General features: G+C 67.5%; 56 protein-coding genes (2 of these 56 cut by a window edge). 31 read left to right on the top strand and 25 right to left on the bottom strand.

All coding sequences use genetic code 11. The features are described 5' to 3' along the window. Together thiD and DKG74_RS12085 are read left to right on the top strand one after the other, a co-directional pair. Positions 1-50 carry the 3' end of a bifunctional hydroxymethylpyrimidine kinase/phosphomethylpyrimidine kinase gene (thiD, locus tag DKG74_RS12090; RefSeq protein WP_109906078.1) on the top strand. The gene continues 766 nt to the left of window position 1, outside the view, so only the last 50 of its 816 coding nucleotides appear in the window; its start codon lies beyond the left edge, outside the window; its stop codon occupies positions 48-50. A gap of 26 nt (positions 51-76) precedes the next feature. Further along, on the top strand, positions 77-604 hold the full coding sequence (locus DKG74_RS12085; RefSeq protein ID WP_133251575.1) for a hypothetical protein: 528 nt from the start codon (positions 77-79) through the stop codon (positions 602-604). A gap of 117 nt (positions 605-721) precedes the next feature. Here DKG74_RS12085 and DKG74_RS12080 read toward each other — a convergent pair whose 3' ends face one another. Both DKG74_RS12080 and DKG74_RS12075 read right to left on the bottom strand, forming a co-directional pair. Next, entirely contained in the window at positions 722-1906 is a 1185-nt protein-coding gene (locus DKG74_RS12080) for an acetyl-CoA C-acyltransferase family protein (RefSeq protein WP_207779338.1), read from the bottom strand. Positions 1907-1993: 87 nt separating this feature from the next. Beyond that, a complete protein-coding gene (locus DKG74_RS12075) occupies positions 1994-2305 on the bottom strand; it encodes an EthD family reductase (RefSeq protein WP_109906074.1) in 312 nt (103 codons plus the stop codon). A 254-nt stretch (positions 2306-2559) separates the two neighbouring features. Between DKG74_RS12075 and DKG74_RS12070 the strand changes: the two genes are divergently transcribed. Beyond that, positions 2560-5064 carry an FtsK/SpoIIIE family DNA translocase gene (locus DKG74_RS12070; RefSeq protein WP_109906072.1) on the top strand — a complete coding sequence of 835 codons (2505 nt, stop codon included), beginning with the start codon at positions 2560-2562 and terminating at the stop codon, positions 5062-5064. On the opposite strand, the gene DKG74_RS21770 is transcribed toward DKG74_RS12070, so the two are convergent. Then, complete coding sequence (locus DKG74_RS21770) at positions 5061-5246, bottom strand: hypothetical protein (RefSeq protein ID WP_165837648.1); 186 nt, start codon at positions 5244-5246, stop codon at positions 5061-5063. The genes DKG74_RS12070 and DKG74_RS21770 overlap by 4 nt on opposite strands. On the opposite strand from DKG74_RS21770, the gene DKG74_RS12065 reads away from it, so the two are divergent. Continuing rightward, on the top strand, positions 5245-6738 hold the full coding sequence (locus DKG74_RS12065) for an FAD-dependent oxidoreductase (protein WP_165837647.1): 1494 nt from the start codon (positions 5245-5247) through the stop codon (positions 6736-6738). The two genes, DKG74_RS21770 and DKG74_RS12065, sit on opposite strands and share 2 nt — an antisense overlap. Before the next feature lie 6 nt (positions 6739-6744). On the opposite strand, the gene DKG74_RS12060 is transcribed toward DKG74_RS12065, so the two are convergent. From DKG74_RS12060 to DKG74_RS12030, 7 genes are all read right to left on the bottom strand, one after another. After that, positions 6745-9426 (bottom strand): HAD-IC family P-type ATPase, encoded by a 2682-nt coding sequence (locus tag DKG74_RS12060; protein ID WP_109906068.1) that lies wholly within the window; start codon positions 9424-9426, stop codon positions 6745-6747. A gap of 71 nt (positions 9427-9497) precedes the next feature. Further along, positions 9498-10298: a crotonase/enoyl-CoA hydratase family protein gene (locus DKG74_RS12055; protein WP_109906066.1), complete on the bottom strand. Its 801-nt coding sequence runs from the start codon at positions 10296-10298 to the stop codon at positions 9498-9500. Between the two features lie 26 nt (positions 10299-10324). Continuing rightward, complete coding sequence (locus DKG74_RS12050; protein ID WP_109906064.1) at positions 10325-11572, bottom strand: esterase-like activity of phytase family protein; 1248 nt, start codon at positions 11570-11572, stop codon at positions 10325-10327. Between the two features lie 6 nt (positions 11573-11578). Further along, complete coding sequence (locus DKG74_RS12045) at positions 11579-12373, bottom strand: ABC transporter permease (protein WP_109906302.1); 795 nt, start codon at positions 12371-12373, stop codon at positions 11579-11581. Then, on the bottom strand, positions 12370-13110 hold the full coding sequence (locus tag DKG74_RS12040) for an ABC transporter ATP-binding protein (RefSeq protein WP_243404110.1): 741 nt from the start codon (positions 13108-13110) through the stop codon (positions 12370-12372). Before DKG74_RS12040 ends, DKG74_RS12045 begins: the two co-directional genes overlap by 4 nt. Continuing rightward, on the bottom strand, positions 13107-14105 hold the full coding sequence (locus DKG74_RS12035; RefSeq protein ID WP_109906062.1) for an ABC transporter substrate-binding protein: 999 nt from the start codon (positions 14103-14105) through the stop codon (positions 13107-13109). Before DKG74_RS12035 ends, DKG74_RS12040 begins: the two co-directional genes overlap by 4 nt. 177 nt (positions 14106-14282) lie before the next feature. Beyond that, positions 14283-14621, bottom strand: a complete 339-nt coding sequence (locus DKG74_RS12030; protein ID WP_109906060.1) for a P-II family nitrogen regulator — start codon at positions 14619-14621, stop codon at positions 14283-14285. Positions 14622-14758: 137 nt separating this feature from the next. Here DKG74_RS12030 and DKG74_RS12025 point away from each other — a divergent pair, with 137 nt between their 5' ends. Continuing rightward, a complete protein-coding gene (locus DKG74_RS12025; RefSeq protein WP_243404109.1) occupies positions 14759-16390 on the top strand; it encodes an FMN-binding glutamate synthase family protein in 1632 nt (543 codons plus the stop codon). Beyond that, positions 16390-16893 (top strand): L,D-transpeptidase family protein, encoded by a 504-nt coding sequence (locus tag DKG74_RS12020; RefSeq protein ID WP_109906057.1) that lies wholly within the window; start codon positions 16390-16392, stop codon positions 16891-16893. The genes DKG74_RS12025 and DKG74_RS12020 overlap by 1 nt, the downstream gene beginning before the upstream one ends. On the opposite strand, the gene DKG74_RS12015 is transcribed toward DKG74_RS12020, so the two are convergent. Continuing rightward, a complete protein-coding gene (locus DKG74_RS12015) occupies positions 16878-17573 on the bottom strand; it encodes a YggS family pyridoxal phosphate-dependent enzyme (protein ID WP_109906055.1) in 696 nt (231 codons plus the stop codon). The genes DKG74_RS12020 and DKG74_RS12015 overlap by 16 nt on opposite strands. Between DKG74_RS12015 and DKG74_RS12010 the strand changes: the two genes are divergently transcribed. Beyond that, on the top strand, positions 17572-18165 hold the full coding sequence (locus DKG74_RS12010; protein WP_243404108.1) for a thiamine phosphate synthase: 594 nt from the start codon (positions 17572-17574) through the stop codon (positions 18163-18165). The genes DKG74_RS12015 and DKG74_RS12010 overlap by 2 nt on opposite strands. On the opposite strand, the gene DKG74_RS12005 is transcribed toward DKG74_RS12010, so the two are convergent. Next, entirely contained in the window at positions 18155-18568 is a 414-nt protein-coding gene (locus DKG74_RS12005; RefSeq protein WP_109906051.1) for an EVE domain-containing protein, read from the bottom strand. The two genes, DKG74_RS12010 and DKG74_RS12005, sit on opposite strands and share 11 nt — an antisense overlap. Position 18569: 1 nt before the next feature. After that, positions 18570-18863 carry a YciI family protein gene (locus DKG74_RS12000; protein ID WP_109906049.1) on the bottom strand — a complete coding sequence of 98 codons (294 nt, stop codon included), beginning with the start codon at positions 18861-18863 and terminating at the stop codon, positions 18570-18572. Between the two features lie 175 nt (positions 18864-19038). Here DKG74_RS12000 and DKG74_RS11995 point away from each other — a divergent pair, with 175 nt between their 5' ends. The 5 genes from DKG74_RS11995 (at position 19039) to DKG74_RS11975 (ending at position 23700) form a co-directional block, all read left to right on the top strand. Continuing rightward, positions 19039-19659: a TetR/AcrR family transcriptional regulator gene (locus DKG74_RS11995; RefSeq protein ID WP_109906047.1), complete on the top strand. Its 621-nt coding sequence runs from the start codon at positions 19039-19041 to the stop codon at positions 19657-19659. Between the two features lie 25 nt (positions 19660-19684). Next, positions 19685-20107 carry a DUF3592 domain-containing protein gene (locus tag DKG74_RS11990; protein WP_109906045.1) on the top strand — a complete coding sequence of 141 codons (423 nt, stop codon included), beginning with the start codon at positions 19685-19687 and terminating at the stop codon, positions 20105-20107. A 61-nt stretch (positions 20108-20168) separates the two neighbouring features. Continuing rightward, entirely contained in the window at positions 20169-21191 is a 1023-nt protein-coding gene (locus DKG74_RS11985; RefSeq protein WP_109906043.1) for a DUF3592 domain-containing protein, read from the top strand. Positions 21192-21374: 183 nt separating this feature from the next. Continuing rightward, positions 21375-23198 carry a translational GTPase TypA gene (gene typA, locus DKG74_RS11980; protein WP_109906041.1) on the top strand — a complete coding sequence of 608 codons (1824 nt, stop codon included), beginning with the start codon at positions 21375-21377 and terminating at the stop codon, positions 23196-23198. A gap of 124 nt (positions 23199-23322) precedes the next feature. Continuing rightward, the gene (locus tag DKG74_RS11975; protein WP_207779337.1) at positions 23323-23700 is read left to right on the top strand and encodes a helix-turn-helix domain-containing protein; all 378 of its coding nucleotides are present in this window, start codon (positions 23323-23325) and stop codon (positions 23698-23700) included. Between the two features lie 41 nt (positions 23701-23741). On the opposite strand, the gene DKG74_RS11970 is transcribed toward DKG74_RS11975, so the two are convergent. Continuing rightward, entirely contained in the window at positions 23742-24542 is an 801-nt protein-coding gene (locus DKG74_RS11970; protein ID WP_109906039.1) for an HAD-IIB family hydrolase, read from the bottom strand. A gap of 2 nt (positions 24543-24544) precedes the next feature. Continuing rightward, positions 24545-26044, bottom strand: coding sequence for a glycerol-3-phosphate dehydrogenase (gene glpD / locus DKG74_RS11965; protein ID WP_165837646.1), 1500 nt, complete (start codon positions 26042-26044; stop codon positions 24545-24547). A gap of 132 nt (positions 26045-26176) precedes the next feature. On the opposite strand from glpD, the gene DKG74_RS11960 reads away from it, so the two are divergent. Both DKG74_RS11960 and DKG74_RS11955 read left to right on the top strand, forming a co-directional pair. Continuing rightward, entirely contained in the window at positions 26177-27103 is a 927-nt protein-coding gene (locus DKG74_RS11960) for an ABC transporter ATP-binding protein (protein ID WP_109906035.1), read from the top strand. Beyond that, positions 27100-27861, top strand: a complete 762-nt coding sequence (locus tag DKG74_RS11955) for an ABC transporter permease (protein ID WP_109906033.1) — start codon at positions 27100-27102, stop codon at positions 27859-27861. Before DKG74_RS11960 ends, DKG74_RS11955 begins: the two co-directional genes overlap by 4 nt. A 117-nt stretch (positions 27862-27978) precedes the next feature. Here DKG74_RS11955 and DKG74_RS11950 read toward each other — a convergent pair whose 3' ends face one another. After that, positions 27979-28926 (bottom strand): GlxA family transcriptional regulator, encoded by a 948-nt coding sequence (locus DKG74_RS11950; RefSeq protein WP_109906031.1) that lies wholly within the window; start codon positions 28924-28926, stop codon positions 27979-27981. An 83-nt stretch (positions 28927-29009) separates the two neighbouring features. Here DKG74_RS11950 and DKG74_RS11945 point away from each other — a divergent pair, with 83 nt between their 5' ends. Together DKG74_RS11945 and hisN are read left to right on the top strand one after the other, a co-directional pair. Further along, complete coding sequence (locus DKG74_RS11945) at positions 29010-29441, top strand: DUF6010 family protein (protein WP_109906029.1); 432 nt, start codon at positions 29010-29012, stop codon at positions 29439-29441. Between the two features lie 58 nt (positions 29442-29499). After that, positions 29500-30315, top strand: coding sequence for a histidinol-phosphatase (gene hisN / locus DKG74_RS11940; RefSeq protein ID WP_109906027.1), 816 nt, complete (start codon positions 29500-29502; stop codon positions 30313-30315). Positions 30316-30321: 6 nt separating this feature from the next. Here the strand turns inward: hisN and DKG74_RS11935 are convergent, their stop codons facing one another. The 4 genes from DKG74_RS11935 to DKG74_RS11920 all read right to left on the bottom strand — a co-directional run bounded on the left by DKG74_RS11935 (position 30322) and on the right by DKG74_RS11920 (position 34167). Beyond that, the gene (locus tag DKG74_RS11935) at positions 30322-30858 is read right to left on the bottom strand and encodes a hypothetical protein (RefSeq protein WP_133251574.1); all 537 of its coding nucleotides are present in this window, start codon (positions 30856-30858) and stop codon (positions 30322-30324) included. Positions 30859-30869: 11 nt separating this feature from the next. Further along, a complete protein-coding gene (locus tag DKG74_RS11930; protein ID WP_109906023.1) occupies positions 30870-31466 on the bottom strand; it encodes a hypothetical protein in 597 nt (198 codons plus the stop codon). 141 nt (positions 31467-31607) lie between these two features. Further along, on the bottom strand, positions 31608-32537 hold the full coding sequence (locus DKG74_RS11925; protein ID WP_109906021.1) for an alpha/beta fold hydrolase: 930 nt from the start codon (positions 32535-32537) through the stop codon (positions 31608-31610). Position 32538: 1 nt separating this feature from the next. Then, complete coding sequence (locus DKG74_RS11920) at positions 32539-34167, bottom strand: peptide chain release factor 3 (protein WP_207779336.1); 1629 nt, start codon at positions 34165-34167, stop codon at positions 32539-32541. Between the two features lie 128 nt (positions 34168-34295). Here DKG74_RS11920 and DKG74_RS11915 point away from each other — a divergent pair, with 128 nt between their 5' ends. Then, a complete protein-coding gene (locus DKG74_RS11915) occupies positions 34296-34670 on the top strand; it encodes a DUF4345 family protein (protein ID WP_109906017.1) in 375 nt (124 codons plus the stop codon). An 18-nt stretch (positions 34671-34688) separates the two neighbouring features. Here DKG74_RS11915 and DKG74_RS11910 read toward each other — a convergent pair whose 3' ends face one another. From DKG74_RS11910 to mutM, 3 genes are read right to left on the bottom strand one after another with little or no spacing between them, the layout of a single operon-like run. Continuing rightward, positions 34689-35465, bottom strand: coding sequence for an enoyl-CoA hydratase (locus DKG74_RS11910; RefSeq protein WP_109906015.1), 777 nt, complete (start codon positions 35463-35465; stop codon positions 34689-34691). Between the two features lie 44 nt (positions 35466-35509). Further along, positions 35510-35878 (bottom strand): hypothetical protein, encoded by a 369-nt coding sequence (locus DKG74_RS11905; protein WP_109906013.1) that lies wholly within the window; start codon positions 35876-35878, stop codon positions 35510-35512. 16 nt (positions 35879-35894) lie between these two features. Continuing rightward, positions 35895-36722 (bottom strand): bifunctional DNA-formamidopyrimidine glycosylase/DNA-(apurinic or apyrimidinic site) lyase, encoded by an 828-nt coding sequence (mutM, locus tag DKG74_RS11900; RefSeq protein ID WP_109906011.1) that lies wholly within the window; start codon positions 36720-36722, stop codon positions 35895-35897. 193 nt (positions 36723-36915) lie between these two features. Between mutM and DKG74_RS11895 the strand changes: the two genes are divergently transcribed. The 3 genes from DKG74_RS11895 (at position 36916) to ubiB (ending at position 40508) form a co-directional block, all read left to right on the top strand. Then, positions 36916-38034: a helix-turn-helix transcriptional regulator gene (locus DKG74_RS11895; RefSeq protein ID WP_109906009.1), complete on the top strand. Its 1119-nt coding sequence runs from the start codon at positions 36916-36918 to the stop codon at positions 38032-38034. Positions 38035-38162: 128 nt separating this feature from the next. Next, complete coding sequence (gene ubiE / locus DKG74_RS11890) at positions 38163-38933, top strand: bifunctional demethylmenaquinone methyltransferase/2-methoxy-6-polyprenyl-1,4-benzoquinol methylase UbiE (protein WP_109906007.1); 771 nt, start codon at positions 38163-38165, stop codon at positions 38931-38933. 12 nt (positions 38934-38945) lie between these two features. Continuing rightward, on the top strand, positions 38946-40508 hold the full coding sequence (gene ubiB, locus DKG74_RS11885; RefSeq protein ID WP_109906005.1) for a 2-polyprenylphenol 6-hydroxylase: 1563 nt from the start codon (positions 38946-38948) through the stop codon (positions 40506-40508). On the opposite strand, the gene DKG74_RS11880 is transcribed toward ubiB, so the two are convergent. Then, a complete protein-coding gene (locus tag DKG74_RS11880; RefSeq protein WP_109906003.1) occupies positions 40498-41085 on the bottom strand; it encodes a hypothetical protein in 588 nt (195 codons plus the stop codon). The two genes, ubiB and DKG74_RS11880, sit on opposite strands and share 11 nt — an antisense overlap. Before the next feature lie 137 nt (positions 41086-41222). Between DKG74_RS11880 and coaBC the strand changes: the two genes are divergently transcribed. The 3 genes from coaBC to cysK are packed head-to-tail and all read left to right on the top strand — an operon-like array spanning position 41223 to position 43890. Further along, complete coding sequence (coaBC, locus tag DKG74_RS11875; protein ID WP_109906001.1) at positions 41223-42443, top strand: bifunctional phosphopantothenoylcysteine decarboxylase/phosphopantothenate--cysteine ligase CoaBC; 1221 nt, start codon at positions 41223-41225, stop codon at positions 42441-42443. Beyond that, positions 42443-42907, top strand: coding sequence for an RrF2 family transcriptional regulator (locus DKG74_RS11870; RefSeq protein ID WP_109905999.1), 465 nt, complete (start codon positions 42443-42445; stop codon positions 42905-42907). Before coaBC ends, DKG74_RS11870 begins: the two co-directional genes overlap by 1 nt. A 23-nt stretch (positions 42908-42930) precedes the next feature. After that, the gene (gene cysK / locus DKG74_RS11865) at positions 42931-43890 is read left to right on the top strand and encodes a cysteine synthase A (protein WP_109905997.1); all 960 of its coding nucleotides are present in this window, start codon (positions 42931-42933) and stop codon (positions 43888-43890) included. Here the strand turns inward: cysK and DKG74_RS11860 are convergent. After that, positions 43887-45020 (bottom strand): 4Fe-4S cluster-binding domain-containing protein, encoded by a 1134-nt coding sequence (locus DKG74_RS11860; protein ID WP_109905995.1) that lies wholly within the window; start codon positions 45018-45020, stop codon positions 43887-43889. The genes cysK and DKG74_RS11860 overlap by 4 nt on opposite strands. 225 nt (positions 45021-45245) lie before the next feature. Here DKG74_RS11860 and DKG74_RS11855 point away from each other — a divergent pair, with 225 nt between their 5' ends. From DKG74_RS11855 to urtA, 8 genes are all read left to right on the top strand, one after another. Then, the gene (locus DKG74_RS11855) at positions 45246-46400 is read left to right on the top strand and encodes an ABC transporter substrate-binding protein (RefSeq protein WP_109905993.1); all 1155 of its coding nucleotides are present in this window, start codon (positions 45246-45248) and stop codon (positions 46398-46400) included. Positions 46401-46479: 79 nt separating this feature from the next. After that, positions 46480-47505 (top strand): ABC transporter ATP-binding protein, encoded by a 1026-nt coding sequence (locus DKG74_RS11850; RefSeq protein ID WP_109905991.1) that lies wholly within the window; start codon positions 46480-46482, stop codon positions 47503-47505. After that, positions 47502-48443 (top strand): ABC transporter permease, encoded by a 942-nt coding sequence (locus DKG74_RS11845; RefSeq protein ID WP_109905989.1) that lies wholly within the window; start codon positions 47502-47504, stop codon positions 48441-48443. The genes DKG74_RS11850 and DKG74_RS11845 overlap by 4 nt, the downstream gene beginning before the upstream one ends. Then, on the top strand, positions 48433-49227 hold the full coding sequence (locus tag DKG74_RS11840; protein ID WP_109905987.1) for an ABC transporter permease: 795 nt from the start codon (positions 48433-48435) through the stop codon (positions 49225-49227). Before DKG74_RS11845 ends, DKG74_RS11840 begins: the two co-directional genes overlap by 11 nt. A 120-nt stretch (positions 49228-49347) precedes the next feature. Beyond that, entirely contained in the window at positions 49348-51339 is a 1992-nt protein-coding gene (locus DKG74_RS11835; protein WP_109905985.1) for an SDR family oxidoreductase, read from the top strand. An 86-nt stretch (positions 51340-51425) separates the two neighbouring features. Next, complete coding sequence (locus tag DKG74_RS11830) at positions 51426-51872, top strand: MarR family winged helix-turn-helix transcriptional regulator (RefSeq protein WP_109905983.1); 447 nt, start codon at positions 51426-51428, stop codon at positions 51870-51872. A gap of 177 nt (positions 51873-52049) precedes the next feature. Further along, positions 52050-52472 carry an organic hydroperoxide resistance protein gene (locus DKG74_RS11825; protein ID WP_109905981.1) on the top strand — a complete coding sequence of 141 codons (423 nt, stop codon included), beginning with the start codon at positions 52050-52052 and terminating at the stop codon, positions 52470-52472. A gap of 320 nt (positions 52473-52792) precedes the next feature. After that, positions 52793-54032: the 5' portion of an urea ABC transporter substrate-binding protein gene (gene urtA / locus DKG74_RS11820; protein ID WP_109905979.1), read on the top strand. Its footprint extends 56 nt past the window's final position; the window shows 1240 of its 1296 coding nt (coding positions 1-1240); the start codon lies at positions 52793-52795; its stop codon lies off the right edge, out of view.

Below are 54032 nucleotides of genomic sequence, written 5' to 3'. Positions count from 1 at the left end.
GCCACGGCCCGCTGAACCACGGCCACACGGTGCAGCCGTTCGGGCTTTGACGATCACCAATGTGGAGTGCGCGGCCATGACGTCACCAGTTCTGATCAGCAGGGCAATTGAACGTCTTCGGCGACTGTCGACAAAAGACGTCATGAATGTCCGGGAGAACGCCCGAAACAAGGGCGTGAATGAAGTCGTCGAAGCCTGCGACGGTGAATTGAGACGCAGACCTGCTCAGGAATGGACGACGTCTCAGGCCGAGCAGCACGACGAATGGGCCAAGGCCGTGTCCGGTCTACCCCTGGAGGCAACGATCCGTTGGGCCTTTACGCAGGCCCAACTGCCCAGCGCGGACGAAATCTGGACCATCCGGTGGCTGGCAGATCATCCCGGTTGCAGTCACGAGGAGCTGCAGGCCGCGCGTGGCAAAGGGGACATCAGCCTGATTCTCGGTCACCTGGTATTTGAAAGACATGGTTGTTTCGGCGCGTTCCTGCCGCACGAGCGCGATCAGTCCAGTGTTCTTCTGATCAAGAACAAAAGCCCGGAAGGCGTACGATACTGGCTGAAGCCCGAAGCCTCCACGGTCTTCCGGGAACTGGGCATCTTATAATTTCAGCGGTCGCGCACATCATTTCGTACCGAGGTCCCGGCCTTCGCCGGGAAGACGATCCGCGACGACATCGTCATGCCGGCGCGGGGCCGGCATGACGTGACGTGAAGCGAGAGATTACACCCGCTCGAAGATCGCGGCGATGCCCTGGCCGCCGCCGATGCACATGGTGACGAGGCCATAGCGCCCGCCGGTGCGGTGCAGTTCGTAGATCACCTTCACCGTGTTGATGGCGCCCGTGGCGCCGACCGGATGGCCGAGGGCGATGCCCGAGCCATTGGGGTTCACCTTGGCCGGGTCGAGGCCCAGTTCCTTGGTGACCGCGCAGGCCTGGGCGGCGAAGGCTTCGTTCGATTCGATCACGTCGAGATCGTCGACCGTGAGCCCGGCCTTGGCGAGGGCGAGCTTCGTCGCCGGCACCGGGCCGATCCCCATCAACGTCGGCTCGACACCGGCATGGGCATAGGAAACGAGGCGGGCCAGCGGCTTCAGGCCCTTGGACTTCACCGCCGCCTCGGAGGCGAGAACGACCGCCCCGGCGCCGTCGTTGATGCCCGAGGCATTGCCCGCGGTCACCGTGCCATCCTTGCGGAAGACGGGGCGAAGGGTGGTGAAATCCTCGGGCTTGGCTTCGGGGCGGAAGTGCTCGTCGGTGTCGAAGGCGACGGGCTTGCCCTTCACCTTCACCTCGATCGGCAGGATCTGGTCCTTGAAGTAGCCGGCCTTCACCGCATGGGCGGCGCGGCGGTGCGACTCGAGGGCGAGGGCATCCTGCGCCGCGCGGTCGATGCCGTGGCGTTCGGCGACATTCTCGGCCGTGATGCCCATCAGGATCGCATTGAAGGGATCGGTCAGCGCGCCGTTCAGCATGTCGCGCATGGCCATGTCGCCCATCTTGGTGCCGAAGCGGGCGCCGGAGACCTGATGGGGGGCGCGGGTCATGACTTCGGCGCCGCCGGCGACCGCGATGTCATAATCGCCGAGGGCGATGCCCTGCGACGCCGAAATGATCGCCTGCACGCCCGAGCCGCACAGCCGGTTCAGGGTGAAGGCCGGGGTTTCGACCGGCATCCCGGCCTTGATGCCGACGACGCGGGCCAGATACATGTCGGCGGGTTCGGTCTGGATCACCTGACCGAAGACGACATGGCCGACATCGGCCGGCGAGACCACGGCCCGGCGCAGCGCCTCGACCGCGACCGCGGTACCGAGTTCCCCCGGGGACTTGTCCTTCAGGCTGCCGCCGAATGTACCGATTGCCGTGCGCGTGCCCGAGACGACGAAAACTTCGCTCACCACCATCTCCTCCGTTTATTGGTGGCGGCACTATACACAGGCGGGCGGGACCGCAAACCGTCCAAACGGGTGGCACGCCCGCCTGTCGATGGCTCAGGCCTTGCGGTCTTCCTCGAAGGCGAGGATCTGCACCCCGCCCGAGGCGAAATTGCCGAGATCGGCCGCCGTGGCCTTGCCCTCGGCCGAGCCCATGGAGGCCTGCAGCACGCCCATGTCGGCGAACTCGAGGCGGGCGACAAGATGCGCCGCACCCCCGGCGAGGGCGGCGATCGGCGCCTTGCTGAGGGTCAGCCCGGCGAGATTGGGGATCTTCGCCGCCAGCGGAACATGGACGCGGGCATAGTAATCGTCGAAATGCGCGGGGTCTTTGGGCGTACCGTAAACAACGAGGACGACGGCGGTCATTGGATTTCCTTCCCGTGATTCTTCTTCTCGCAGGCCAAGGGCCACCGGCAGCATTGCCCATTGCCGTGGCGAAGGACAGGGGGGCCAGTGGGGGGGGGGGGGCCAGTGGGGGGGCTTCCGCGGCAAGCCCCCTGCTGTTGTTCCGCGACGCCGCGACGTGTAGCCTCGGGTTGTTGATTCGTTCCGGGCGGCGCTGCCGCGCGGTGCCTGCGTATTTCCGGCCGCCAGTTCGGCCGCCATCGCCACGAGGACACATGGCCCAGACGGCCGACACAACATCGGGAAGCGCCGCGCGGCGCCTGCTGCCGAAGGGGCTGGGCCGCGCGCTGCGCGCCCGCTCGGCCGAAATCCTCGGCCTCGCCCTCTTCGCGCTGGCGACCGCGCTCGGTCTCGCCCTCGTGTCCTATACCGCGGGCGATGCCAGCCTGAATGTCGAGACCGACGCGCCGACCCGCAACCTGATCGGGCCGATCGGCGCCTATACCGCGGATTTCCTGATCCAGTGGAGCGGTGTCGCCGCCGGTCTGCTGCCGCTGATCCTCGGCGCCTGGGGCTGGCGGCTGTTTTCCCACCATGGCCTGCGTCACTGGGGGCTGAACGGTGTTCTCAGCCTGCTGGCGCTCGTGCTCGGCGCCGCCTCGGTGAACGGCTTCGACGTCGGCCCGGAATGGCCGCTGCGCAGTGGCCTCGGCGGTCTTGTCGGCGGCATGGTCGCGCCCGCCCTGCAATCGGGCCTGTCCGCTTTCGGCATCGGCCTCGCCGGGGGTGGGCTTTCCTTCGTGCTGATGCTGCTCACCCTGATGGCCCTCGTCTTCGCCATGGGCCTCAGCCTCGGCGAATGGCGCGCTCTCGGCCGCAGTGCCGCCGGGGCCAGCCGTTTCGGCCAGGCGGGCAGCCGCTGGCTGGTCTCGGGCGCCCAGCGCATCTTCGCGCGCAAGTCCGACATGCCGGGCTTCGCCCTGCGCCGGGCCGACGCCGAACGGGAACCCGCCCCGACGAACGCGCCGCCACCGCCACGCAAGACTCCCGCCCCGCGCCGGGAGCGGGCGGAGCCGAAATTCGCCGCCGCCCCGGCAGGCGCCGTCGCCGCGGAAGTGCCGGTTCGCCCAGCGCCCGCCGAAAGCGTGGTGGCCGAGCCGCCCCCGGCAGAAAGCCGCCGCATCGTCGAGACGCCGTCGAAGATCAGCAAGCCGGGCAAGCGCGCGCTCGAGGAAAGCCAGGCCGCCCTCGACCTCGGGGTGGCTGAAGGCGAATACCAGTTGCCGCCCCTGTCCCTGCTGAAGCCCGCGCCGAAGCGCGAGTCCGAGGCGATCGACGAGGCGGCGCTGGAAACCAACGCCCGCCTGCTCGAATCCGTGCTCGACGATTTCGGCGTGCGCGGCAACATCGTGAAGGTGCGGCCGGGCCCCGTGGTCACGCTCTATGAGCTGGAGCCCGCGCCGGGCACCAAGTCGGCCCGGGTGATCGGCCTCGCCGACGACATCGCCCGCTCGATGAGCGCGATCTCGGCCCGCGTCTCGGTCGTGCCGGGGCGGAACGCCATCGGCATCGAGTTGCCGAACGTGAAGCGCGAGACCGTGTGGCTGTCGGAAATCCTGTCGTCGCAGGAATACGAGAAGACGGCCTCGGCCCTGACCATCGCCCTCGGCAAGGATATCGGCGGCGCGCCCGTGGTCGCCGATCTCGCGCGGATGCCGCATCTTCTCGTCGCCGGCACCACCGGCTCGGGCAAGTCGGTCGCGGTCAACACCATGATCCTGTCGCTGCTCTACCGGCTGCCGCCGGACCAGTGCAAGCTGATCATGGTCGATCCCAAGATGCTGGAACTCTCGGTCTACGAGGGTATTCCCCATCTGCTCGCCCCCGTGGTGACCGAACCGGCCAAGGCCGTGGTCGCCATGAAATGGGCGGTGCGCGAGATGGAAGACCGCTATCGCAAGATGTCCCGCCTCGGCGTTCGCAACATCGCCGGCTACAATGCCCGCATCGCCGAAGCCAAGGCCAAGGGCGAGGAATTGAAGCGCACGGTGCAGACCGGCTTCGAGGCCTCGACCGGCAAGCCGATCTTCGAGGAACAGGCGATCCCGCTCGAGCCCCTGCCCTTCATCGTCATCATCGTCGACGAATTCGCCGATCTGATGATGGTCGCCGGCAAGGACATCGAAGGCGCGATCCAGCGCCTCGCCCAGATGGCGCGCGCCGCCGGGATGCATCTGATCCTGGCGACCCAGCGCCCGTCGGTCGACGTCATCACCGGCACGATCAAGGCGAATTTCCCGACCCGCATCTCGTTCCAGGTCACGTCCAAGATCGACAGCCGCACCATCCTCGGCGAACAGGGCGCGGAGCAGCTGCTCGGCCAGGGCGACATGCTCTACATGGCCGGTGGCGGGCGCATCACCCGCGTCCATGGCCCCTTCTGCTCGGACCAGGAAGTGGAAGACGTGATCGCCTTCCTGAAGGCCCAGGGCGAGCCCGACTATGTCGAGGCCGTGACCGAGGAGCCTGAGGGCATGGAGGCGCTGGAGGACGGCGGCGTCGGCGGCGGTACCGGCGACGATCTCTACGACAAGGCCGTCGCCATCGTCGCGCGCGAGGGCAAGGCGTCGACCAGCTTCATCCAGCGCCACCTGCAGATCGGCTACAACCGCGCCGCCCGCATCATCGAACAGATGGAAGACGCCGGCATCGTCGGCAAGCCGAACCATGTCGGCAAGCGCGAAGTGCTGATCAACGAGGCCGGGGAGCGGGTACTTTAAAGGAAGTTCTCAAGCATCTCTGGCTTGTTATCCTCCAGGAATTCCCCGTCCCGAGGGAAATCGTCATTGAAGGCCCGGCGCTTTTTTGCAAGATTTGCCGGGAAATGCTGCGGGTGCGAGGAACGAATGTCGAAAATCAATCGCCGGTCTTTTCTGGCCACGCTTGGAACGTCCACCTTCATGATGGGCTTCCCGGCGGCCTGGGCCGCGGGTGATCATTTTCACGTCGTCGTCTATGGCGCGACTTCGGCGGGCGTCCATGCCGCCTATGCCGCCGCACGGGAAGGCTTCAAGGTCGCGATCGTGGTCGGCCCCAACCCGATCGGCGGGATGACGGCGAACGGCCTCGGCCATTCCGACGTCAACCAGACCCGGACGCTGGCGGAGCAGAAGATCGGCGGTCTCACCGCGGCCTTCTTCAAGGCGATGGGCCGGCATTACGGCCGCGAATATTCCTATCATTTCGAGCCTTCGGTGGCCGAAGCCTATTTCCGCAAGCTGATCGACGACGCGGATATCTCCGTCTACTATCAGGACTTCAAGGAAAACAAACCCCTGAAGAAGGACGGGCAGCGGATCAAGTATCTGCTGCTGGAAGACGGCACGATGATCGTCGGTCAGGTCTTCATCGACTGCAGCTACGAAGGCGATCTGATGGCCGCCGCCGGCGTCAGCTACGACGTGGGCCGGGACAGCGGCGAGAAATTCGGCGAATCCCTGGCGGGGTTCGGCGTCAGCCAGATCGTCAAATCGAGGATCAAGGTCCGCGATTCCGCCGGCCGCCTGCTGCCCTGGGTCAAGCCTTTCCCGCCGACCGCCGTCGGCGGGGCGGATCTGGGCGTGATGGGCTACAATTACCGCCTGTGCATGACCAACGATCCCCACGACCGCCTGCCGCTGGCCCTGCCTGCCGTCTACAACAAGGACTGGTACAAGATCGACATGCAGCGGGGCAAGGGCGAGACCTTCAACGCCGGCACCGATCTGACCGGGACGTCGAAAGTCGACCGCAATTCGGACGAGCCGACCGGCCCCAGCTGGAATTATCCCCGCGCCACCCGCGCCAATCGCAAGAAGATCGCCGAATTCCACAAGAATTATCAGGCGGGCCGCCTGTATTTTCTGGCGACGGACCCGTCCGTCGCCAAGACCTATCGGGACTCCGTCATGGAATGGGGACTGGCGCGCAGCGAATTCACCGACAACGGCCATTGGCCGCGCCAGCTCTATGTCCGGGAGGCCCGGCGTCTGCGCGGCATCTACAAGGTCCGGCAACAGGACTGCAGCGCGGGCCGCAGCTATGACGACGGCGTGTTCTGGTGGGCATATCCGTTCGACAGCCATTCGGTCCAGTATCTGGAAGGGCCGAGCGGCGAACTGGTGATCGAGGGGGCCAAGCTCTCCGACCTGCCCAATTCCAAGCTCTTCCGCTACCAGATGCCGTTGCGCGCGATGATGCCGCTTCCCAGCCAGTGCTCCAACCTGATCGTGCCGGTCTGCGCCTCGGTGACCCGGATCGCCAACACCAGCTATCGGATGGAAGCGGCCTACATGATGGCGGGGGAGGCCGCCGGCATTGTCGCGGCCAAGGCCGGCTACACCGGCCAGACGGTGCAGAGCGTCAGCGCGTCCTACGTCATCTCCAAGTTGAAGGGCTACGGCGCGCTGATCTGAGGCGCCTCAGCCCGCGCGGGCGCCCATGCCGAACAGACCGAGACGGCGCAGGATCGCCTTCTCGGTCTCCAGCACCAGCATCAGCAGAACCCCGCCCGCGATGACCAGAAGTCCGTCGCGGAGGGATATTGCCTCGGTCTCGAAGATCGCCTGCAAGGGCGGCAGATAGGTAAAGCCGAGCTGGGCGAGGGTGACGCAGGAAAGGGCGATCAGCACCGCGGGCGTGCCGAAGATGCCGCGCAGGCTGATCGAGCCACCGTGCAGATAGCGCACGTTGAAGAGATAGAAGATCTCGAACACGACGACGACATTGACGACGAGGGTGCGTGCCCCCTCCAGCGTGTAGCCCGCGCCACGCGCGCCGAAGAAGGCGACCAGCGCCCCGCACAGGAACAGGGCGGAAACGAAGATCACCCGCCACAGCAGGAAGGGCGACAGCAACCCGGCGGCGGGATCGCGCGGGCGCCGCGCCATGACCCCGGGCTCCGCCGGCTCGAAGGCGAGCACGAGGCCGAGGGTGACCGCCGTGATCAGGTTCACCCATAGAATCTGCACCGCGCTCATCGGCATGGTGAAGCCGAGCAGGATGGCGGTGACCACCGCCAGGGCCTCGCCGCCATTGGTCGGCAGGGTCCAGGCGATCACCTTCCGGATATTGTCGTAGACCGTGCGCCCCTCGTTCACCGCCGCGACGATGGAGGCGAAATTGTCGTCGAGCAGGACGACCTGCGCCGCTTCCTTGGCCGCCTCCGTGCCCTTCAGCCCCATGGCGACGCCGACATCGGCCTGTTTCAGCGAGGGCGCGTCGTTCACGCCGTCGCCGGTCATGGCGACGATGGCGCCGGTCGATTGCAGGGCGCGGACGATGCGCAGCTTGTGCTCGGGGCTGGTGCGGGCGAAGACGCTGACCGGGCCGACGAATTCCGCCAGCGTCTCGTCCGGTTCGGCGTCGATCTCGGCCCCAGTCACCACGACGGGATCGTCGTCGAGGCCGAGCTGGCGGGCGATGGCGGCGGCGGTCGCGGCGTGATCGCCGGTGATCATCTTGACCGCGATGCCCGCCTGGCGACATTCGGCGATGGCGGCGATGGCTTCGGGCCGCGGCGGGTCGATGAACCCGACGAGGCCAAGGAAGACAAGGCCGGGGCCAATCCCCTCCACCGTCAGTTCGCCGTCGATGGCGGGTCCGGCGCAGAAGGCGAGCAGGCGCTCCCCGGCCGCCGCCGCTGCCTCGGCCCGGCGGTGCCACGCGGCGCGGTCGATGGGTCTGGCTGAGCCATCCGGCCCGGCCTCCTGCGCGCAGCACTCGATCAGCGCCTCGGGCGCGCCCTTGACGAAGAGCATGGCCGCGCCCGACGGATCGCGGTTCAGCGTCGCCATGAAGCGATAGCGGGCATCGAAGGGCAATTCGCGGCCGCGCGGCCAGTCCCGCCGCAGGGCGTCGGCATCGAGGCCGGCCTTGGCGGCAAGGGCGATCAGCGCCCCTTCCATCGGATCGCCCTCGACCCGCCACAGCGTGCCGTCATGGCGCAGGTGCGCGTCGTTGCACAACAGGCCGGCGCGCAGCAGCGGCAGCGCGCCATCGACCGCGGCATCGCCGTCGAGCCGTCCCTCGGGGGCATAGCCGGCGCCTCCGGCGACAATTGTGCCGGCGGCGGTCAGGATCTGCCGCGCGGTCATCTCGTTGCGGGTCAGGGTGCCCGTCTTGTCGGTGCAGATGACCGAGGTCGCGCCCAGGGTCTCCACCGCCGGCAGGCGGCGCACCACGGCCTTCCGCCTTGCCATGCGCTGCACGCCGATGGCGAGGGTGATGGTCATCACCGCCGGCAGGCCTTCCGGGATAACGCCAACGGCAAGGGCGACGACGGCGATCAGCGCGTCGGTCCAGGCGTAACCCCGGACGAGGACGGCGAAGGCGAAGAGCGCGATGGAGGCAAGGCCGATGGCGACGGTCAGGCGCCGGCCGAACTGGTCCATCTGGCGCAGCAGCGGCGTGGTCAGTTCCGCGACCTTGCCGATCAGCGTGCTGATCCGGCCGATCTCGGTCGCAGGTCCGGTGGCGACGACGATGCCCCGGCCCTGGCCGGCCGCCACCATGGTGCCGGAAAAGGCCATGGAATGGCGCTCGCCCAGTGCCGCGCCCGGGGCGGTGCCCTGTTCGGTCTTGGCGGCGGCGACGGATTCGCCGGTCAGCAGGGCTTCGTCGATCAGCAGCGCGCTCGCCCGCGTCAGGCGCAGGTCGGCGGGCACCCGGTCGCCCGCCTCGATCAGCACGAGGTCGCCGGGCACGAGATCGGCGACGGCGACCCCCATGCGGGCGCCGCCGCGCAGGACATTGGCGTGCGGGCTGACCATGGCGGCGATGGCGGCCAGCGCCCGTTCCGCCTTGCCTTCCTGCAGGAAGCCGACGATGGCGTTGATGACGGTCACCGCCAGGATGACCCCGGCATCGACGATATGACCGATGGCGACGGCGGCGACGGCCGAAGCCAGCAGGAAATAGATCAGGGCATTGTTGAACTGGCCGAGGAAACGCAGCAGCGGGCTGACCCCCTTGCCCGCGGGCAGGCTGTTGGGGCCGTGCCGCCGCAGACGATCCGCCGCCTCCGCCGGATCGAGGCCGGCCGGTCCGCTGCTCAGTTGCCGATAAACCTCGTCTATCGGCCGCGCGTGCCAGTCTTCGAGCATAAGCCATACCTCTCGCCGGTGGGGCGCCAGCCTATCAGGCCCTCGGCACGTGGGACTTGCGGCAGGTCAAGTCAACGGCCGGCGAATTCGCCGGGGCGCTTTTCAAAGAAGGCGTCGATCGCTTCGCGGTGATCCTCGGTGTGCTGGGCCATGGCCTGAAAGGCGGCGGAAAGTTCCAGCACGGTTTCGTAAGGCGCCCGTTCGCCCTCGCGCAGCAGGCGCTTGGTCAGGCGCAGCACATCGGGCGGCTGGGCGGCGATCGCCCGCGCCATGGCCATGGCCTCGTCCAGCAACACGTCATCGGCGACGACCTTGGCGACGAGGCCCCAGTCGCGCGCGGTCGGGGCGTCGATCACCTCGCCGGTGAAGAACATCTGCGCGGCGCGAGCCTGACCGATCAGCCGGGGCAGGATATAGGCGCCGCCGTCGCCCGGCACGAGGCCGAGCTTCAGGAAGGACACGGCGAATTTGGCCGAGGCGGCGGCGATGCGGATATCGGCGAGGCAGGCAAGGCCGCAGCCCTGCCCGATGGCGGGGCCGTTCACCGCCGCGATCACCGGCACTTCGAGATTGCGCAGCGCCTGCGCCAGGGTCTGCACCGTGCGGCGGTAGGTGTCGCGCATCTCGCGCGGGCTGCCGCCGAACAGGCCGTTTTTCTCGCGCATGTCCTTCACATTGCCGCCGGCGGCAAAGGCCTGGCCCGCCCCGGTCAGCACGACGGCACGCAAGGCCCGGTCGGCCTGGGCCCGGCGCAGCAGGCTGACGAAATGGTCCAGCTCCTCGACGCTGCCGAGGGCATTCCGCGTCTCCGGCCGGTTCATGACGAGGCGCAGGACATGGCCTTCCTGCTGCCACAGCACGGGATCGGTCATTCTGTTTCTTTCCTAGATCAGCGGGCCTAGATCAGCGGACTGTCGAAACGCAGGATATGGATCGCGCTGCGGGCGCCCTTGATGCCGAAATCGTCATCGTCGATGACGACGAGGGTGCGCTCGTCGAACCAGGACAGGCCCTCGATCTTCGCGGGCAGCCCCTCCTCCTTGTCGGAATCGAGGATCAGCCGTTTCGAGAGCACGGGCACTTCCTGGCGGCGCAGGTGGCGGCCGTCGGTCTCCTCCAGCGTCGGGCGGCGGTCGAGGTCGAGCCAGGCCGGGTCCAGCCGCTCGTCGGCGAGCAGGCGGACATGGAAGATCTTGGAGGCATTCTCCACCCGCTCGACCACCAGGAGGTCATAGGGGCTGACCGAGGTCATGTCGCCGATCTTCACGTCGCGGCGCTGCGCGTTGCGGTCGGCGCGGAAGGCGGCGGGGCGTTCCATCCGGTAAAGGTGGCAGCACTCGACCTCGCGCTTCTTCACGTCGAAGGTAAGGAGGCGGATGTTGCGGGACCACAGCGCCACCTCCCGCCCCGGATGGGCGAGCGCGCTCTGGGTCATGAAATGCAGGAAGCGGCCGTCGGGCGACATGGTCAGCCCCTCGAAGCCCCGGTTCAGCCGGCGCCGCGCGAAAACCTCGGGCAGGCGCTCGCGCACCGGATAGGGTGCCTTGCGGTAATGGCGGCCGGTGCCCCTGGGCACGATCCGCTCGATCAAGGTGCCGTCGGCGGCGACATGCAGCAGGCTGGGGCCATATTCCTCGCCGACCCAGAAGGTGCCGTCGGGCGCGGCGGCGACGGATTCGGTATCGACCCCGCCCGGATCGGGTGGCAGGCGCTGGCCCTCGGCGTCGAAGGCCTGTTCGATCGCATCCTCCCCCTCCTCCCGCGGGTTGGGCAGGCCGCTGAGGGGGGCGCCGGCGCCGTCGTGCAGGCCGATGCGGGCGGCGAGGCGCACCCGTGTCGCCGCGATTTCAATGGCGACGATGGACGGCTGGAAATCGGGCTGAAGGAAGATTTTCGCGTCGCCGTCGCCGCCGCACATGACGTCGGGCCCCCGGCCGAGAATCGCCGTCGCCTCGTCGCAGGGCACGTTCGGGCCCCGGTCGGTGACGGCATAAAGCCGGCCCGGCGGATCGCCCGGGCGCCGCGACAGGCCGGAGCCGATGCCGAGGGACAGGCGGAGTTCGGTCTCGCCCACGGGGATGCGGCCAAGGTCGAAGGGCCGGATGGGCAAGGCGATGCGCCGGATTTCGGTCAGCCGTGCGGCCATGGCGACTCAGCTCTCCTCTTTGTCTTCGCTGCGTTCGCTGTCGTGCCAGCGGCGCAGGATCAACCGGGAGGCGAAGGTGAGCAAGCCGAATATGGCGATGCCCGCAAGGGCAATCAGGGTCAGCGCGGCGAACATGCGTGGCACATTCAGGCGCTGTCCGGCTTCGATGATGCGCCAGGCAAGGCCCGTCGCCCCACCCGCCGTGGTCGAGGAGACGAATTCCGCGACCACCGCCCCGATCAGGGCAAGGCCCCCGGCGATGCGAAGGCCCCCAAGGTAATAGGGCAGCGCCGACGGCAGTTGCAGCAGCCATAGCCGCTGCCAGCGCGAGGCGCCCTGCAGGCGGAACAGGTCCTCCAGCCCCGGATCGACCGAGCGCAGGCCGAGCATGGCGTTGGAGAGCACGGGAAAGAAGGCGACGATGGTGGCGCAGACCAGCATCACCATGAACGGATCCTCGACATAGATGAGGATCAGGGGCGCGATGGCGACGATGGGCGTGACCTGCAGGATCACGGCGTATGGATAGAGGCTGCGCTCGATCCAGCGGCTCTGCCGGAACAGGACGGCGAGGCCGAGGCCGGCGACGGCCGAGGTCAGCAATGCCGCGAAGGTGATCTTCAGCGTGACATAGAGCGAGATGGCGAGAATCGCCCGGTCGGTCCACAGGCTGGCGGCGATGGCGCTCGGCGCGGGCAGGATATAGGGCGGCAGGCCCTTTACCCGCACCAGCGTTTCCCAGCCATAGAGGACGAGGGCGGCGAAGAGCAACGGCGCGAGACGGCCGGCAAGGCGGGTCATGCCGAAGGCCCCATCGCCCTTGCGAGGCTGGCCGAGGTTTCGGCGCATTGCCGGGCATAGGCGGGCGAGGCCCGAAAGGTGGCGCCATCCTCGCGGGCAATGGCGCGGATATCGGCGACGCGGCCGGGCCGCCCGGTCATCACCGCGACCCGGTCCGAGAGATAGACGCTCTCGAACACGCTGTGGGTGACGAAGACGACAGCGAGTCCCTTGCGCCGGCACAGCGCGCGCAATTCGTCATCGAGGCGAAGCCGGGTGATCTCGTCGAGGGCGGCGAAGGGCTCGTCCATCAGGAGAACCTGCGGATCCCCGACGAAGGCCCGGGCGATCGAGGCGCGCATCCGCATCCCGCCGGACAATTCACGCGGCACCGCCGCCTCGAAACCGTCAAGGCCGACGAGGGCGATGGCCGCCCGCGCCGCCGCCTCGCGCTCGGCCCTGCCCTTGCCGGCGAGGCGCAGCGGCAGCGCGACATTGTCGATGACGCTGGCCCAGGGCATCAGGGTCGGGTCCTGGAACACGACGCCAATGCGCGGCTGCGCGCCCTGCCACAGGATGCGACCGGCGGTCGGCCGCTCCAGCCCCATGACGAGACGAAGCAGGGTGGACTTGCCGCAGCCCGACGGCCCGAGGATGGACAGGAACTCCCCGGCCTCCAGCGTCAGGTCGACCCCCGCGAGGGCGGCGGTGCCGGCGGCGAAACGATGGCCGACCCCTTCGATGCGCAGCAGGCTCAATGCAGGCCGACGCCCTTGTTCACGAATTGCAGGCTGTAGGCCTTCTTCAGGTCGAGGTCGGCGGGATAGATGCCGGCGGCGACCGTGCCGTCGAAGAAGGATTTCCAGCGCGCGTCGGTCATGGCGCCGATGCCGAGGGTCAGCGCGTCGCCCGATTCGACGATGCCGTAGTCGTTCATCACCTTGATGGCATAGGCGATCTGGTCGTCGGTCATCTCGGGATTGGCGGCCTTGATCAGGGCGTTGGCGGCCGAGGCGTCGCCGTGCAGATAGGTCTTCCAGCCGATGATGGTCGCGTCGATGAACCGCTGGACGAGGTCCGGGTTCTTGTCGATCAGGTCCTGCTTCGCCTCGATCAGGGTCGAATAGGTATTGTCGCCGTAATCGGCGAGCAGCAGCACCACGGGCTCGATCCCGGCCTGTTTCACCGTATAGGGCTCGGACGAGAGATACCCCTGCATGATCATCATCTTGTCGGCGAGGAAGGGCGCGGGCGAGAAGTTGTAGGGCCGGATCTGGTCGTCGGTCAGGCCTTGCGTCCGCTTCATCCACAGCCAGTAGGTCTGCAGCGCGTCCTTGGACAGGAGGATCGGCCGGCCCTTCAGGGACTTGAGATCGGTCACGCCCGTGTCCGGATGCGCGATCATCACCCGCGGCTCCTTCTGGAACATGGAGGCGACGGCGCGCACGGGGATATTGTTCTCGACGTAATTGAGCGCGCCGTAACTCTCCCCGCCCATGTTGAAGTCGATCTTGCCGGCGGCGAGCAGCAGCGAATGGTTCACCTGCGGCCCGCCCATGCGAATCTCGACGTCGAGACCGTATTTCGCATAGGTGCCGTCAGCGACCGCCTGATAGAAGCCGCCATGTTCCGCCTGGGCGAGCCAGTTGGTGCCGAACACCACTTTATCCCCGGCATAGGCGGGGGAGGGGGCCAAGGCGGGCGAGGTCGCCGCAACGAGACCGAACACGAGTGCCGCAAGCCGCCTGATCATCGCCAACCTCCTGAAGAACCGGAAATGCAGGATAAGCCGCGAGGGGCGGCTGGCAAGGGTTTGCGGCAGCTTGCGGACCGGCGCGCGTCAGATCGACTGCGAGCCCGGCTCGCCAGTTCAGATGGATTGCGAGCCCCGCTCGCCAGTTCAGATGGATTGCGAGCCCCGCTCGCCAGTTCAGATGGATTGCGAGCCCCGCTCGCCGGTGCGGATGCGAACGGCGTCGTCCAGTTCGACGACGAAGAGTTTGCCGTCGCCCAGCTTGCCGGTGCGGGCCGTGCGCTCGATCGCCTCAAGCGCGGGCGCCACCTTCTCGTCATCGACCGCGATGTCGAGGCGCAGCTTGGGCACGAAGGCGATCTGATATTCGGCCGAGCGATAGACTTCGGTATGCCCGTGGGAGCGGCCGAAGCCGACGGCCTCGGCCACCGTCATGCCGTGAACCCCGATGGCGTCCAGCGCGGCGCGCACCGGCTCCAGCTTGAACGACTTGATGACGGCGATGATCAGTTTCATGGGCACGCTTTGGAACGGTTCAGGGAATTCTAGGCCCGGGGTCGGTCGCTGGGTAGGGCTAAGTGCAGGGCATTTCGGCGCGGCTTTGATTATGTTGTCCCTGCGCCCGCCGGAATCGGTCCCAAAGAGGGAAAGCCATGCCCCCCATGCACGTCTCGCTGTTCAGCCGCTACGCCGCCTTCGCCCTGATCGCCGCTTTCGCCGTGCTTTCCCTGCCTTTCCTTGGCGCGGTCGACGGTCTGTGGCCCTTCACCCTCGCCGCCCTGATCCTGACCGGCATCGGCATCCACGACCTGATCCAGCCGCGCCATGCCGTCCGGCGCAATTATCCGGTCATCGGCCATATCCGCTACATGGCCGAGGCGATCCGGCCGGAAATCCGCCAGTACCTGCTGGAGGACGACGACGAGGAGGTGCCCTTCTCCCGCGCCCAGCGCAGCCTGGTCTATGCCAGGGCCAAGAACGAGGGTGGGGAAAAACCCTTCGGCACGCTGTCGGACGTCTATGGCGAGGGTTATGAGTTCATCAGCCATTCGGTGCGCCCGGCGCCGCTCGCCGATCCCGCCGGCTTTCGCGTGACCGTGGGCGGGCCGCAGTGCCGGCAACCCTATTCCGCCTCGGTCTTCAACATCTCGGCCATGAGCTTCGGCGCCCTGTCGGCCAATGCGATCCGCGCCCTGAACAAGGGCGCGAAGATGGGCGGCTTCGCCCATGACACCGGCGAGGGCAGCATCAGCCCCTATCACCGCGAAAACGGCGGCGACCTGATCTGGGAACTGGGCAGCGGCTATTTCGGCTGCCGTGCCGCGGATGGCCATTTCGATCCGGCGAAATTCGCCGCCCAGGCGCGCGACCCGCAGGTGAAGATGGTCGAGATCAAGATGAGCCAGGGCGCCAAGCCCGGCCACGGCGGCATCCTGCCCGCGCATAAGGTCAGCGCCGAGATCGCGGCGACCCGGGGCGTGCCCATGGGCGCCGACTGCGTCTCGCCCAGCCGGCATTCCGCCTTCTCGACCCCGGTCGAATTGCTGCAGTTCATCGAGACCCTGCGCGACCTCTCCGACGGCAAGCCGGTCGGCTTCAAGCTGTGCATCGGTCATCCCTGGGAATTCATGGGCATCGTGAAGGCGATGCTGGAGACCGGCATCCTGCCCGATTTCATCGTCGTCGACGGCAAGGAAGGGGGCACCGGCGCCGCCCCGGTGGAATTCACCGATCACCTCGGCGTGCCCCTGCGCGAAGGCCTGCTGTTCGTCCACAACACGCTGATCGGCGCTGGCCTTCGCGACAAGATCAGGATCGGCGCCGCCGGCAAGGTCGTCTCCGCCTTCGACATCGCCAGCCTGCTGGCGCTGGGCGCCGACTGGGTGAATGCCGCCCGCGGCTTCATGTTCGCCATCGGCTGCATCCAGTCCCAGTCGTGCCACACCAACCGCTGCCCGACCGGTGTCGCGACCCAGGACCCCTTGCGCCAGCGCGCCCTCGTCGTGCCCGACAAGGCGGAGCGGGTGCGCAGCTTCCACCGCAACACGATGAAGGCCCTCGCCGAGATGCTGGCCGCCGCCGGCCTCGACCATCCGTCGAAACTCGGGCCCCATCACCTCGCCCGCCGCATCTCCTCGACCGAGATCCGCCTGTTCTCGCAGATCCATTTCGGGATGCGTCCGGGCGCCCTGATCGAAGGCGGCGTGACCAGCGACTTTTACAAATCGAGCTGGGAAATGGCCCGGGCCGACAGTTTCGACGCGGCGCCGATGGATGCGGCGTGATGGATATCGAGGTCTTCCCGGACGGCATCGTCCGCTTCGCCGGCCGTGCCTTCGCGGTCAGCCTCGGCCGGGCCGGCATGGTCGCGGACAAGCGGGAAGGCGACGGCGGCACGCCGGTCGGCACCTGGCCCCTGCGCCGCGTGTTCTATCGTCCGGACCGGCTGGCGGCGCCCGCCTGCGCCCTGCCGGTCACCCCCATCGCCCCCGATGACGGCTGGTGCGACGCGCCGGAGCATCCAGCCTACAACCGCCCGGTCAGGCTGCCCTTTCCCGCCAGCCACGAAGCGATGTGGCGGGAGGACCATCTCTACGATCTCGTCGTCGTCGTCGGCCATAACGACGATCCGCCGCTGCCCGGCCGGGGCAGCGCCATCTTCCTGCACCTGAAACGGCCGGATGGCGGGCCGACCGCCGGCTGCGTCGCCTTCGGGCAGGACGATCTTCTCTGGCTGCTGGCGCATCTGTCGGCGGACAGCCGCCTGATCGTTCACGCCGGGGTGTAATCCCGCGCGCCGAAGATCGCCGTGCCGACGCGGACATAGGTCGCGCCGAGGCGCACCGCCACCTCGTAATCGCCCGACATGCCCATGGACAGTTCCTTCAGCCCGTTGCGGGCGGCGAGCTTGGCCAGCAGGGCGAAATGCAGTGACGGCTCGTCATCGGCCGGCGGAATGCACATCAGGCCAACGACATCGAGGCGATGGGTATCGCGGCACAGGGCGACCAGCGCGTCGGTCTCGGCCGGCAGGCAACCGGCCTTCTGCGGCTCCTCGCCGGTGTTCACCTGGATGAAGCAGCGCGGACGCCGGCCCAGTTTTTCCGAGGCTTCGGCGATGGCGGCAGCGACCTTCTCGCGGTCGACGGATTCGATCACGTCGAACAGGGCGACCGCGTGTTTCGCCTTGTTGGTCTGCAGGGGTCCGATCAGATGCAGTTCGAGATCGGGATATTCCGCCTTCAGGTCGGGAAACTTGCCCTCCGCCTCCTGCACCCGGTTCTCGCCGAAGCGGCGGTGGCCGGCGGCCAGCGCCGCGCGCACCGCCTCGGCGTCATGGGTCTTGGAGACCGCGACCAGTTTGACGGCGGCGGGGTCGCGGCCGATGCCGCGGGCGGCCTTGGCGATGCGGTGCTCGACACGCGCGAGGCGATCGGCGACGGTTTCGGGTGAATCGGACAGCGTCATGATGGACAGAACCCTAGCAACCGCCGCCCGGCGCCTCAATGCCCGCCATGGCGGAAGGCGCCATTTGCCGCCTCTCGTCATGCTGACCGACCGGCTGCGCCTGCCCGATCCGCTGGCCGCGGCCGCCGGCCTGCCGGCGGGCAGCATCGTCATCCTGCGCGACGGCGACCTGCCGGCGGGCCAGCGCCTGACGCTGGGCGTCGAACTCGCCGCGTTGTGCCGGCGCCGGCGCCTCGTGCTGCTGGTCGCGGGCGATCCGATGCTGGCCCGGTGCCTGAAGGCGGACGGCGTGCACTGGCCGGAGAGGCGGCTGCCGATCCGGGTGCGGGGCTTCGCCACCGCGGCCGCCCATTCGCTACCTGCGCTGATCCGGGCGCGCCGCGCCGGGGTCGCCGCCGCGCTGCTGTCGCCCGTACTGCCGACGCAGAGCCACCCGGGGGCGCCCTGCCTCGGTGTTGTCCGCTTCGCCGGGCTCGCGCGGCGGGCGGGATTGCCGGTCTATGCCCTCGGCGGGATCGACGGGGCGACGGCGGCGCGCCTCATGGGCAGCGGCGCCATCGGCATCGCGGCGATCGGCGCCTTCAGGCCGTGATGCCGCCCAGCTGGCAGATCAGATCCCAGGCCGCGTCGTCGACCGGCATGACCGACAGGCGCGACTGCTTGACGAGGGCGAGATGGTTCAGCCGGGGATCGTCCTTGACCTGATCGAGGCTGACCGGCGTGACCAGCGGCTTCACCGCCTTGAGGTCGACCATGCCGAAACGCCCCGATTCGTCCGTGTGGTCGGGGTAATATTCCTTCACCACCTCGACCACGCCGACGATCTTCTTCTCGCTGACCGAATGGTAGAAGAAGCAGCGGTCGCCGATCTTCATGGCCTTCAGATTATTCGAGGCCTGATAGTTGCGCACCCCCGACCAGAAGGTGGTGCCGTCGCGCATCTGATCGTCCCACGACCAGGCGCCGGGTTCGGATTTCACCAGCCAATGCGCCATCTCACACCTCCGCCGGCTGGCCGATCACCCATTTCCACGGCTTGATCTCGACCGCGGAAAACAGCCCGGCCCGGGCATAGGGGTCACCGGCGCAATAGGCGCGGGCATCCTCGAGACTGTCCGCCTCGATCACCAGCAGGCTGCCGGTCATGGCGGCGCCATCCTCGGTGGTGAAGGGGCCGGCAATGCGGATCCTGCTGTCCGGCGCCTTCAGCCAGTCGATATGGGCCGGGCGGTTGGCGAGACGGATATCCATCCCGCCCGGCTTGTCGGTACAGATCACGGCGAAAAGCATGGCAGCTACCCTTACGAATCCCTTTTCGTCCCGCAAGATGACACCAGATTTGAACGGAGGCATGAAAGATTTCCATGCTGCTGTGCAACATGCCGATTTTGCTTGCAAATTCGGCCCCGCAGGCATGAACACTATGTTGAGCGTTCAGGATTCAGCCGCTAAAACTGCCACCGGGATGAAGCGTCACGAAGAAATCAAGCAGGCGATCATCGCCGCCGCCATGGAGCGGCTGGCGCGCTATGGCTATGGCAAGACGACGATGGCGGAGCTGGCCAGCGACTGCAAGATGTCGGCCGGCAACCTCTATCGTTACTTCATGTCGAAGCTCGACATCGCCGAGGAGATCGCCCGGCAGAGCTTCATCCGCACGGCGGAGCGGCTGCGCGAAGTGGTGCGCCGGCCCAACGTCCCGGCGGTGGAGCGGCTGCGCAGCTTCCTGATGGAACAGATGCTGATCACCTATCAGGAGCTGGAAAAGGACCAGCACTGGATCGAGATGGCCGAGATCGTGGCGCGCGAGCGGCCCCATGTCGCCAACGAGGGCCTCGCCCGGGTGCGTTCGCTGATCGCGGAAATCCTGGCCATGGGCAATGCGACCGGCGAATTCGACATCGACGACGTGAATTTCACCGCCGAGATGATCCAGTCGGCGACCTTCAAGTTCCGCTATCCGCAGCTGTTCTCGGGCCTGACCCTCGACAAGCTGGAGCGCGAGGCGGTTGGCGTCATCGACCTTCTGATCAACGGCCTGCGCGCGCGGTCGAAGGACCTCGTGAAGTCGGCCGACGCCGCCTGACCGCGCGGCGGGGGGCGGGGGTGCCATGATCTGGATCCCGCGCATCCTCATCGCCATGGGCCTCGTCTTCCTCGCCACCCTGGGTCTTGCCCTGTGGCTGCAGGCGGGGCGCGGCGGGGCGGAAAAAGCCACGGGCAGCGTGCTGCGCTACGAGACCGCGGGTGGCCGCAGCTCGAGTGGCCCCGGCCGCACCCTCTATTGCCCCGTCGTCGGTTTTTCGACCCGGGACGGCCGCTGGATCGAGCTGACCTCATCCACCTGCGCCCAGCCGCCGGCCTATGCCATCGGCGAGAGCGTCGAGGTCGACTACGACCCGGCCGCGCCGGAGATGGCGGCCTTCGGCGGGTTCTTCACCCGCCATCTGCTCAGCCTCGTGTTCGGCGGCATCGGCGCGATCTTCACCGTCCTCGGCGTGGTCATTCTAGCCCTGGTCCGTCGCCGCACTTGATCCCGGCCCCGCGCCCGGACCATCATCCCCCATCCGCGCCCCCCGAGAGAGAGCCCGCCGCATGTTTCGCCTGACCGGATTGCTGCTTGTCGTGGCGGGCGCCATCTTCACCTGGCTGGGGGCGGAGGACGGCATCGCCACCTTCAAGCGCAGCGCCGCGGCGGAAGATGTCATTGGCCAGATCCAGCGTTTCGACCCCGACCCGGCGGGCGACGGCTATCTGCCTGTCGCCGGTTTCGTCACCGACGAAGGCCAGCGTATCGAGGTGAAACTGCCGCCGGTGAAGCGGCCGGAGGTCGCGACCGGCGCGCCCGTCCATCTGATCTATCCGCCGGGCCGCCCGGACCTCGCCGAAACCGGCGACCTGATGGCGGTCTGGGGACCGTCCGCGATCCCGGTCGGCGGCGGTCTTCTGGGTATCGTCGTCGGCCTTGGCATGGCGACCTCGCGCCGCCGCAGGCCGGAGGAATTGCCCCGGCTGCATCTGCTGATCCGCCTGCCGCTGTTCCTCGTCGCCTTCGGACTCGTCTATCTTGCCTGGCAGGACTATGCGGCGGTGGTCGACACGCTGAACCGCTTCCCGCGCACGGAGGGCCGGGTGATCGCCCTCGACAATGGCGCGCCGGTCGTCCGTTTCCGCACCGGCGACGGCCGCATCGTCGACTATACCGACACCAGCGTGCCGCGGGATACCTACCGCGAGGGCGAGGCGGTCACCATCGGCTATGCCAAGAGCAACCCGGCCGGCGCCCGGATCGAGAGTTTCGGGGAAGTCTGGGCCGGCCCCGCCTTCTGGGGCGTCATCGCCGGCCTTGCCCTGATGATCGCGCTTTTCGCCGCCAGCATCCGCCGGGGCAAGGGCGCGGAGCCGGCCGAACCGGCACCCGTCGTCGAACCGCCGCCGGAAGCCCCGGTCGCGGCGCCGACCCTTCCACCCGCCGAAGCCGCGCCCGCCGAGCCGGCGCCGCCTGCTCCTGCCCCGCCCGCTCTTCCCCCGCCCGCTCTTCCCCCGCTTGCTCCATTGCCCGCGCGCCTGCGCGAGACCCGCGAGCGGCGCGAGCCGGTCTTCGATCGCGACAAGTGATCGAAAGCGTGAGGCCATGCGCGCCCTGCATGGCCGTTGTTATTGCACTGCCATAAACAGCGGCTATACTCCGCCGCCGCTTAAAAAGCGGCAAAAGCCCGAATTTCCGGCCCCTTGCTTCCGGCCTCGCACTCGATGAGCCGGCCCCGGGCCATGATGCCAGTGCCCCGGAAGGCGTGTTTCATGCAGATCCGCAATATCGCCATTATCGCCCACGTCGACCATGGCAAGACCACTCTCGTCGACCAGCTGCTGCGGCAGTCGGGCACGTTCCGCGCCAACCAGCAGGTGGCCGAGCGGGTCATGGACAGCAACGACCTGGAAAAGGAGCGCGGCATTACCATCCTGGCCAAGCCGACCTCGGTCGTCTGGAAGGACACCCGCATCAATATCGTCGACACCCCCGGCCACGCCGACTTCGGCGGCGAGGTGGAGCGCATCCTCTCGATGGTCGACGGCGTCGTCGTCCTCGTCGACAGCGCCGAAGGCCCGCTGCCGCAGACCAAATTCGTGACCGGCAAGGCGCTGCGCCTCGGCCTGCGCCCCATCGTGCTGATCAACAAGATCGACCGTCCCGACGCCCGTCCCGACGAAGTGCTGAACGAGGTCTTCGACCTCTTCACCGCGCTCGACGCCAACGAGGAACAGCTCGACTTCCCGATCCTCTATGCCTCGGGCAAGCAGGGCTGGGCGGTCAAGGAACTGGACGAGCCGCGCGAGACCCTGGCGCCGCTGTTCGACCTCGTGCTCGACCATGTGCCGCAGCCGTCGGTCGTCAACGACACCGACCAGCCCTTCACCATGCTGGCGACCACGCTCGAGAGCGATCCCTTCCTGGGCCGCATCCTGACCGGCCGTATTCAGTCCGGCGTCGCGCGCCAGAACACGCCGGTCAAGGCGCTGCGCGCGGGCGGCGAGATGCTGGAACAGGGCCGTCTGTCCAAGCTGCTCGCCTTCCGCGGCATCGAGCGCGTGCCGGTCGAGGAAGCCTCGGCGGGTGACATCGTCGCCATCGCCGGCCTGACCGTCGCCACCGTCGCCGACACCATCTGCGCGCTTGAAGTCAGCGAGCCGCTGAAGGCCCAGCCGATCGACCCGCCGACCCTGGCCATGACCTTCTCGATCAATGATTCGCCGCTCGCCGGCACCGAAGGCAGCAAGGTGCAGAGCCGCGTCATCCGCGACCGCCTGCTGCGCGAGGCCGAAGGCAACGTCGCCCTGAAGATCACCGACGCCCCCGGCGGCGACAGCTTCGAGGTCGCGGGCCGCGGCGAACTGCAGCTCGGCATCCTGATCGAACAGATGCGCCGCGAGGGCTTCGAGCTGTCGATCAGCCGCCCCCGCGTGCTGTTCAAGGAAGAGAACGGCCAGCGCCTCGAGCCGATCGAGGAAGTGGTGATCGACGTCGACGACGAATTCTCGGGCGTCGTCGTCGAGAAGGTCTCGATCCGCAAGGGCGAGCTGAAGGAAATGCGCCCGTCGGGTGGCGGCAAGACCCGTCTCGTCTTCCACTGCCCGTCGCGCGGCCTGATCGGCTATCACGGTGAATTCCTCACCGATACCCGCGGCACCGGCCTGATGAACCGCCTGTTCCACGATTATGCCCCCTACAAGGGCCCGATCGCCGGCCGCCGCAACGGCGTGCTGATCTCGAACGCGGCGGGCGAGTCGGTCGCCTATGCCCTGTGGAACCTCGAAGACCGCGGCCCGATGTTCATCGACCCGGGCGTGAAGGTCTACGAAGGCATGATCATCGGCGAGCACACCCGCGACAACGACCTCGAGGTCAATCCGCTCAAGGGCAAGCAGCTGACCAACATCCGCACCACCTCGAAGGACGAGGCCGTGCGCCTGACGCCGCCGCGCAAGATGAGCCTCGAGCAGGCCATCGCCTATCTCGGCGACGACGAACTGGTCGAGGTCACGCCGAAGTCGATCCGCCTGCGCAAGCGCTACCTCGATTCCAACGAGCGCAAGCGCATGTCGCGCGCGGCTGAGAGCGCCTGAGCCCAAAGCCTGGGATAGGCGCCCAACCGCAAGTGGCGATCTTTCCGCGCATTGCGCGGGAAGGGGTTGAAGCTGCCGGAAAACTCCAATATGGTTACAAGTGTTCCCATATTGGAGTTTTCTTATGGCGATGACTCCCCTCGATCTTCAGATCGGACGCCGCATTCGTGAACGCCGGTGGCTTCTCGGGCTTTCCCAGGAGCGGCTGGCGCGTCGCGTCGGGCTGAAATTCCAGCAAATCCAGAAATACGAGACCGGCGGCGCCAAGGTCTCGGCCGGTCGCCTCTCGGCCCTGGCCGAGGCGCTGGACGTGCCGATCTCCTACTTCTACGACGCCGCGGCGCCGGTCGCCGACACGATCAGCCGCGATGCGGCCGAGGTGGCGCGCAGCTTCATGACCCTGCCCGACGAACAGCAGGAACGCCTGCTCGACCTCGTGCGCGCCATGGCCGCGGTCGCCCCGTCGAAACCGGCCGCCGCCGCCACCCCGATCGCGGCCTGACGACGCTCGCTTTCCCCGTCTGAACGGCGGGGAGGGCGGGATCAGCGTGCCGCCAGCAGGGCGTCGGCCAGTTCGGCGAAGCCGTGGCCGCCGCGCGCCGTCGTGACATAGGCGGGCAGGGCGCTCAGCCGGTCGCCGAAGAAGTCGAGATTGGCGACGCCGACGGCATGGGGGAAAAAGCCGAACATCGGCACATCGTTCGGGCTGTCGCCGATGAAGGCGACGCGGTCCCGGCTCGCGTCGAGATCGCGGCCGAGGTGTTCGGCGAAGAAAATCCGGGTCATCGCCAGCTTGTCCCAGTCGCCGAACCAGCCGTTGACATGGGCGGTGCTGTATTTCGCCGTCGCCCCCGCCGCCTCGAACAAAGCGACGATGCGGTCGACCGCCGCCCAGGGCAGCGGCGTCACGTCTTCCCGGAAATCAATCGCGAGATCCGCCTCGCGGCAGAACTGGTCGGTGGCGATGGCGCAGCCCGGCACCGCCGCCGGAATCGTGCGCGCCAGTTCGGCGAGACGGGCGCGGTCGGCGGCGCGGACCTGCGAGTCTTGTTTCCAGTAGCGCCGGACGAGACGCCGGGCGGCGCCGTCATAGGCGAAGAAAAAGGCGCCGTTTTCGCCGATCACGCCGCGCACCGGCCATTGCCGGGCGATCAGGTCGCACCAGCCGGCGGGCCGCCCGGTGATCGGCACCACGTCGATGCCCGCCGCCGCCAGCCGCTCGATGGCGGCATAGGTCACCGCCGGCAGGCGGCCCTCGTGGGTCAGCGTGTCGTCGATATCGGTCAGGACGATGTCGATACCGGCAAGCAGATCGCGCGGCATATGCGCCAGCGGCTGCGGCATGGTCAGGCCGTCCGCTGGCGCCGGGCGAACCAGCCGGTCACCGCGTCGATCCCGTCCGCATCCTGCAGGATGAAGGTCTTGGTCCGGCGATAGAGAAAATCCTCCGCCGTCTTCGCATCCTCGACCGATACCGCGTGCAGCAATTCCGCCTCGGGAATGCCGGGGGCGACATCCTGCGCCAGCGCCGGATCATCCGCGATCGCCGCGTAGATGTCGGCCGTCGCCGCGCCATAGGTGAAGACCCAGCGCCGCCGAACCTCGGCGGGCACCGCCTCCGGTCCCGCCTCGGCGAGGCGGGCCAGCGCCGCGCGGTCGAGGGTGCCGCCGTGGATCGGCGCGGTCTTCGTCCAGGGACCGGCCATTTCGGCGCCGAGGTCCTGCAATGCCGACATCACCAGTTCGCCCAGCTTGCGGTGGGTGGTGATCTTGCCACCATAGATCGAGATCATGCCGCCCGCGCCCTGCCGGTGGGAAACCAGCTCGTATTCCCGGGTCACCTTGGAGGGGTTGTCACTGCCGTCGTCGACCAGCGGGCGGACGCCCGACCAGCTCCATACCACATCCGCCGCCGTCACCGGATGATCGAAGAAGCGCCGGTAGCAGGCGAGCAGGTAATCCCGCTCCGCCTCCGAACAGGCGGGCTTCGCCGGGTCGCCCTCGTGCGGGACATCGGTCGTGCCGATGATCAGGAAACGCTCCAGCCAGGGAATGACGAAGACCACGCGCTTGTCGTCGTTCTGCAGGGTGAAGGCGCGGGTCTCCTTCGGCTCGGGCATGGGCACGACGATGTGGCTGCCACGCACCAGGCGCAGGCGCTTCTCGGGGGCGGCGCCGCCCTCGACCTTGCCCAGCACCGCATTGGCCCAGGGGCCGCCGGCATTGACGACATAGCGGGCCTCGACCGTCCGGGGCCGGCCGTCCTCGCGGAAGGTGACGCGGTAACCGTCGCCGGCCGGCTCGATCTTGGTCACCGGGCGGTAGTTGCCGATATCGGCGCCCCGCGCCCTGGCATCCAGCAGGGTTTCCAGCGTCAGCCGGGCATCGTCGGTCCAGCAGTCGGGATAATGCAGGACGGCGCGCACGCCATCGGGCCGCAGGCGCGGCACCGCCGCCGCCGCGGCGGCCGACAGGCGCCCGGTCTTTTCCAGCAGCTTCCGGCCCGACAGCAGGTCGTAAAGGATAAGCCCGAGGCGGACCATCCAGGCCGGGCGCGGTTGCCCCCGGGTCACGGGCACCAGGAAGCGCAGGGGATAGACGAGATGGGGCGCGATCCGCATCAGGGTCTCGCGCTCGTGCAGCGATTCCCGCACCAGCCGGAATTCATATTGCTCGAGATAGCGGATGCCGCCGTGGATCAGCTTGGACGAGGCGGATGAGGTCGCGCTGGCATAATCATTCGCCTCCGCCAGCAGGACCGACAGGCCCCGGCCCGCCGCGTCGCGCGCCACCGCGGCGCCATTGATGCCCCCGCCGACCACCACCAGATCAAATCGCGCCGTCATGCCAACCCGCCGTGAACCCCTCGCCTCGGGTGATACCATGGCGGCAGCGCCCGGCGATGGCAAACCCGGCGATGGCCTGCCATGCGTCGGCGTGGATTTCACCGAGCGTTCCGGTCGGGTATCGTCCCCGCCATGAACCCGGTCATCGACATCCAGACTCTCACCAAGACCTATGGCTCGGGCTTCACCGCCCTGAAGGCGGTGAACCTGCAGATCAGGCCGGGGGAGATTTTCGCCCTGCTCGGCCCCAATGGCGCCGGCAAGACCACCCTGATCAGCATCGTCTGCGGCATCGCCCGGGCGACATCGGGCACGGTGCTGGCGGGGGGGCACGACATCGTGAAGGATTATCGGGCGGCGCGCAGCCTGATCGGCCTGGTGCCGCAGGAATTGACCACCGACGCCTTCGAGACGGTGTGGAACACGGTCAGCTTCAGCCGGGGCCTGTTCGGCAAGAAGGGCAACCCCGCCCTGATCGAAAAAATCCTGCGCGACCTCTCGCTGTGGGACAAGAAGGACAACCAGCTGCGCCAGCTCTCGGGCGGGATGAAGCGGCGGGTGATGATCGCCAAGGCCCTGAGCCACGAGCCGCGCATCCTGTTCCTCGACGAGCCGACGGCGGGGGTCGACGTCGAGCTGCGCCGCGACATGTGGGAGATGGTGCGAGGCTTACGCGAGACCGGCGTCACCATCATCCTGACCACCCATTACATCGAGGAAGCCGAGGAGATGGCCGACCGGGTCGGCGTCATCCGCAAGGGCGAGATCATCCTGGTCGAGGACAAGGCCGAGCTGATGCGCAAGCTCGGCCGGAAGGAGCTGATCCTGCACCTGCAGCAGCCGCTGGCGGCCGTGCCGGACTGCCTTGCCGGCTTCGACCTCAGCCTTGCCGCCGACGGGCGCGAGCTGGTCTATACCTATGACACCAAGGGGGAGCGGACAGGGATCACCGCGCTTCTCGGCGCCATCGGCGAGGCCGGCATCCGCTTCAACGACCTGCAGACCCGCCAGAATTCCCTGGAAGACATCTTCGTCAGCCTGGTGAGCGCGCAATCATGAACCTCTATGCGATCCGCGCCATCTATCTGTTCGAGATGGCCCGCGCCTGGCGCACCCTGATGCAGAGCATCATCTCGCCGGTCATTTCCACCTCGCTCTATTTCGTCGTCTTCGGGGCGGCGATCGGCCAGCACATGAACGCCATCGGCGGTGTCGCCTACGGCTCGTTCATCGTGCCCGGGCTGATCATGCTCACCCTGCTGATGCAGAGCATTTCCAACGCCTCCTTCGGCATCTATTTCCCGCGCTTCACGGGGACGATCTACGAAGTGCTGTCGGCGCCGGTCTCGCCGCTCGAAATCGTCGCCGGCTATGTCGGGGCGGCGGCGACCAAATCGGTCATCCTCGGCCTGATCATCCTCGCGACGGCGACTGCCTTCGTGCCCGTCCAGATCGAGCATCCGGTGCTGATGGTCGCCTTCCTGATCCTGACCGCGGTCACCTTCAGCCTGTTCGGCTTCATCATCGGCATCTGGGCCGATGGTTTCGAGAAGCTGCAGCTGGTACCCCTGCTGATCGTGACCCCCCTCACCTTCCTCGGCGGCAGTTTCTATTCGATCGAGATGCTGCCGCCCTTCTGGCAGACGGTCAGCCTGTTCAACCCGGTGGTCTATCTCGTCTCCGCCTTCCGCTGGAGCTTTTTCGGTCAGGCGGAAGTCGACATCGGCCTCAGCCTCGGCATGACCGGGCTGTTCCTCGTGCTGTGCCTCGGCGGCATCGTGTGGATTTTCCGCAGCGGCTATCGCCTGAAGGTGTGAATAGACCGGGTCCACCATCTCGTCGCTCCGGCGAAGGCCGGAGCCTTGGGACGAGAGAAGCGCCCTTGTGGTCACAAGATCCGGCCTGCGCCGGGATGACGAGGGAAGTGAACAGTCCTAACTTTCGCTACGCGCCTGGCGCCGCACGTCCTGCGGCGTCCGGCCGAGGCAGCGGATGAAGCTCTGGCACAGGCGGTCGGGATCGCCGAAGCCGACGAGGCGGGCGATTTCATCGAAGCTGCGCCGCCCGTCCTCGACCATCGGGCGCGCCGCCTCGACGCGCAGGCGCTCCACCGCCTTGGCCGGGGTGGTGCCGGTCGCGGCTGTAAAGGCGCGGCCGAACTGGCGCGGGCTGAGGCCCGCCACCTCGGCGAGGCGCGGCACCGAGAGATCGCCCGCCAGATGGTCGCGGGCGAAACCCAGCGCCCGGCGAATGCGGTCCGAGCCCAGATCGAGATCGAGCAGCGACGAGAATTGATCCTGCCCGCCCGGGCGCCGGAAATAGACCACCAGCATCCGCGCGACCTGCCGCGCCACCTCCGCCCCGAGATCGGCCTCGATCAGCGCCAGGGCGAGGTCGATGCCCGCCGACATGCCGGCCGAGGTCCAGACATCGCCGTCGCGGATGAAGATGCGGTCGCCCTCGACCCGGAGGCCGGGGAACCTCGCCTGCAGCTCGGGCGCCAGCAGCCAGTGGGTGGTGACCGCGCGGCCGTCGAGCAGCCCGGCCGCCGCCAGCAGGAAGGCGCCGGTGCAGACGCTGGTCCGCCGCCCGGCCCGGCCGGCCAGCGCCGCGATGGCCCCGATCACCTCGCCCACCCGGGGAATGTCGAGCGGGGCGAGCGTACCCGGCACGATCAGCGTGTCGAGCGGCCCCGCCGGCAGGGCCTCGGTCATCACCTCGAGGCCGGATGAACTGCGCACCAGTCCGCCGTCGAGCGAGGCGACGACCAGCCGGTATTCCCCGCCCGACAGGATGCGCGCGGTGTTGAAGGCTTCCAGCGGCCCGGCCAGATCGAACAGCACGAAATCGGTATAGACCAGAAAGCAGATCGTGCGGGCCATGACTGAAATCCCGGGATCAATGTCGTTTGCGACATTGATGCCCGATCCTATCCTGCGGTCAACACCGGAGAGGAGATTCAGGAATGACCATCGCCGCGACCCACAAGCACAGCCACGGGGTTTTCGCCCCGTCGATGATCGGCATCGGTCTCAGCCTTGCCACGCTGCCGCTGCATCTGCTGATCGACCATCGTTACTCCGTCGAGCTGGCGGCGGTGATGGTCGCGGTGATCGGGGCGATCTATGTCGGCTTCGCCATCCAGGCGGGATCGGTGCGGCAGATCGCGGTCGAATCCATCGTGGCCACCCTGTTCATGGCGGCGGGCCTCGCCGGTCTGTGGCTGTCGCCCTGGGTGGTGCCGGTGGCCTATGTCCTGCATGGGGTCTGGGATTGGCTGCACCATGGCCTCGGTCATGACGGGGCCATGGTCGCGCCCCGGGGCTGGTATCCGCCGTTCTGCGCTGCTTACGACGGGATTTTCGCTCTCGGCCTCACCGTTATCTGGCTGATCTGATGGCCCTTGCGCTCGATGTCCCGCAATCCTAGTTTGCGGCGCATCGAGCGAGGTTGTGATGACGCTTTCCCCCAAGGCCCTGGACCGGGCCGAGATCGAAACCCTGACCGCTTTCGCCGGCCGCCTGGCCGATGCGTCGCGCGCGGTGATCCTGCCCTATTTCCGCACGGTGATGCCCGTCGACGACAAGGCGGACCTGTGGGGCGGGGCCAAGGGCTACGATCCGGTGACCGAGGCCGACCGCGGCGCCGAGGCGGCCATTCGCGCCCTCATCGAGGCGGAATATCCGGACCACGGCATCCTGGGCGAGGAATATGGGGCAAAGCAGGGCAGCAGTCCGCTGACCTGGGTGCTGGACCCCATTGACGGCACCCGCGCCTTCATCACCGGCCTGCCCACCTGGGGCACGCTGATCGCCCTCAACGACGGGCGGGAGCCGGTCGTCGGCGTGATGGATCAGCCCTTCACCGGGGAGCGTTACGTCGGCACCGAGGCCGGCGCCTTTCTGGGCGGGCGGAAACTGTCGGTGCGGGCCTGCCCCGGCATAGCCCATGCCCGGCTGATGACGACCAGCCCGCATCTGTTCCGCACGAAGGAGAGCCTCGCCGCTTTCACCCGCGTCGCCGACAAGGCGCAGATGGTGCGTTACGGCGGCGATTGCTACGCCTATGCCATGGTCGCCAGCGGCCATGTCGATGCCGTGATCGAGACCAATCTCGAGCCTTACGACATCCAGGCCCTGATCCCGATCGTGCGCGGCGCGGGCGGCCAGATCACCAGCTGGACCGGCGGCGACGCGCAGCAGGGCGGCAGCGTGGTCGCGACCGGCGACAAGCGCCTGCACGCGGAAATCCTCGCCCTGCTGAACGCCTGAGCGCGGCTATTTCGCCGCCGAGCATTTGTTGAAGGCGTCGATCATCATGTTCAGCCGGCGCGGGCCCTTGTCCGGCTCGTTCAGCGCCCAAGCCTCGCCATCGACGCCGCCCGCCGGCTTCGACCGCAGGGTCACGGAGTAGACCGGGAATTTCGTTGGGTCCCGCGCCTGCGCAGCCTGCTGCGAAACCGAAAGCGCTTCGGCAATGGCCCCGCCCAGGGCTCCCGCCGGCGAACCGCCACCGTAGTAGCCGCCACCCCGAACACCGGCGTAGCCCAGATTCTCGTCGCACATGACGATGATGTCCGAACTGTTCATGGCCTTGGTGATCAGAAGCCGTTGCTGCTCGGTCTGGCAGTCCCGGGACAGCACGGCGTCATAGACGCATTGCGCGATGGCGACCGCCTCGCCCGATCCTGCCAAGGACACGCTGGGCAGCGTGTCCTTGGCCTGGCGATCCGCTGCCTTGTCGACGCAGCCGGCGAAAGCCATGGCGGCAAGGAGGCACCCGGCGCGCAACGCGGCGCGAACATGGCGTTCCACGGCAGGTCCCGTCAGTTCGCCGGCTTCACCGGATCGGCGGCGGGCGCCGCCGCCGCCTGGGGCGGGACGAGAACCGGGGCCGGCGGTGCCTCCGCCATCTGCCCGTCGCATTTGCCGAGGTAGGATTTCAGCTTGGCGATCCTGCTTTCGGGGCCATCAATCGAGGTGGCGACCCAGAAGCCGGCCTCCACCGCCTTTGGCGAGGTTTCCTTCAGCTGCACGGTGTAATAGGGCGGCCGCTTGTTCGACTCCCCGACCTTTTCCTTCTCGCCGACGGCGGCACCGATCAGCACGCCAAGGATGCCGAAGGCCGCCCCCGCCGAAACCGCGGCTGGCGTGACGTTGTAGCAGGTCAGCTGGACCGTCTTGGTGACCTCGTTGGTGGTGATGCCGAGACCGGAATCAATGTCGTCACACTCGTCGGCGGCCTGCATCGCCGCCATGGTGCATTCAGCGACCGCCTTCGGCGTGCCCGACAGGCTCATGGTATCGAGCGGCGGCGCCTGACCGGGGGCGCCCAGCCGCTTATCGGCGCAAGCCGCCGTCGCCATCAGCGCGGCGACCGTCACCACGCGAACCCCCGTATGCATCCAAGACTTGGTCGACATTGCGCCCTCGTGACCCACGACTGTGCCGAGAAGATTGCATCAACCGGAATGCACAATCCAGTGCACGAAGAGCCGCATGTGGCGCAGGTCGCCACATGGCGGTCCCGAGATCCGGGGGTCGGCGCAAGCACGCCCCCGATGTCAGGTGGCGCCCCGCCGAAGGATGTCCCCGCACCAATCGTCGAAGCCGGCCCAGAACCGCGCGCGCAATTCGTCCCGCTCCTTCAGGATTTCGTGGCGCGCGCCTTCGATGTCCAGCAGCGTCGCCCCGGGCAGGCGGGCCGCCATGGCGCGTTCGGCGGCCGGGATCACCACCCGGTCGGCGCCCGCGACGGCGACCAGCACCGGGATGTCCACCGCCTCGACAAGGCCCGGACGGGCCAGCAGGGCGATCGAGCGGAAAGCGGCGTCGAGCCAGCCGAAGGTGGGCGCCCCGAGGTCGAGTTCGGGTTCGGACGCGATGAAATGCGCCTGATCGCCCGCCCGTTCGGGATCGGAGGTGAGGACGTTTTCGCCGCCCCCCTCCTTGCCCGGAAACGCCCGCTTGCCGAGGCCGAGGCGAACGAGGGTCCGCGCCAGCCGGGCCGCGCCCTTCGGCCCGATCTTGCCTGTGTTGATCGCCATCATCGCCGAACAGAGCACGGCACCGGCAAGGCGGGCGCGCAGGGCCGGCCGCTGGGCGAGGGCACGCAGGGCGATATGGCCGCCCATGGAATGGGCCAGCAGGATCAGGGGGCCGCGCGGCTCGATCCGGTCGACGAAGGCTTCGAGGTCGTCGACGTAATCGGCGAAATCGCGGACGTGGCCCTTCATCCGGTCGGGCAGCAGGCGGGCCGACAGGCCCTGGCCGCGCCAGTCCATCAGATGGACATCGAAGCCCCGGTCGTGCAGGTCGGCGACGGTCTCGTAATATTTCTCGATGAATTCGTTGCGCCCGGTCAGCAGGGCGACGGTGCCCCGCGCCGGCCCCGCCACCGGAAAGGCGGCGATGCGCAGGCGGATGCCGCCGCGCAGCAGGCGGTCGAAACGGCCGCCCGACGGCGGTTGCAGGCGCCGGGCGGGATCGCTCATGTCAGTGCGTCTGGTTGGCGGCCGTCAGGCGGTCGCCGGCATCGGTGATCTGTTCGCGGGTCGCGAGGAATTTCACCGCCGGCCAGTCGTCCTTGGCCCGTTGCAGATACCACTGGTTCCGCGCCAGATAGACGAGGGCGCCATCGTGATCCTCGGCGAGGTTCATCTTGTTGCCGTCGGCGAATTCGGCCAGCGCCTTCTTGTCGTCGGCATCGACCCAGCGGGCGAGTTCGAAATTCGCCGACTCGAATTCGATGTCGAGACCATATTCGGCGGAAAGCCGGCTTTTCAGCACATCGAACTGCAGCGGCCCGACCACGCCGACGACATAATCGCCGCCGATCTGACGCCGGAACACCTGGGAGGCGCCTTCCTCGGCCAGCTGCTCGAGGGCGCGGCGCAGGTGCTTCACCTTCATGGGATCGTCCAGCTTCACCCGGCGCAGCATTTCCGGCGCGAAGGAGGGCACGCCCAGGAAGGCGAGATCCTCGCCCTCGGTCAGCGTGTCGCCGATGCGGAGCGTGCCGTGGTTCGGAATGCCGAGGATGTCGCCCGCATAGGCGAGGTCGGCCGTCTCGCGGTCGCCAGCCATGAACTGCACCGGGTTGTTGATCGCCAGCATCCGGCCGGAGCGGACATGCTTCATCTTCATGCCGCGCTTGAATTCGCCCGAGACGAGGCGGACGAAGGCCACGCGGTCGCGGTGGTTCTTGTCCATGTTCGCCTGTATCTTGAAGACGAAGCCCGCGACCTTCGGCTCGACCGGCGCGACCTCGCGGGTCGAGGCCCTGGCCGGCCGGGGCGAGGGCGCCATTTCGGCGAGACCCTGCAAAAGTTCGCGGACGCCAAAGGAGCGCAGGGCCGAGCCGAAGAAGATCGGTGTCAGATGGCCGGCGCGATAGCTCTCCTCGTCGAAGGGCTGGCACAACCCGCGGATCATCTCCACGTCTTCGCGCAGTTTGGCGACCAGTTCGGCCGGCAGTTTCGCGTCGATCTTGGGATCGTCCAGCCCAGAGCATTTCTCGATCTCGGGCAGCTTGTTGCCGGCGCCGCGGTCGATCAGGATCAGCTCGTCGTGGATGAGGTCATAGCAGCCGTGGAAATCCCGGCCCTGACCGATCGGCCAGGTCGCGGGCGTCACGTCGAGGGCGAGGGTCTTCTCGATCTCGTCCATCAGCTCGAAGGGATCGCGCGCCTCGCGGTCCATCTTGTTGACGAAGGTGACGATCGGCACGTCGCGCAGCCGGCACACCTCGAACAGCTTCAGGGTCCGCGCCTCGATACCCTTCGCCGCGTCGATCACCATGATGGCGCTGTCGACCGCGGTCAGCGTGCGATAGGTGTCTTCCGAGAAATCCTCGTGGCCCGGCGTGTCGAGCAGGTTGAAGGTGCAGCCGTCCGCCTCGAAGGTCATGACCGAGGCGGTGACCGAGATGCCGCGCTCCTGCTCGACCTTCATCCAGTCGGAACGGGCGCGCCGCTGGTCGCCGCGCGCCTTGACCGCGCCCGCCTGCTGCACGGCACCGCCGAACAGCAGCAGCTTTTCGGTCAAAGTGGTCTTGCCGGCGTCAGGGTGCGAGATGATCGCGAAGGTGCGCCGGCTTTCGATCGCGCTTGCAAGCGTGCTCACGGCCGTTCCTGTCATAAAGTGGCCGGACACTAGCGGCAGCGCCCGGCGGGTTCAAGTGCGGGTCTTGCCGGAGAATTCCGAACGATGTGCCATGGCCCTTCGACAAGAAGACCGCAAAGGCACGTCCCATGGAAGGCTATCTGCTCGTCACCGGCGCCCTGTTCATCCTCATCGGGCTGCGCGCCCTGATCGGGCCCATAGGCGCCGTCGTCCGGCCCTTCGGCCTCGAGGCCGACACGCCGGACGCGCTGCATTACATCCGCTCGGGCTCGGGCGGGGTCGCCATCGGCTGCGGCATCGCCATGATCGTCGGCGGCGTGCTGCCGGCCTATGCCCTCGCCGGGCTCGTCGTCGGCATCGCCGTGCTGGGCGGCCTGGTCGTGGGGCGCCTGTTCAGCCTGATCGTCGATGGCAGACCGGGGCGGATCGCCCTGATTTCCGGCGGTTTCGAGGCCTTCGGCCTGATCTCCGGCCTCTACTGGCTGGCGGCGCCGGCCGCGTGAGGCCGGCGCCCTTATCCCTCAGCGCTGCTTGAAGACGGGCTTGCGCTTCTCGACGAAGGCCGACATGCCTTCCTTCTGGTCTTCGGTGGCGAAGGCCGAATGGAACAGCCGGCGCTCGAACAGCACGCCTTCCGACAGCGTCGTCTCGTAGGAGCGGTTCACCGCCTGCTTGGCCATCGACAGGATCGGATGCGACTTCTCGGCGATGGTGTCGGCGATCTTCATCACCTCGGCCAGAAGATCGGCGGCCGGGAAGACGCGGGAGACGAGGCCCGCGCGCTCGGCCTCGGCGGCGTCCATCATGCGGCCGGTCAGGCACATGTCCATCGCCTTGGACTTGCCGACGAAGCGGGTCAGGCGCTGCGAGCCGCCGATGCCCGGGATGACGCCGAGGTTGATTTCCGGCTGGCCGAACTTGGCGTTGTCGCCCGCGATGATGAAATCGAACAGCATCGCCAGTTCGCAGCCGCCGCCGAGGGCATAGCCCGAGACCGCCGCGATGATCGGCTTCTTGATCCCGCAGATGCGGTCATGCGGTTCGGCGAAGAAATCGGCCTTGAACATGTCCATGTAGGACTGGGGCGCCATTTCCTTGATATCGGCGCCGGCCGCGAAAGCCTTGGCCGAGCCGGTGACGACGATGCAGCCGACGGCTTCGTCGGCATCGAAGGCTTCGAGCGCGGTGCAAAGCTCGCCCAGCAGCTCGGCGTTCAGGGCGTTCAGCGCCTGGGGCCGGTTCAGGGTGACGAGGCCGACCGCGCCGCGGATTTCAGTCAGGATGGTGGCATAGGCCATGACGCACTCCGGTACGTTTCCAGTTGAGTTATGCGGGGTGGGGATCAGGACGCGCGCGGACGCAGGTTGAAGCGGACCACGCCCCCCGCCCCCGGCTCGCCCATTATGGTGATCACGAGAATTTCCGCCCCCCTCCGAAAGGTGAGCGATACGTTTTCGCCGACGGGATCGGCGACCCAGCCGAGGGCCGGCAGGCTGTCGGCGTAATAGCGCAGGATATCCGCCGCCGCGACCGCGCCCCTCGCGTCCACCTCGACGATGCGGCCGCCGGGCGCATCGAAGATCGTGCTGGTCTCGGCGATCTCGGCGAGGCCGTCCATCAGCGGCACATCCTCCGATCCGGTCAGGAACCGGGTCGCGGCCAGCGCCGGCAGTCCGGCGAGCAGAAGGGCGACGAGGACGAGCGCGCGCATGGCCGGCACTATAACGTCATTTCTGGCAGCGCGGGCAGAAATAGGTCGAGCGGTTGCTCTGCACGATGCGCGTGACGACCCCTTTGGCGCAGGTCGGGCAGGGGTCGCCCTCGCGGTCGTAGACCTTGAAGGCGTGCTGGAAATAGCCCAGTTCGCCATCCGCCTGAACATAGTCCCGCAGGGTGGAGCCGCCGGCCGCGATCGCCTCGTTCAGCACGTCGCGGATCGCCGGCACCAGCTTCTCCGCCCGCTTGCCGGCGACGGTCGCCGCCTCCCGCTCGGGCGAGATGCCGGCGCGGAACAGGGCTTCCGAGACATAGATGTTGCCAAGGCCCGCGACCACCTTCTGGTCGAGGAGGGCGGCCTTGATCGGCGTCCGCCGACCCATGAGCGCGGCCGAGAGGACATCGGCGTTGAACTCGTTGCCCAAGGGTTCCGGCCCGATGCCGGAAAGCAGACGATGGGCCGCGACCGTGTCCCGGTGATCGAGGGTCATCAGGCCGAAGCGCCGATGGTCGTTGTAGATGACATGGGGACCGTCCACGGTCTCGAACACCACATGATCGTGGGGGCCGAGCTCGGGCAGCGGCCCGGTGCCGATCTGCATCCGGCCCGACATGCCAAGATGGCCGAGCAGCACGGTGCCATCGTCGAAATCCCACAGCATGTATTTGGCCCGCCGGCGGATCGCGACGATCTGCCGCCCGGTCAGCCGCTCGGCGAATCGGGGCGGAAAGGGCAGGCGCAGGTCGGGCCGGCGCTGCTGGACGCGGGCGAGACGGCGGCCTTCGAGGGCGCGGGCGAGGCCGCGGCAGACGGTTTCGACTTCGGGTAACTCGGGCATGGCGGGAAGCCTAGCCCGAGGCCCCCTTGTGCCGGAACCCCCCTTGGCGCAGGGCGACACCAGACGGCAAAATTGTTGCGAATTTTGTCGTGCACGCCGCACTCTTTAGCAAGTCGCGCCCTTCCCTCTTTCGTGGTCAGCCGGCAGAGCGGATCGGGGATGGCGCGCATACGATCGGTCGAGGTTGCGCGTGATGCTCACCAAACACGAAGATGCACTGATCGACCTGATCTACGCGGCGCTGCTGGGCGAGACGACGTGGCAGCAGTTCCTCGACGCGGTGGCGCGGGACGTGCCCGAGGCGCGCGCGACCATGTTCTTTCACGATCCCACGCTGCGGCAGGGCCTGCTGTCGATCACCTCGGGTCTCGATTCCCGCGAGATCGAGACCTACAACACCGAATATTCCCAGCATGACGCCTGGGCACCGAAGGCGACGACCTGGCCGGTGGGGCTCGGCTGCATCATGGAGCAGATGTACCCCCGGGAAGATTTGCTGCGAACCCGCTTTCACGGGGAGTGGCTGCGCTCGATCGGCGTCGAGACCGGCACGGGAATTTCGATCGAGCGGACGGAAGGCCGGCTCTTTCTGCTGAGCGTGGTGACGCCGCGTCTCGACCTCGACGCGAACATGGAGCACGCGCGGCTCCTGACCCGCCTCGCCCCCCATCTGCTGCGGGCCAAGCGGGCCTATCGCGAGGGGCAGGGACCGGACCTGCAAGGCGCGGCGACCAATCTCGCCCTCGACGAACTGGGGGTGAGCGCCATCGTCGTCGACGACCGGCTGAGGATTCGCCGTGCCTCGGCTTCGGCGGCGCGGCTTCTCGCCACCGGCGGGGGTATCGGCACCGATCTCGGCGGCGCGTTGCGCATCGCCGACGACGGGATCGCGGCGGCGCTGAAGTCGCTGCTGAGCTGGAGCCCCGGCGGTCCCCGATCCTATGCCGGCCGCTTCACCCATGCGGGACAGTCCTTTCGCGTGGCGATCGTGCGTATCGCCAGCGATGCACTGTCGCTCTATTTCCAGGGGCCGACCGCGATCCTGCTGATCGACGCCTCTCCCGGACCCGGCGACGCGGACAGCCGCCATCTCCCGAGCATCGAGGCCATGGCGCGCCTGTACCGCCTCACCGCGGGCGAAGCCGATGTCCTGCGGGGAATGGCCGAGGGCCGTTCCATCGACCGGATCGCGCTGGACCGCAACGTCGGCCGGGAGACCATTCGCAGCCAGCTGAAGGCGGTTTTCCAGAAGACCGGCTGTTCGCGCCAACAGGACCTGGTGCGCCTCGTCCTGTCCTTCGGTGGCCGTTAGCGCGGCTTCCGGCAAGGTGGAGCCGGCTTGCCGTCAGGGGCCGCCATCATCAAAGCCACAGGCGCCGCCGCGGCGCGACATTCCGCGAGACTGGCGAAGGCCCTGACGCGGCGCTATGGTGTCGCGCCATGAGCCAGGACATCCCCGCCAACGATTCCGCCGAGAAGGTCACCCATTTCGGTTTCGAGACCGTCGCCGAAAACGACAAGGCGCGCCGGGTGCGCGGCGTCTTCGACGCGGTCGCCAAACGCTACGACGTCATGAACGACTTCATGTCGGGCGGCGTGCACCGCCTGTGGAAGACGGCGATGATCGACTGGCTGAACCCCGGGCCGGGCAGCCATCTGCTCGATGTCGCGGGCGGCACCGGCGACATCGCCTTCCGCTTCCTCGACAAGGCGGGGGCGGGGGCCCATGTCACCGTCGCCGACATCAACGCCGAGATGATCATGGTCGGGCGCGACCGCGCCCTCGACCAGGGGCGCCTCGCCCTCGACTGGACCGTGGGCGACGCCGAGAAGCTGGCCTTCAAGGACCGGACATTCGATTACGTCACCATCGCCTTCGGCATCCGCAACGTCACCCGCATCCCCGAGGCGCTGAAGGAAATGCGCCGGGTGCTGAAGCCGGGCGGGCGTTTCATGTGCCTCGAATTCTCCAAGGTCGTGGTGCCCGGCCTCGACAAGATCTACGAGGAATATTCCTTCCGCGTGATCCCGCGCATCGGCAGCATGGTCGCCGGCAATGCCGACGCCTATCGCTATCTGGTCGAGAGCATCCGCAAGTTCCCGGATCAGGAGACATTCGCCGGCATGTTGCGCACCGCCGGCTTCGAGCAGGTGCAGGTCCGCAATCTGACCGCCGGGGTCGCCGCCATCCATTCCGGCTGGCGCCTTTAAGGTCCGCCCTCCATGTTCCGCGCGCTTCGCCATGCCCTGCGTCTCTTTCGCGTCGCGCGGCGGCTGGCGGTTCATGACGCGCTGTTCCCGGCCGAGCTGACCGAGGAATTGCCCCTGCTGGCCCGCCTCGGCCGGCGGGCGATGGCGATCCAGCTGCGCCCGCGCCGCGCCGCCCTCGAAGGCAAGAGCCAGGGCGAGCGGCTGGCCCTCGCCCTCGGCAGCCTCGGCCCGACCTATATCAAGCTGGGACAGAGTCTCGCCGCCCGCCCCGACCTCGTCGGCGAGCCGGTCGCCCGCGCCCTCGCCCAGTTGCAGGACCGGGTACCGCCCTTCCCGGCGGCGGAGGCGAGGCGCATCATCGAGCATGAATTGATGCATCCGATGGACGAGCTGTTCCTGTCCATCGACGAGGAACCGGTCGCCGCCGCCTCGATCGCGCAGGTTCATTTCGCGGTGACGCGCGAGGGCCGGCAGGTCGCGGTAAAGGTGCTGCGCCCGGGGATCGAACCCGCCTTTCGCCGCGATCTCGATGCCCTTGCCTGGGCGGCGGAGCTTGGCGAGAAATGGCTGCCGCCGCTGAAGCGCCTGCGCCCGCGCGAGGTGGTGCGCACCCTGGCCGAAGTGTCCTTCCTCGAGATGGATCTGCGGCTCGAAGCCGCCGCCGCCTCGGAGATCGCGCTCAATCTCGACAAGCAGGGCGGCGTGACTGCCCCCACGGTCGACTGGAGCCGCACCGCCCGCCGGGTGCTGACCGTCGACCGGGTGCAGGGCACGCCCATCGGCGACCGCGCGAAACTGATCGCCGACGGCCGCGATCCCCGGCTGCTGGCCAGCCGGCTGATGCAGAGCTTCCTCGACCAGGCGCTGGGGCGGGGCTTCTTCCACGCCGACCTGCACCAGGGCAATCTCTTCGTCGCCGACGACGGCACCATCGTCGTCATCGACTTCGGCATCATGGGCCGGCTGTCGCGGCCGATGCGCCGTTTCATGGCGGAAACCCTGATCGGCTTCATCACCGCCGATTACCTGCGGGTCGCCCGGGTCCATGCCGAGGCCGGCATCCTGCCGCCGGGCAAATCGGTCGAGCTGTTCGCGCAGGCCCTGCGCTCCATCGGCGAGCCGATCCTGGGCCGCCCGACGCGGGAGATTTCCATCGCCCGCCTGCTGCAGCAGCTGTTCATGATCACCGAGACCTTCGCCATGGAGACCCAGCCGGATCTCCTCCTCCTGCAGAAGACCATGGTCGTCGTGGAGGGGGTGTGCGGCGGCCTCGATCCCGACATGAATATCTGGGAAGTCTCGCGCCCGGTGGTCGAGAAGTGGCTGGTCTCGACCTTCTCGCCCGAGCACCGGCTGCTCGACGCCGCCGAGGGCGCGGCGGGCATGGCGCGGCGCCTGCCCGGCATCATCGAGAAATTCGAGCGGTTCGGCGCCCAGATCACGGAAAACGGCCTGCGCCTGCACCCGGAAACCGCCCGCGCCATCGCGGAAGGCCAGGCCAAGACCCAGCGCCGCCTGTGGTGGGCGGTGATCGCCCTCGCCGTCGCCGTCGTCGTGCTGGCCGTCAGCCGTTAGCCGGCGGCTTCAGCTCGGTCTCGATGCATTTCTGCCATTCGCGGCGGCCGTTGGCGGTGCCGACGAGGCTGACCGGGAAGGAAAAGCCCGGCAGGTCTTCGGCCGTCACCTCGAGATTGTAACCCTTGGCGAAAGCCTGCAGGAAAGCCTCCGCTTCGGCACCGGGGATCACCATCGACAGGGAATCCCCCGCCTGCTGCGCCCGCTGCGGCCGGAAGGCGGTGCCGTCGATGACGAGGCCGGGTTTGCGCGCCGCGCGCCCCTCGACCGCCGGCAGCGATGCCGAGCGGACACCGACATAAAGATCCCTGGTGATCGTCGCCGAGGTCGTGGCGATCCAGAACCGGCTGCCGCCATCGCCCGCGCGCTGCAGCGTGCAGACGGTGAAGCTGCGCCCTTCGCCGTCGCGCATCTCGCTGGCGCCGACCTGCCAGCCGCTGGACAGCGCGGTCAGGGCATGGGGCGGCTGGGCCGTGGGGGAGGTCGGCGTGCCGCAGGCCGACAGGAGGACCGTGACGACAAGCATCCCGGCGATGGTGGCCCCGGCTTTGATGGCACTGGCGGTCGTCGGTTGCATGTCCCTCTCCCCGATTCTCCATTCGATCTAGGGCAAGAACGCGCCGCCGTCAAACCCGGGCAGAATGCGGCATTTCTATTGAAGTCCACCAAATAGCCGTATAAAACGCTAATCCTCATCCGGTGGCGGGCAGGTGCATGGCCGACAAGCGAATCCTTCTGGTCATCGGTGGCGGCATCGCCGCCTACAAGGCGCTGGAGCTGATCCGGCTGCTGGCCCGCAAAGGCATCGCCACGCGGGCCATCCTGACCCGGGCCGCGCAGGAATTCGTCACCCCGCTGTCGGTCGCCGCCCTGACCGGCGACAAGGTCTATACCGACCTGTTCTCGCTGACCGACGAGGCGGACATGGGCCACATCCAGCTGAGCCGCGACGCCGATCTGATCGTGGTCTGTCCCGCGACCGCCGACCTGATGGCCAAGATGGCGAATGGCCTCGCCGACGACCTCGCCTCGACCGCGCTGCTCGCCACCGACAAGCCGGTGCTGATCGCGCCCGCGATGAACGTCCGCATGTGGACCCACAAGGCGACCCGCCGCAACCACGCCCGCCTGCTGGCCGATGGCATCCTGATCGTCGGCCCGGACGATGGCGACATGGCCTGCGGCGAATATGGCCCCGGCCGCCTGGCGGAGCCGGCGGCGATCCTCGACCGCATCGAGGATTTCTATGCGACCCGGGGCGACCGGCCGCTGCTGGGCAAGCATGTGGTCGTGACCTCCGGCCCCACCCACGAGCCGATCGACCCGGTGCGCTATATCGCCAACCGTTCGTCCGGGCAGCAGGGCCATGCCATCGCCGCCGCCCTCGCCGGCCTCGGCGCGCGGGTGACGCTGGTGTCCGGTCCCGTCACCCTGGCGGACCCGGCGGGGGTCGAGACCCGCCATGTCGAGACCGCGCGCCAGATGGCCGCCGCGGTCGATGCCGCCCTGCCGGCCGATATCGTCGTCTGCGCCGCCGCCGTCGCCGACTGGCGGGTGGCGGGCGAGGCCGACCAGAAGATCAAGAAGGACGGCAGCGGCCAGGTGCCCGCCCTCGCCTTCGTCGAGAACCCGGACATTCTCGCCACCGTCTCGAAGCCCGGCGCCCGCCGCCCGCCGCTCGTCGTCGGCTTCGCCGCCGAGACCGAGAAGGTGGTCGACCACGCCAGGGCCAAGCTGGCCCGCAAGGGCTGCGACTGGATCATCGCCAATGACGTGGGCAGCGGCCCCGACGGCGGCGTGATGGGCGCGGCCGACAATGCGATCCATATCGTCACCGCCGGGGGGGTCGAGAGCTGGCCCCGCCTCGCCAAGACCGAAGTCGCGACGCGCCTTGCGCGGCGCATCGCCGAAACCGTGAAGGAACGGAACATCTGATGCTACGCCTTTCGCGCAAAATGCTGTTCGCCCTCGAGGCGGTCGTCGACATCGCCTACAACGCCCGGCCCGAGCCGGTGCAGTCGAAGGAGATCACGCGGCGCCAGGGCATTCCCCAGCGCTACCTCGAACAGGTGATGCAGCAGCTGGTCCATGCCGGCGTGCTGAAGGGCGTGCGAGGCCCCAAGGGCGGCTACCGCCTCGCGCGGGAGCGGCGGCGCATCACCGTGGGCGAGATCATCCGCGTCGTCGGCGCCATCGAATCGGCGGAAGACGACGAGAGCGGCGAGGGCGCGCCCATGACCTCCGATCTCGGCAAGAAGGTGGTGCAGCCGCTGTGGGGCGAATTGCACGACACCATCATGGCCAAGCTCGATTCGATCACGGTCGAGGACCTGTGCCGCCGCGCCGAAAGCGCCGGGGTCCATTCGGAAGGCCGCGAGCGCATGGATTTCTCGATCTGAGTCCCACCAGGAAGGACACGACAATGACCAAGCCGGCAAAGCCCGGACGCGGCCGCGTCTACGACAATATCACCGAGACCATCGGCTCGACCCCGCTCGTCCGCCTGCACCGCATGGCGGAAGCGGCCGGCGCCAAGGCCGAAGTTCTCGCCAAGCTCGAGTTCTTCAACCCGCTGTCGAGCGTGAAGGACCGCATCGGCGTCGCCATGATCGAGGCGCTGGAGGAGGCGGGCAAGCTCGCCCCCGGCGCCACCCTGATCGAGCCGACCTCGGGCAATACCGGCATCGCCCTTGCCTTCGTCGCGGCGGCCAAGGGTTATCGCCTGATCCTGTGCATGCCTGAATCCATGTCGATCGAGCGGCGCAAGATGCTGCTCCTGCTCGGCGCCGAACTCGAGCTGACCCCGCCCGAGAAGGGGATGCGCGGCGCGATCAACCGGGCCGAGGAACTGGTGAAGGAAATCCCGGGCGCGGTCATCCCGCAGCAGTTCGCCAACCCGGCCAATCCGGCCATCCACCGGGTGACCACGGCCGAGGAAATCTGGAACGACACCGAGGGCAAGGTCGACGCGGTCGTCGCCGGCGTCGGCACCGGCGGCACGATCACCGGCATCGGCACCGCGCTGAAGAAGCTGAAGCCGTCGGTGAAGATGATCGCGGTCGAGCCCGAGGACAGCCCGGTGCTGTCCGGCGGCCAGCCCGGCCCGCACAAGATCCAGGGCATCGGCGCCGGCTTCGTGCCGCCGATCCTCGACCGCGGCCTGATCGACGAGATCATCACCATCGGCAACGAGACCGCTTTCGAGACCTCGCGTCAGGCGGCGCGGCAGGAAGGCATCGCCTGCGGCATTTCCTCGGGCGCGGCGCTGTCCGCCGCCCTCGAGGTCGCGGCCCGGCCCGACATGGCGGGCAAGACCGTCGTCGTCATCATCCCGAGCTTCGCCGAGCGTTACCTGTCGACGGCGCTGTTCGACGGGCTCTAAATCACGCTCTCGCCCCGCCACAGCAATGTGGCGGGGTCGCCCGGCACATCGAGGGCGGCCGGCAGGTCGTGATAGGCGATGTCGCGCCCGCGGTGACGGAACAGGGCGGTGCCCGCCGCCCGGTCGCGCGCGACCAGGTGCTCGCGCCGGAATTTGCCCTGCGGGCTGTCGAAGGTCAGCGCCGTCGCGTTGATCCAGCTGGGGGTATCGGCCGACAATTGGTCGTGGATCGCGAACAGCCGGTCGAGGCTCAGGCGGAAGGCCGCCGAATGGTTGATCGGATCGGGCGCGAAGATCGACAGGTTGCGTACCCCCGCCTCGTCGAGGAGGCGCAAATGCAGCGCCAGCAGACCGGCGTCGTCGTTGACGCCGCGCAGGATCGGAAACTGGTTGTACTGCCGCACCCCCGCCGCCCGCAGCCGGGCGAGAAGATCGCCGACTTCGCCGCAGATTTCGTAAGGGTGGACGACGTGGTGGACCACGCGGACGCGCGGCCGCGCGAGCAGGGCGATCTTGTCGCCCTTGTCGAAGAAGCCGGGGGCGAAGACGGCGCAGCGGGTATGGACCCGGATCGACTGGAGCTGCGGCAGGGCGCCCAGCGCATCGAGCACCTGGGCCAGTGCTTTGGGCGACAGGGTCAGCGGATCGCCGCCCGACAGGATCACCTCGCGGATGCGGGGGTCGGCCGTGACATGCTCGACGAGGGCGGCGAGAGAGACGGCGAGGTCCGCCGGATCCTCGCCATGCATCTCGGTCAGCACGTCCTGACGGAAGCAATATTGGCAATGGGCGGCGCAGAGCGGCGTCGCCAGGAACAGCACCCGGTCGGCGTATTTCTGCACGATGGTCCGGGACGCCGTCTTCATGTTGCTGCGGTCGTCGACGAAATCCGCCACCTCGCCCGGCGCCCGCGTGGAGAGACGGGCCGCGTCGGGATAGACCACCCGGTGCAGCGGCCCTTCGGTATGGCCGAGGGCGGCCAGTTCCGCCGCCAGCTTGTCGGCATAAAAGCGCGTCACCTTGATCGGCAAAAGATGCGCCGAAGCCGCCAGCCGGCCATAGGCGGCATTCAGCGCCGCCTGTTCGGCGGGGCCGGTCCGGGGCGGCAGGGCGGAAAGGGGCTGGGCCACGAAGCGAAGTCTCCGAAATCTGCGCGGGTTTTACGCCGGCAAGAGCCGCACGGCAAATGCCCTGCGCGCGGGTCTCCGCCCCTGAAAAGTTTCGACGTCCCTCAACCTCCGTTTCGGCATTTTTGAATTGGCGGCGGCCCCCGACCTCGGCTCATACTGGTCACCGTGCCGGGATGCGTTCTTTCCCGGCGGGAAAGACAGACGCGAAGCGTCGGGGGTGAGGCCATGAAGAAGCTGGTGGTTGCCGCCTGTACGGTGGCGGTGCTGGGGATGGTGTCGGGGGCCGCGTTCGCCGCGCCGCCGACCAAGATCGGCAAGGGCGAGGGTTTCGTCGATATCGTCGCCTGGCCCGGCTATATCGAACGCGGCGAGACCGACAAGGGTTACGACTGGGTCACGAGCTTCGAGAAGGAAACCGGCTGCAAGGTGCGGGTGAAGACTGCCAGCACCTCGGACGAGATGGTCGCCCTGATGAACGAGGGCGGCTTCGATCTGGTCACCGCGTCGGGCGATGCGTCGCTGCGCATGATTTCCGGCAAGAAGGTGCAGGAGATCAACACCGCGCTGATCCCGAGCTGGAAGACCGTCGATCCGCGCCTCGCCGATGCGCCCTGGCACACGGTCGACGGCAAGCATTACGGCGTGCCCTACCAGTGGGGCTCTAACGTCCTGATGTATAACACCAACGTCTTCAAGGAAGCGCCGAAGTCGTGGAGCGTGGTGTTCGAGGCCATGGACCTGCCGGACGGCAAGCCCAACAAGGGAAGGGTGCAGGCCTTCGACGGCCCGATCTATATCGCCGATGCCGCGCTCTATCTGATGAAGCACAAGCCCGAACTCGGCATCAAGGACCCCTACGAGCTGACCGAGGACCAGTACAAGGCCGCCCTCGACCTGCTGCGGGTCCAGCATGGTCTCGTCTCGCGCTACTGGCACGATGCGATGGTGCAGGTCGACGACTTCAACAACGAGGGCGTGGTCGCCACCTCGTCCTGGCCGTTCCAGGTCAACCTGCTGAAGAGCCAGGAAAAGCCCGTCGCCTCGACCATTCCGGACGAAGGCGCCACCGGCTGGGCTGACACCACCATGATGCATGTCGACGCCGAGCATCCGAACTGCGCCTACATGTGGATGGAACATTCGCTGAATGCCAAGTTGCAGGGCGATCTCGCCGCCTGGTTCGGCTCGGTGCCGGTCGTGCTCGCCGCCTGCAAGGGCAATGCGCTGCTGACCGACGAGGGCTGCGCCACCAACGGCCTGAACGACTTCGAGAAGATCCACTTCTGGCGCACCCCGGTTTCCAAGTGCAAGAGCCAGGAAGCCTGCGTGCCCTACTATCGCTGGGTGACGGATTACATCGCCGTGCTCGGCGGTCGCTGAGCGTCCGCTGAAACCGCGTCGCCCCGGTGAAAACCGGGGCGACGTCGCCGTTCCCCTTCCGCAAATCCGTGTGTCCTGAATGACATTTGCCGCGCCCGCCGTCCGCTTTCGCGCCGTCACCCGCCACTTCGGCCCCGTGAAGGCGGTCGATGGCGTCGACCTCGAGATCGCGCCCGGCGAATTCTTTTCCATGCTGGGGCCGTCCGGCTCGGGCAAGACCACCTGCCTGCGGCTGATCGCCGGCTTCGACCAGCCGTCCTCCGGCGAGATCGAAATTTTTGGCGTCGCCTCCGCCGGGGTGCCGCCCTATGCGCGGGCGGTGAACACGGTGTTCCAGGACTACGCCCTGTTTCCGCACATGAATGTGCTCGACAATGTCGCCTATGGCCTGATGGTGCGCGGCGTCGGCAAGCGCGAGCGCCACGCCAAGGCGGCCGAGGCCCTCGCCCTCGTCAAGCTGGGCCAGCATGGCGACCGCAAGCCGGTGCAGCTGTCGGGCGGCCAGCGCCAGCGCGTCGCTCTGGCCCGCGCCCTCGTCAACCAGCCCCGCGTGCTGCTGCTCGACGAGCCGCTGGGCGCCCTCGACCTCAAGCTGCGCGAGGAAATGCAGGTCGAGTTGAAGGCCCTGCAACGGAAGCTCGGCACCGCCTTCGTCTTCGTCACCCACGATCAGGGCGAGGCCCTGTCGATGTCCGACCGGGTCGCCGTGTTCAACGAGGGCAAGATCGTGCAGGTCGGCCCGCCGGAAGAGATTTACGAGCGCCCGCGCACCGAATTCGTCGCCCGTTTCGTCGGCGGCTCCAACGTATTGCCCGCCGCCGTGGCGCGAGGCCTCGGCGGGCCGGACGCGCCCTGCTCCCTGCGCCCCGAGGCGATCGCGCTGCTGACGGGGCCGGCGCCCGAGGGCCAGGCCGCGCTTTCCGCCGTGATCGAGGATGCGCAATATCACGGCGCCGCCCGGCGCCTGCTGGTCGCCGTCGCGGGGGCCGCGCTTCGCCTCGCCGTCTCGATCCCGGCGGGGGAAGGCGGCGGCCTCGGCCCCGGTCAGGCGGTAACCCTCGGCATTCCGCTTTCCGCGCTCTGGCCGATGGAGGGCGCGCGATGAGCATCGCCGCCCTGCCGGCCCCCCGCGCTGGCGTGCTGCGCGGCCTGTCCGATTTCCTGCTGCGGCGGCCGGGGGCCTATCTCGCGCTGCTGCTGGTGCCGCCCCTGCTGTGGCTCGGCATCATCTATCTGGGCAGCCTGTTCGCCCTGCTGACCAACAGTTTCTTCTCGGTCGACGAATTCTCGGGCACCATCGACTACACGCTGACCCTGTCGAGTTACGGCCAGCTGTTCCAGCTCGCCAATCTCGACATCGTGATCCGCACCGTGCTGATGGCGGCGGCGGTCACGCTGGCCTCGGCCGCGCTGGCCTTTCCCGTCGCCTATTACGCCGCGCGTTACGCGAAGGGACGGATGAAGGCCGTGTTCTATCTCGCGGTCATGATGCCGCTGTGGTCGTCCTATCTCGTCAAGGTCTATGCCTGGAAGCTGATCCTGGCCAAGGAAGGCATCGTCTCCTGGATCGCCGACACGCTGGGGGTTACCGTCGTCCTCGACGGCGTGCTGGCCCTGCCCGTGGTCGGCGGGCCCAGCCTGTCGACCTCCTATATCGGCACCTTCCTCGTCTTCACCTATGTCTGGCTGCCCTATATGATCCTGCCCCTGCAGGCCTCGCTCGAGCGGGTGCCGGGCAATCTGGTCGAGGCGTCGGAGGATCTGGGGGCGCATCCCGCGCAGACCTTCCGCCATGTCATCCTGCCGCTCGCCCTGCCGGGCATGATCGCGGGCTCGATCTTCACCTTCTCGCTGACCCTCGGCGATTACATCATCCCGCAGATCGTCGGCGGCTCGAATCTCTTCATCGGCCAGGCGGTACTGATCCAGCAGGGCACGGCGGGCAATATTCCGCTGGCCGCCGCCTTCACCGTGGTGCCGGTCGCGATCATGGGCCTCTATCTCTGGGGCGCGAAGCGGACGGGGGCTTTCGATGCGCTCTGACCGGGCATCCCGACCCCTGAAGCTGGCGGCGCTGGGGGGCTTGCTGTTTCTCCATGTGCCGCTGCTCTTCGTCTTCCTCTATGCCTTCACGACCGAGGAAAAGTCCTATCAGTTCCCGCCGCCGGGCCTCACGCTGAAATGGTTCGGCGTCGCCTTCGGCCGGCAGGATATCTGGGATGCCATCGGCCTGTCGCTGAGGGTCGCCGCGCTGGCGACCACGGTCGCCCTCGTCCTCGGCACGCTGATCGCGGCGGCGCTCGCCCGGCGGCAGTTCTTCGGGCGGGAGGCGGTCTCGCTCCTCGTCATATTGCCGATCGCGCTGCCCGGCATCGTCACCGGCATCGCGCTGCGCGCCGCCTTCAATCTGATGGAGATCGACTATGGCCTCCTCACCATCATCCTCGGCCATGCCACCTTCTGCATCGTCGTCGTCTACAACAACGCGGTGGCGCGCTTCCGCCGCCTGTCGGGCAGCCTTGTGGAGGCCTCGATGGACCTCGGCGCCGATGGCTTCCAGACCTTCCGTTATGTGATCCTGCCCAATATCGCGACCGCGCTGCTGGCGGGCGGGATGCTGGCCTTCGCCCTGTCCTTCGACGAGGTGATCGTGACCACCTTCACCGCCGGCCAGCAGTCGACCCTGCCGATCTGGATGCTGTCCGAACTGGTGCGGCCGCGTCAGCGCCCCGTGACCAATGTGGTGGCGGTCTTCGTCATCCTGGTGACCTTCCTGCCCATTCTTGCCGCCTATTACCTGACGCGGGACGAAAGCGGGCACAAATAACGGTATCGGTTGCCGTTCGCGGAAAGCGATTTCCTCTCCCCTTTCGCCCTTTCCGGTGTCTAGACTTCAGCCTGCACGGGTGGACACACGCCCGGCACAGGGAGATACCGGGGGAGAGGCATGAGCTATTTCGTCACCGGCGGCACCGGGTTCCTGGGCCGCAATCTGATCGACGCCCTTCTGAAGCGTGACGGCACCATCTATGTCCTGGTGCGTTCGGGGTCGAAGAAGAAACTGGAAGCCCTGAAGGACGAACGCTGGTCGCGCGATGCCGCGCGCATCGTCGGCGTGACCGGCGACCTGGGCAAGAAGCGCCTCGGCGTTTCCGCCGCCGAGATCGAGAAGCTGAAAGGCCAGATCAGCCACGTCTTCCATCTCGCCGCGATCTACGACCTGACCAACGAGGATCAGGAGGCGCAGGTCAAATCCAACGTCGAAGGCACGCGGAACGCCGTCACCTTCGCCGAGGCGGTGGGCGCCAAATCCTTCCACCACACCTCGTCCATCGCCGCCGCCGGCCTTTACGAAGGCTATTGGCGCGAAGACATGTTCGAGGAATGGGCCGCGGACGATCACCCCTATTACCGCACCAAGCACGACAGCGAGAAGATCGTGCGCGAGGAATGCTCGATCCCCTGGCGCATCTATCGCCCGGGCATCGTCGTCGGCCATTCCGAGACTGGCGAGATCGACAAGATCGACGGCCCCTATTTCTTCTTCAACCTGATCCTGCAATTGCGCCGGGCGATTCCACAGTGGATTTCCCTGCTGGGGATCGAGGGCGGCCTCCTCAACATCGTGCCGGTCGATTACGTCACCCGCTCGATGGACCATATCGCCCATAAGTCCGGGCTCGACGGCCGCGCCTTCCACCTGACCAACCCGAAGCACAACCGGGTGGGCGAGGTGGTCAATGTCTTCGCCAAGGCGGCGGGGGCGCCGCAATTCTCCATGCGGGTGGACAGCCGGGTGTTCGGCTTCATCCCCGCCGGCATCCGCTCGATGCTGGCCGGCCTGCCGCCCATCCGCTCGATCATCGACACGGTACTGGGCGGTTACGGCATTCCGCGTCAGGCCCTGAAGTTCTTCAACTACCCGACCAAATTCGACAATCGCGATACGGCGAAGGCGCTGAAGGGCAGCGGCATCGAATGCCCGCCGATTCAGGATTACGCCGGCTTCGTCTGGGACTATTGGGAACGTCACCTCAATCCCGAACTGCACCGCGACCGCTCGCTGGCGAGTTCCGTCGCCGGCAAGGTCGTGGTCATCACCGGCGCGACCTCGGGCATCGGCCTCGAGACGGCGAAGAAAGTGGCGGCGGCCGGGGCCATCACCATCATCTGCGCCCGCAAGCAGGAGGAACTGGACGCGGTCCAGGCCGAGCTGCGCGCCGCGGGCGGCAATGTCCACGCCTATTCGGTCGACGTCGCCGAAATGGACAGCTGCGACCGCTTCATCGCCGCCGTGCTCAAGGACCACGGCCATGTCGACGTGCTGGTGAACAATGCCGGCCGTTCGATCCGCCGCTCGGTCAATCTGTCCTACGACCGCTTCCACGATTTCGAGCGGACGATGGCGGTCAACTACTTCGGCGCCCTGCGCCTGATGATGGGCTTCCTGCCGGTGATGTCGTCGCGCAAGTCCGGCCACATCGTGAACATCCTGTCGATCGGCGTGCAGGTGAACCAGCCGCGTTTCTCGGCCTATGTCGCGTCCAAGGCCGCGCTCGGCGCCTTCACCCGCTGCGCCGCGCCCGAGTTCCATCACAGGAACGTGACCTTCACCAATATCTACATGCCGCTGGTGCGCACGCCGATGATCGCGCCGACCAAGATGTACGACAATATCCCGACCCTCTCGCCCGACGATGCCGCCAACCTGATCGTGAAGGGCATCGTCGAGAAACCGAAGCGGATCGCCACCCGCCTCGGCACCATGGGCGAATTGCTGTGGGCGGCGGCGCCGGATGTCACCAACATCCTGTTCAACACCACCTATCGCCTGTTCCCGGACAGCGCCGCGGCGCGGGGCGAGAAAGTGGCGGACGACGGCGCGCCCTCGACCGAGGCGGTCGCGCTGGCGGCCCTGACCAAGGGCCTGCACTGGTAGGGTTCACAGGCCAGGGGACTTGCGCGCGACCTCTCGCGCGCAAGTCCATTGCGCTCTATATAATGGTCGGGCAAAGGATTACCGCCATGACCGACCAGCCGAAACTCTCCCTCCGCCTCGATGATCAGCTCTGCTTCGCGCTCTATTCCGCGTCGCATCTGATGACCAAGGCCTATCGGCCGATGCTGACGGCGCTCGGCCTCACCTATCCGCAATATCTCGCGCTGCTCGTGTTGTGGGAGGCGGACGATCTGACGGTGGGGGCATTGGGCGAGCGGCTGTTCCTCGATTCCGGCACGCTGACCCCGCTTCTGAAGCGGATGGAAGCGCAGGGCCTGGTCGAGCGTCGGCGCGATCCCGCCGACGAGCGCCAGGTCCGCATCCGCCTGACCGAGACCGGCCGCGCGCTGGAGGCGGAAGCCCGGCGCCATTACGAGGACATGGTCTGCGGCCTCGGCGCCTCGGGTGACGAAGTGAAGGCACTGCGCGACGCCGTCGCCGCCTTCCGGGCGCAACTGGCCAACGGTTCTTAAGGGCCCCGTTTTCTCGTCATTCCGGCGAAGGCCGGAATCTGTGGCCGGCGAGGGCGCTTCCGCGTTCAAAGGCTCCGGCCTGCGCCGGAGCGACGAGAGGTTGAGATGCGCTTTTATATATTGTGTTCAATTTAATTGTGCGATATATAATGCGCCATCGACAACGGAGTGCCTCTCATGCCCGACAAAATCCTCTACACCGCCCATGCCACCGCCACCGGCGGCCGCGAAGGTGTCGCCGCCAGCGACGACGGCCGGCTTTCGGTTACCCTGTCCACGCCGAAGGCCCTCGGCGGCAACGATGGCCCCGGGACCAATCCTGAACAGATGTTCGCCGCCGGCTATTCGGCCTGTTTCCTCGGCGCGCTGAAATTCGTCGCCCGCGCGGCCAAGGTTGCCCTGCCGGAGACGACGACGGTATCGGGTGCCGTCGGCATCGGCCCGATCCCCACGGGTTTCGGTATACAGGTCGCGCTGACCATTGCCGCCCCGGGCGTCGACAAAGCCGTGCTCGAGGATCTGGTGGCCAAGGCCCATGTGGTCTGCCCCTATTCCAACGCCACGCGGGGCAATATCCAGGTCGACCTGAGCGTCGCCTGACAAGATTGTATACAGCCTGTCGGCTGCCGCTGCCCAAAAAACCGGCGGCGGCCGATGGTCACAATTTAGGCTCATGCTGCGCCAAATTGCGTATTGCTGCCTTTATTTTGACCAATTCTGAACGTGCCGCCACCCTGATGGCCGAACGGCAAAACACCCTGAATCCCCGCTGACCGCATGACTCCCCCGGGGTCGCGCCGCTTGGCACATGTCTTGCCTCTTGCCCCTTTGCCTCGTGCCGGCGGCCAGCGCCGAAGCGTGGTGTCTCGGCCGCGACCGGCGGCCAAATTCGGATCCTGCAGGGGTTGGGGGTTTAACGAATGTCGACAAGGTTCACGAAATGGCTGGCCGGGGCGGTCCTCGGCGCAACCGCGATGGTTGGCGCCACCTTTGGCGCCCGTGCGGAAGAGACCATCAAGATCGGCGTTCTGCATTCGCTTTCCGGCACCATGGCGATCAGCGAGACCACGCTGAAGGACGTCATGCTGATGCTCATCGACGAGCAGAACAAGAAGGGCGGCGTCCTCGGCAAGAAGCTCGAGGCGGTCGTGGTCGACCCGGCTTCCAACTGGCCGCTGTTCGCCGAAAAGGCCCGCCAGCTGATTTCGCAGGACAAGGTCTCGGCCGTGTTCGGCTGCTGGACCTCGGTCTCGCGCAAGTCGGTGCTGCCGGTGTTCGAGGAGCTGAACAACATCCTGTTCTACCCGGTGCAGTACGAGGGTGAAGAATCCTCGCGCAACATCTTCTACACCGGCGCCGCGCCGAACCAGCAGGCGATCCCCGCGGTCGACTACCTGATGGCCGAGGAAGGCGTGAAGCGCTGGGTCCTCGCCGGTACCGACTATGTCTATCCGCGCACGACCAACAAGATCCTCGAGGCCTATCTGAAGGCCAAGGGCGTCGCCGCCGACGACATCATGATCAATTACACGCCGTTCGGTCATTCCGACTGGCAGACGATCGTCGCCGACATCAAGAAGTTCGGTTCGGCCGGCAAGAAGACTGCCGTCGTCTCGACCATCAACGGCGACGCCAACGTGCCGTTCTACAAGGAACTGGCCAACCAGGGCATCAAGGCGACCGACATTCCGGTCGTCGCCTTCTCGGTCGGCGAAGAGGAACTCGCGGGTCTCGACACCTCGAACCTGGTCGGTCACCTCGCCGCCTGGAACTACTTCATGTCGGTCGACGTTCCCGAGAACGCCGAATTCATCAAGAAGTGGCAGGCCTATACCAACAATCCGAAGCGCGTGACCAACGACCCGATGGAAGCCCATGTCATCGGCTTCAACATGTGGGTCAAGGCGGTCGAAAAGGCCGGCACCACCGATCCGGACAAGGTGATCGACGCCCTGATCGGCGTTTCCGTCCCGAACCTGTCGGGCGGCTATTCGACCATGATGCCGAACCACCACATCACCAAGCCGGTCCTGATCGGCGAGATCAAGGCCGACGGTCAGTTCGACATCGTGTCGCAGACCCCGGGCCTGATCATGGGCGACGAATGGTCGGATTACCTCGAAGGTTCCAAGGACCTGATCTCCGATTGGCGCGCGCCGC

Origin of the sequence: Zavarzinia aquatilis, assembly GCF_003173035.1 — a bacterium.
Taxonomy (GTDB): Bacteria; Pseudomonadota; Alphaproteobacteria; order Zavarziniales; family Zavarziniaceae; genus Zavarzinia; species Zavarzinia aquatilis.
The sequence above is the reverse complement of the archived record's forward strand: the minus strand, read 5'-3'. Positions and strand labels throughout refer to the sequence as shown.

What these genes read in the sequence shown, in the direction of transcription:
- DKG74_RS12070 (WP_109906072.1), top strand. Translation starts at nt 2,560, where the DNA reads ATGGCCCAGACGGCCGACACAACATCGGGAAGCGCCGCGCGGCGCCTG.
- DKG74_RS12065 (WP_165837647.1), top strand. Translation starts at nt 5,245, where the DNA reads ATGATGGGCTTCCCGGCGGCCTGGGCCGCGGGTGATCATTTTCACGTC.
- DKG74_RS11930 (WP_109906023.1), bottom strand. Translation starts at nt 31,466, where the DNA reads ATGTCGACCAAGTCTTGGATGCATACGGGGGTTCGCGTGGTGACGGTC.
- mutM (WP_109906011.1), bottom strand. Translation starts at nt 36,722, where the DNA reads ATGCCCGAGTTACCCGAAGTCGAAACCGTCTGCCGCGGCCTCGCCCGC.
- DKG74_RS12000 (WP_109906049.1), bottom strand. Translation starts at nt 18,863, where the DNA reads ATGCTTTTCGCCGTGATCTGTACCGACAAGCCGGGCGGGATGGATATC.
- DKG74_RS11870 (WP_109905999.1), top strand. Translation starts at nt 42,443, where the DNA reads ATGCTACGCCTTTCGCGCAAAATGCTGTTCGCCCTCGAGGCGGTCGTC.
- DKG74_RS11845 (WP_109905989.1), top strand. Translation starts at nt 47,502, where the DNA reads ATGAGCATCGCCGCCCTGCCGGCCCCCCGCGCTGGCGTGCTGCGCGGC.
- DKG74_RS11840 (WP_109905987.1), top strand. Translation starts at nt 48,433, where the DNA reads ATGCGCTCTGACCGGGCATCCCGACCCCTGAAGCTGGCGGCGCTGGGG.
- cysK (WP_109905997.1), top strand. Translation starts at nt 42,931, where the DNA reads ATGACCAAGCCGGCAAAGCCCGGACGCGGCCGCGTCTACGACAATATC.
- DKG74_RS12030 (WP_109906060.1), bottom strand. Translation starts at nt 14,621, where the DNA reads ATGAAACTGATCATCGCCGTCATCAAGTCGTTCAAGCTGGAGCCGGTG.
- DKG74_RS11990 (WP_109906045.1), top strand. Translation starts at nt 19,685, where the DNA reads ATGATCTGGATCCCGCGCATCCTCATCGCCATGGGCCTCGTCTTCCTC.
- ubiB (WP_109906005.1), top strand. Translation starts at nt 38,946, where the DNA reads ATGTTCCGCGCGCTTCGCCATGCCCTGCGTCTCTTTCGCGTCGCGCGG.
- DKG74_RS12010 (WP_243404108.1), top strand. Translation starts at nt 17,572, where the DNA reads ATGATGGACAGAACCCTAGCAACCGCCGCCCGGCGCCTCAATGCCCGC.
- DKG74_RS11955 (WP_109906033.1), top strand. Translation starts at nt 27,100, where the DNA reads ATGAACCTCTATGCGATCCGCGCCATCTATCTGTTCGAGATGGCCCGC.
- DKG74_RS11830 (WP_109905983.1), top strand. Translation starts at nt 51,426, where the DNA reads ATGACCGACCAGCCGAAACTCTCCCTCCGCCTCGATGATCAGCTCTGC.
- DKG74_RS12045 (WP_109906302.1), bottom strand. Translation starts at nt 12,373, where the DNA reads ATGACCCGCCTTGCCGGCCGTCTCGCGCCGTTGCTCTTCGCCGCCCTC.
- DKG74_RS11970 (WP_109906039.1), bottom strand. Translation starts at nt 24,542, where the DNA reads ATGCCGCAGCCGCTGGCGCATATGCCGCGCGATCTGCTTGCCGGTATC.
- DKG74_RS12085 (WP_133251575.1), top strand. Translation starts at nt 77, where the DNA reads ATGACGTCACCAGTTCTGATCAGCAGGGCAATTGAACGTCTTCGGCGA.
- DKG74_RS11855 (WP_109905993.1), top strand. Translation starts at nt 45,246, where the DNA reads ATGAAGAAGCTGGTGGTTGCCGCCTGTACGGTGGCGGTGCTGGGGATG.
- DKG74_RS11895 (WP_109906009.1), top strand. Translation starts at nt 36,916, where the DNA reads ATGCTCACCAAACACGAAGATGCACTGATCGACCTGATCTACGCGGCG.
- DKG74_RS11910 (WP_109906015.1), bottom strand. Translation starts at nt 35,465, where the DNA reads ATGGCCTATGCCACCATCCTGACTGAAATCCGCGGCGCGGTCGGCCTC.
- DKG74_RS11995 (WP_109906047.1), top strand. Translation starts at nt 19,039, where the DNA reads ATGAAGCGTCACGAAGAAATCAAGCAGGCGATCATCGCCGCCGCCATG.
- DKG74_RS12055 (WP_109906066.1), bottom strand. Translation starts at nt 10,298, where the DNA reads ATGACCGATCCCGTGCTGTGGCAGCAGGAAGGCCATGTCCTGCGCCTC.
- glpD (WP_165837646.1), bottom strand. Translation starts at nt 26,044, where the DNA reads ATGACGGCGCGATTTGATCTGGTGGTGGTCGGCGGGGGCATCAATGGC.
- coaBC (WP_109906001.1), top strand. Translation starts at nt 41,223, where the DNA reads ATGGCCGACAAGCGAATCCTTCTGGTCATCGGTGGCGGCATCGCCGCC.
- DKG74_RS11850 (WP_109905991.1), top strand. Translation starts at nt 46,480, where the DNA reads ATGACATTTGCCGCGCCCGCCGTCCGCTTTCGCGCCGTCACCCGCCAC.
- hisN (WP_109906027.1), top strand. Translation starts at nt 29,500, where the DNA reads ATGACGCTTTCCCCCAAGGCCCTGGACCGGGCCGAGATCGAAACCCTG.
- DKG74_RS12020 (WP_109906057.1), top strand. Translation starts at nt 16,390, where the DNA reads ATGGATATCGAGGTCTTCCCGGACGGCATCGTCCGCTTCGCCGGCCGT.
- DKG74_RS11985 (WP_109906043.1), top strand. Translation starts at nt 20,169, where the DNA reads ATGTTTCGCCTGACCGGATTGCTGCTTGTCGTGGCGGGCGCCATCTTC.
- DKG74_RS12050 (WP_109906064.1), bottom strand. Translation starts at nt 11,572, where the DNA reads ATGGCCGCACGGCTGACCGAAATCCGGCGCATCGCCTTGCCCATCCGG.
- DKG74_RS12015 (WP_109906055.1), bottom strand. Translation starts at nt 17,573, where the DNA reads ATGACGCTGTCCGATTCACCCGAAACCGTCGCCGATCGCCTCGCGCGT.
- DKG74_RS11975 (WP_207779337.1), top strand. Translation starts at nt 23,323, where the DNA reads ATGGCGATGACTCCCCTCGATCTTCAGATCGGACGCCGCATTCGTGAA.
- DKG74_RS12025 (WP_243404109.1), top strand. Translation starts at nt 14,759, where the DNA reads ATGCCCCCCATGCACGTCTCGCTGTTCAGCCGCTACGCCGCCTTCGCC.
- DKG74_RS11945 (WP_109906029.1), top strand. Translation starts at nt 29,010, where the DNA reads ATGACCATCGCCGCGACCCACAAGCACAGCCACGGGGTTTTCGCCCCG.
- DKG74_RS21770 (WP_165837648.1), bottom strand. Translation starts at nt 5,246, where the DNA reads ATGAAGGTGGACGTTCCAAGCGTGGCCAGAAAAGACCGGCGATTGATT.
- DKG74_RS12080 (WP_207779338.1), bottom strand. Translation starts at nt 1,906, where the DNA reads ATGGTGGTGAGCGAAGTTTTCGTCGTCTCGGGCACGCGCACGGCAATC.
- DKG74_RS11950 (WP_109906031.1), bottom strand. Translation starts at nt 28,926, where the DNA reads ATGGCCCGCACGATCTGCTTTCTGGTCTATACCGATTTCGTGCTGTTC.
- DKG74_RS11825 (WP_109905981.1), top strand. Translation starts at nt 52,050, where the DNA reads ATGCCCGACAAAATCCTCTACACCGCCCATGCCACCGCCACCGGCGGC.
- ubiE (WP_109906007.1), top strand. Translation starts at nt 38,163, where the DNA reads ATGAGCCAGGACATCCCCGCCAACGATTCCGCCGAGAAGGTCACCCAT.
- DKG74_RS11925 (WP_109906021.1), bottom strand. Translation starts at nt 32,537, where the DNA reads ATGAGCGATCCCGCCCGGCGCCTGCAACCGCCGTCGGGCGGCCGTTTC.
- DKG74_RS11960 (WP_109906035.1), top strand. Translation starts at nt 26,177, where the DNA reads ATGAACCCGGTCATCGACATCCAGACTCTCACCAAGACCTATGGCTCG.
- DKG74_RS12035 (WP_109906062.1), bottom strand. Translation starts at nt 14,105, where the DNA reads ATGATCAGGCGGCTTGCGGCACTCGTGTTCGGTCTCGTTGCGGCGACC.
- DKG74_RS12075 (WP_109906074.1), bottom strand. Translation starts at nt 2,305, where the DNA reads ATGACCGCCGTCGTCCTCGTTGTTTACGGTACGCCCAAAGACCCCGCG.
- DKG74_RS11835 (WP_109905985.1), top strand. Translation starts at nt 49,348, where the DNA reads ATGAGCTATTTCGTCACCGGCGGCACCGGGTTCCTGGGCCGCAATCTG.
- DKG74_RS12005 (WP_109906051.1), bottom strand. Translation starts at nt 18,568, where the DNA reads ATGGCGCATTGGCTGGTGAAATCCGAACCCGGCGCCTGGTCGTGGGAC.
- DKG74_RS12060 (WP_109906068.1), bottom strand. Translation starts at nt 9,426, where the DNA reads ATGCTCGAAGACTGGCACGCGCGGCCGATAGACGAGGTTTATCGGCAA.
- DKG74_RS11880 (WP_109906003.1), bottom strand. Translation starts at nt 41,085, where the DNA reads ATGCAACCGACGACCGCCAGTGCCATCAAAGCCGGGGCCACCATCGCC.
- DKG74_RS11915 (WP_109906017.1), top strand. Translation starts at nt 34,296, where the DNA reads ATGGAAGGCTATCTGCTCGTCACCGGCGCCCTGTTCATCCTCATCGGG.
- DKG74_RS11905 (WP_109906013.1), bottom strand. Translation starts at nt 35,878, where the DNA reads ATGCGCGCGCTCGTCCTCGTCGCCCTTCTGCTCGCCGGACTGCCGGCG.
- typA (WP_109906041.1), top strand. Translation starts at nt 21,375, where the DNA reads ATGCAGATCCGCAATATCGCCATTATCGCCCACGTCGACCATGGCAAG.